We start from the raw sequence: 51,075 nt of genomic DNA, 5'->3' as shown, positions 1-51,075 counted from the left end.
CGTGGTCGTTCTGGCAGACCCACCACTGGTACTGAGCCGACCAATCGTCTCCTCCCCCCGTGCCTCGGGGTCGGACAGGGGCCACCGAGGTGACCCACGAGGGCCCGTGCCCGCGCGATCCGCGTGGCACGGGCCCTCGCGCCGTTCCCCGGCCGGTCCGCCCGAGTCCCCGGCACGTTCCCATGAGTCCGCCGGATGACCGGGCTCTCCCGTTCGGACACCGCACGGCTATCGTGTCGGGCATGACGTACCGCGTGCAGTACACGGTCGAGGCGAGGGCGACCATCGACGCGCTGCCTGCTGAGCGGCGTGCCCTTCTGGAGCGGGCGCTGGGTGTTCTCGCGCGCGACCCGTACCACAAGACCGCGACGGCACCGATCGGTCCCGACGAGCACCTGCGGAAGGCCTACGCCGCGCCCGGCGTCGTGGTGGAGTTCATGGTCGCCGACCACGTCCTGGTCGTCGTCGTGCTCCAGGTCTTCGACGAGCTCCAGTACCTGATCGACGAGGCCGACGCCCGCTAGGCGGTCGGGAGCGCCGGCCGCGCGCGCCCGAACGCACCGTCGGACCGCGGATCGCCCGGTCCGCGGGCGGGTGTCACCGGACAGCCGTTTCGTACCCGTGCTCCCGGGCAGGCGCCGGGCGTGGCCTGCAAGGCCTGTTCGACATCGACCTCGTCCTCGACATCGACCTCGTCCTCGACATCGACATCGACCTCGTCCACGGCCGGCAGCAGACTGAAGGGCGACGCGGCAATGACCAGAACCCACCCCGGCACGGCGACGGGCCACCCCGCGCGCACGCTCGACCCGGACCTGCTGGGCATTTACCTCAACGACCATCTGGCCGGAGCGACGACCGGCACGGAACGCGTGCGCCACCTGGCAAAGGCGACAGCCGGATCGCCGCTCGGCCGCGAGCTCGGCCCGCTCGCGGCCGACATCGCCCAGGACCGCAGGACGCTGCTCGCCATCATGCGGAACCTGGGCGTACCGGTGCGCCGCTACAAGGTCGGCGCGGCGTGGATCGCCGAGCGCGCCGGACGACTGAAGACCAACGGCCGCCTGGTGCGGCGTTCCCCGCTGACCACCTTCTTCGAACTGGAGATGCTCCGCATGGCGGTGGAGGGCAAGGCCGCCGGGTGGCAGACCCTGCGCCGGCTGGCCTCCGACCACGCCCGGCTGGACGCCCGGCTCCTCGACGACCTGCTGGAGCGGGCCCGGAGCCAGCAGCGGACCCTGGAGCAGTGGCGGGACCGGCGGATCGAGGCGACCTTCGAAAGGCCCGGCTCGGCGACCGCCACCTCCCCGTAGCTCCGGAGGTGGTCCCCGGGGCGACGGCCCCGGCGGGGCGGGCCGGGGCTCCGCGGCGGACGTTCACCCGCGCGTAACCGGCGCCACGACGCGGTGTCGGCAGGGATTCGCGCGCTCATGACAACCTTGCGCGGTCCCGAGCCGCCTGACGTCAGCTCCCACCGACCCGAAGGGCCGTCGTGAAGCGCACCGCCTCCCTGTCCGCCGCCATGGCCGTCTGCCTCGCCGCAGGCGCGCTGTTCACCGCGGGAACCGCCGCCGCAGGGGAAAGGACCGCTGCCCCGCGTGCCGGGCGTGACCTCTACGGAACCAAGGCCCCGTACGTCCCGCAGGGGAGGCCGGGCCACTACCAGGAGGCACCCAGGGGTTTCGTGCCGGTCTTCACCGAGAACGTCGCCCGCCACGGCTCCCGCGCCATGACGGACAGCGGCGACGGTGACGCCGTGCTCGCCGCCCTCCACGAGGCGCAGCAGCAGGGCGCGCTCACCGACCTCGGCGCGGGGCTGGGCCCGCAGGTGCGGTCCCTGCTGGACGCGGCCTCCACGCTCGGCTACGGCAACCTGTCCGCCCGCGGCGCCGAGGAGCAGCGGCGGACCGCGCTGCGCATGGAGCAGCGGCTGCCGGGCCTGTTCGCGAGCATCGCCGCCCGGCGCGAGCCGATCGTGGTGGAGACGTCGGGTGTCCCGCGGACGGTGGCGAGCGCCGATGCGTTCACGGGCGGTCTGGCCTCCGGGGACCCGGCGCTGGCGAGCCTGATCGAGGCGCCGGTCACCGACAAGAACCTGCTGTACTTCCACAAGCAGCCTCAGAACGCCGACTACCAGGCGTACCTGAAGAGCGATCCGGACCTGGCAGGGGTCCTCGCGGACATCGACGCTGACCCGCGCACCGCCGAAACGGCGCACCGCGTCGTCGCGCGCCTGTTCCGGGCGGACTTCGCGGCAGCGCTGTCCACCGAGGAGCAGGTCTCCTTCGCGCGTTCGCTGTACCAGCTCTACAGCGCGGCCCCCGACCTGGCCGTGGAGGCGCCGGACGTCGACCTCACCCCGTTCCTGGCCCGTCGCGACGCCCAGTGGCTCGCCTACCTCGACGACGCCGAGGAGTTCTACCAGAAGGGGCCCGCCTTCAGCGGACGCACGATCACCTACAAGATGGCCGGCGTCCTCCTCGACGACCTCCTCGCCCAAGCCGACGCCAAGGCCGCCGCCGAGGCGGACGGCACCGGCGGCAACGGCGCGGTGCTGCGCTTCACCCACGCCGAGGAGATCGAGCCGCTCGCCGCGCTGCTGGGGCTGCCCGGCAGCACCGAGCCCGCCGGTCCCGGGCAGCCGTACGCGTACGGGAACAACCCGTGGCGCGGAGCCGAGGTCTCGCCGATGGCCGCGAACATCCAGTGGGACCTGTTCGCGAACACGCCCTCCGGGGGACGGCCGGCCGACTACCTGGTGCGCATGCTCTACAACGAGAAGGAGACGGCGTTCGAGCCGTCCTGCGAGCCCGTCGCCGAGGGCAGCTACTTCTACGAGCTCGATGAGCTCAAGCACTGCCTCGCGCACGGCTGACCCCTACCCGGGCCCGGGCTGTCAGGGGACGAGCCGCCCCCTCCGCCCGCCGCCGGAGTCGTGGCGCCCGTGACGCAAGGACGAGGGCGGGGCGCACACCGCGGTGTGTGCCCCGCCCTCGTCCCGGGATCGCCCCGCATGCACCGTCAGGTCGCCTACCAGCGGTACCAACGGCCACGGCTGCCGGAGGCGCCGGTGCCGCGGAGCAGGAATCCGAGCAGCCACACCACCAGGACCACGACCGCGACCCACCACAGGGCCTTCAGCGCGAAGCCGGCGCCGAACAGGACCAGAGCCAGCAGAAGAACAAGAAGAAGGGGAACCATCTCTACCTCCGTAGTCGGCGTCGGCCATCCGCCTGCCCCGACCCGCGGAACGTATTCGGGGGAATCTTCCGGCGGGTCGGGGGCAGGCGGTGGGTCAGCACGACCCCGACGGACAGGAGACCGGCATGAGTGCGAACGACAAGATCAAGAACGCCGCCGACAAGGCCAAGGGCGCCGTCAAGGAAGGCGTCGGCAAGGTGACCGGCAACGAGCGTCTGGAAGCCGAAGGCAGGGCCGACAAGGCGAAGGGCGACGTCAAGCAGGCGGGCGAGCACATCAAGGACGCCTTCAGGGACTGAACCGCCCTCGACCCGGCCGCCGTGACGCGTGCCCCGTCGCTCCGTCCGGAGCGACGGGGCGCCGTGTCGTCCGTCAGCTCAGGGTGCGGAGCGCGGCGGCGTCGTAGGGGCGGAGGTCGACGAAGCGGCCGGAGAGGACCTTGGCGGCCCACTCCGGGTCCTGGAGGAGGGCGCGGCCGACGGCGACCAGGTCGAACTCCTCGCGCTCCAGTCGGTCGAGCAGGTCGTCGATGCCCTGGACCGCGGAGCCCTCGCCCCGGAAGGCGGCGATGAAGTCGCCGTCGAGGCCGACCGAGCCGACGGTGATGGTGGGGAGCCCCGTGAGCTTCCTGGTCCAGCCGGCCAGGTTGAGGTCGGAGCCCTCGAACTCGGGCACCCAGTAGCGGCGGGTCGAGGCGTGGAAGGCGTCGACGCCGGCCTCGGCGAGCGGGGCGAGGACCGCCTCCAGCTCCTGGGGCGTCTCGGCGAGGCGGGCGTCGTAGTTGTCCGACTTCCACTGCGAGTAGCGGAAGATCACCGGGAACTCCGGGGAGACGGCCGCGCGCACCGCGGCGACCAGCTCGGCGGTGAACCTGGTCCGGGCGACCGGGTCGCCGCCGTAGGCGTCGGTGCGGCGGTTGGTGCCCGCCCACAGGAACTGGTCGAGCAGGTAGCCGTGGGCGCCGTGCAGCTCGACGCCGTCGAAGCCGATCCGCTCGGCTGCCGCGGCGGCCTCGGCGAACGCGCCGATGACGGCGTCCAGGTCGGCCCGGGTCATCGCCCGCCCGGTTCCCTCGGTGCCGTCCAGCCGGATGCCGGACGGGCCGATCGCGGGGGCGTCGGCGAACGGCGGGTCACCCTGCTTGCGCACCATGCCGATGTGCCAGAGCTGCGGCACGATGGTGCCGCCCGCGGCGTGGACGGCCTCGGCGACGCGGGCCCACCCGGCCAACTGCTCCTCGCCGTGGAAGCGCGGGATGCTGTCGCTCTGGCCCGCGGACTCGTGGCCGACGTACGTCCCCTCGGTGACGATCAGGCCGACACCCGCGGCGGCGCGCCGGGCGTAGTACGAGCGGACGTCCTCGCCGGGCACGCCGCCCGGGGAGAACTGGCGGGTCATCGGCGCCATCGCGATGCGGTTGGGCACGGTCAGCCCGTTGATCGTGACGGGCCGGGACAGGATCCCGGCCGCGCGGGAGGCCGGGTTCTCGATGACGGTCATGGCAGGTCCTCGCGGTTGGCGGTTATGTGCGCCGAGTCGGAAACGGTTGCCCAGGCCAACCACCTCGGCCGTCCCCGCATTTCGCCCTCCGGGCCCCACCCCCTGTGATCCGCGCCACTCGCGCCGTGGCGGAGCACCGAGCACCGGGCGCGGCAGCCGGGTTCCGGTTGACCGCCGTCGACCACGCTGCCCGCGGAGGCCGTGCGGGCGTGCCCCCGCGGCTCGGCGCGTGTCCTGGGCCGCTGGTCGCCCGCGTCGGTGTCTGCGGACCGGGTGAATACGCCCCGGGCCGCGCAAGGTCCGCAGCCGCGGCGTCGATGGTTGAAGAGCAGGCCCGGACCGCCGATGGTTCGGCCGACGACACGGAGGCGGTTTCTGATGGCTCGGTTGCTTCATGCTCGTCCTGCGGCGACTGGCGCGTACCGGCGCACGGCGCTGGCGGCGACCCTGCTCGGGTGCGCGGTTCTGGTGGCTGCCGGCTGCTCCTCCTCCCCGTCCGGGTCTTCGGCGACGACGAGTCCACGACAGCCGGAGGTGAGCTCCTTCTCGGGGCAGCTTCCCTCGGCGCTCGCCTCGGCGAAGGCGTCGGTGCTGGAGTCCGTGTCGGCCGCCGCGGCCTCGGCATCGGCCTCGGCGTCGGCGGCGGCGTCCTCGTTCGAGGCCTCCGTCTCGGCACAGATCGCCGCCGGGCGCTCCGAGGCCAAGGCCGTACTGGAGAAGACCCAGGGGGCGGGGAACGCGATGTCGGACGTCACGATCACGGGGCTGCCGAAGGCGCAGGCGGCGGGCTTCAACGCGGCACTGGTGACGGTGGTCAACAGCACCCGTGCCACGGCCTCGTACGCGATCAAGGTGGAGTTCTCGGACGAGAGCGGGAAGGTCGTCGACACGACCTTCCTGAACGTCAAGGACCTCGCGGCCGGTGCGACGGCCACACCCACGGCTTTCAGCCCGCTCGACCGCGACCAGGCCCTCCTCTCGCGCGTCGTCCAGACCCAGCGGTACTGAGCCGGTCGCCCACGGGCAGGGGACCGGTGAGTTCGACCGCCCGGTCCGTTCCTCCACAGCGCCGTCGCGGTGAGGACGTGGACGGACGCGCACGTACAGGCCGCGCCGGCCGGAGCCGGCGCGGCCGTCGGTTCTACCCGTTCGTCGTGCGCCTCAGTTCATCGCGCAGAGCGCGCACGGACCGGATCGCCTTCACGAGCTTCTGCGTCAGGGGCGGAACCTGATCGAAGAGATAGCCGAGGACAGTGATGCCCCCGGCGATCCCCGCCACGATGGTGGTCGCCCATCCGGCAGTTTCCATCTCTGGCCTTCCAGGAAGGAGTGGTTGGGGTGCGGTGTCAGCTCCCGGAGTCGGGGGGCGTCGCCAGGAGCCCACGCAGTTCCCCTGCGGATACCTCCGCAGTCACTTCTCCCTGGCGCGCAGGCTGGAAGGCCGGCCCTCGCGCGCTCCGATTTTGGCGGCCCTCTCGAGTCCAGCCCGGCCAAGTCCGTACCTCCCACTCAGTGCGCGCCCCGCGTTCCCGTGTGCCACTGGCGGCGGCGCTTCCCGGACAGTACGCGTGATCGTACGGTGCACATCGCAGGCCCGTCCCCGCCAGGAGCGAACGGGACACGATGGACGCGCACGGTTGTGTCCGTCGATCGGTGCATGAGGTGGGCTCGTGGGGGTAGCCGGAGGTTGCGGGCAGGGTCGGCGGCGCGCGGGTTACCCCCCGGACTCCGCGCGCCGCCACTTCCCGGTGCCGGCGGCTTGCGCGACACCGGCCGGAACGGTTCGGGCTCCGCGGGAGTCACTGCCTGTCATCACCAAGTCGGGCAAGGAGCCCGCCGCTCACGGGCCGAGGTCAGTGGAGTCTCCGGCGGCGGTTCAGGCGCGTCCGTGCGAACCGTCGCCGGGGTGCGAGAGCTGCGCGCTGCGGACGAGGAGCGACAGATTCCCGAGGGGGAGGGAGCGCCGGGACCGCGGGTCGCCCTCACCACCTCCGGTGCCGCCGCGCCGAGTTGGTCCCCCAACAGGACGATGGACAGGGCGGTCGGGCCCCCTCGCTGCGCGACGTCCTCGCTCAGCCGGCGAGCCGGGCCGTCGGCGTCAGCCCCGGCCGCGGCCGGCGAGCCGTACGGCGACCTCGACCGCGACCGTACCCGCGCCCTGATCGACGTCCTGCTGCTGAGCCGAGCGAGGCCCTCCAGCGCTGCGTCGAGGCGACGCTTCGCACGTCGAGCGTGCATGTCGGTCATCGGTGTTCGCCTTCGAGGACTCCACCGGCCAGCGCCTGGCGAAGATCGTCACGTTGCCGGTCCACTGCCGTGACGGCCAGCCGACCGAGCGGTCCTTTCCCCGGCGGGTTCGGCGGACGCGGTCGGAGGACCCTGTTCCACCGTCCGACCAGTCACATGACGAAGCCTGCCGGAGACCGCTGACGACTCCCGGCGGCGGGACGGGGCGACGGTCCGGGGAGCGCCCGGTCGGGAGCGTGTTCCGGCCGGGCCGTGCGCCGTCAGGTCGCCGACGGTTGTCCTTCGGTGGCGGCGTCACGTGGCACGTCGGGGGATGCGGGCGTCGAGGCGGACGTGGGTGTCGAGGCGGACGTGGGTGTCGAGGCGGAAACGGGCGTTGTGGGGGAGGCCGTGGCTACGGTCCGGACCGACACCAGCGCCTGGACCCGGGCCTCCTGGGCGGTTCTGGCCGCGAGCGGGTTGACGTCGGCCCGACGCGCCTGCTGCATGGCGGTCAGCTTGCTGACCACCACCATCGCCGCGATCGCGGCCACCACCCGCAGCACCGCCCCGGCGGCCTCCACCCGGATGCCGTCGCGCACGTTCTCGAGGTCACCGGGGACGAACAAGCCCACAGGCCTCACCATGGAGCCGGCGATCCTGCCGACGACCAGGGAGCCCAACCAGGTGGACCACCACAGGACGAGAATCTTCTCCGACAGCGTGCGCCGCCTGCCCTCCGCGTCCAGCGGTGCGCTCGCCCGCCAGCAGTCCACCATCAGCTGCCAGGGGAACCAGAGCAGGACGATCGGAGTGAACCAGGCGCCGATGGTCCAGCCACGTCCCCGGCGGTGGCCGTTCGGCGCCAGCAGGTCGGCGTTCCCGCGGATCCGGTAGAACCAGACGATGAACACCACGGCGGTGGTCAGCGCCAGCGGGATGAACACCCCGTTCAGCGCCTTCGCCAAGGAGTGCACGGCATCGAGCTCGCCGACGCTGACATCGCGCGACTCGTCCACCACCCGCCCCAGGAGCACGTCCGTCCGGAGGTCGGCCACCACCACCCCCACGGCCTCGACAGCGTTCAACCCCAGCAGGACGTAGAGCGCCACGGCAAGGCCGTTCGCCGGGCGCAGCGCCGCCGCCCAGCCGGGAGCCGCCTCCGCGCAGCCGAAGCACCGGCCGCTGTCCGTCCCCACCGGGCGCGTCCCGCACGCCACACACACCATCGGATCGTCAACTCCTGGAATCGCCGCGTGCTCGACCGCGCACGCCGGTACGCCATCACCCCGACCGGGACGGGCGCGCCGACTCTAGGGGATCCACGGCCTCGGCTGCCAGCGGGAATTCGCAGCTCAGCGCCGGTATCGCCAAATGTCCGACAGATCACTCCGGCGCCCGGGGCGCAGGAGCCGGATCCGTTTCGGCTCGCGCTTCCAGCACCGGGCCGGTGCGGTCGGCGTGTGGGGATGATGAGCGTCCTGCGGGCGGAACGCATGAGGACCGTGAATTCGACCACCACCCGACACCCGCTCGCCGCGCAACGTCAGATGCTGGGCGACTCTCGGGCCGTCGCTACTGACCCACCCGCCACGCCCCGTCGAACCACCTTCGCCCTCGGCGGCCGCCACCGGCCGCGCATGCCGATGCCGGCCAGGCCCGGAGGGGGGTGGCCGGCATCGGCGTGCGCGGTGAGCGGATGGGGGCCGTATCACCCGATCTGGATGGCGGCGACCCTCGGCGGGTGGTTCGGGAAGGTGATGTCGGTCCAGCGCGTGATCCTCACCGAGTCACCGTTCACGTCGAAGTAGGTCAGGTCGTTGTTGCCCGTGGAGATCCGGTCGACCCACCACCCTCCGAAGTCGGTCCTCCCCCCGTTCGCGTAGCAGTCGACGCTGTCACGGCCGTCGAGGTGCGACCAGATCTTCAGGAAGTCGTTGCGGCCCCCGTCGCACTGGACGTGGTCGATGGCGAAGGCGTCGCCGCTCGGCAGGCCGATGGTGAACGTCGCGGCTGCGGCGAGCGTCACGGCCATGGAGCGGATGGCCTTCTTGGTCTTCGAGATCACGGATTCTCCCTCGTACGAGGGCCGGGTCGCGGCCCGGCATTGTCGGTGACGTCACGTCATGACGGGAACGGTGTTCGGCCGATTCGGCGAACGGCCGACCGTGCACCGGTCCGGCTCCTCACGGCCGTGCCTGTCGGGGGCACGGCCGCCGGACCCGAGGTCCCAACGTAGTGACCCCCGTCCCCCATTCGGCCGCAACACTCCGGATGCGAACCGAAGGGGCCGAGACATCACCCGGTTGTGGCGCTCACGTGCGCGGCGGGCGGCGAGTCCGTCGCACGACCGCCGGCTCGCGCCGCAGGCCGCGGTAGCGAACTCCGCGAGCGGTCCACCGTCGCGGTGGCCGGCGCCGGGCCGGGCAGTGACGTTCGGACAAGCCCCTCGCGAGGGCTGCGCCCGGTCATCGAGGTGTTGCCGTCGGGGCCGGCGGTGGAACCCGGAGGAAGGCCGTGGCCAGTTTGTAGCCGGCTTGGTAGGAGCAGGGTTCATGGGGCTTCTGGGAAGACTGCCCTGAGGGAGGCTTTCGGGTCGTCTGGCCTCGGGTGGGGGAGGGTGACGCCGTCGGGCCGTTCAGTTCGCAGATCTGGGCTCGCACGTCGATGAACTGGTAGCGGTTGGCGGTGACCGGAAGTTCGACCGTTCCGCTGACTTCTCCCGTGCTGCTGGGTTCGAACTCTTGACTGGCCAGCACGTCGCAGTGGCTCGCTTTGATGGTGTTGCACACCCCGGCTTTCAGGCACATGTCAAGACGCTGGGACGAGGGACACTCCTGCACCAGGTTGAATGTGCCGTTGTCCTGCGGGATTCCCTGGATGATGACGCCGATCTTGTCGCCGTTGGCGAGCTTCGATCCGGAGACGGCCACCGACAGGTCCTCGGTCGCGCCGTTGTGCTTCATCGTGGCCGACAGCTGCGGATACGAGGAGGTGAGCTGACTTTCGGCCTCCAGTCGGCCGGCCGAGAACGTCGCAACGGACGTGAGGATCACCGCGCAGACCACGAGGACCGAGACGAGGTCCCAGTCAGGCCTTTCCCGCTCGTCCTTCCGGTGCCACCGGATCCCCCAGAAGACGCCGACGACCACCGCGACGAGGAACAGGACGACGGACGCCACCACAGCGGTCGAGCAGTCGGCGGTCAGCGCACCCGGCTGTGTCAACGGGCTGTTGATGAAGCAGATCACCACCGAGGCCATCCCGATGCACGCGGCGAAGACCGGTGGCGCGTAGTAGGGGCGCATCGGCGTGTGATCCGGTACGACCACGGCCGTCACGGCGGCCCCCACGGCGAGCAGCATCAACCCGCCCGTCAGCGCCGCCCTGTCGGGGGAGTTGCGGAGGACGGAGGACACCTCGGCATCGCGCAAGCCCAGGAAGTTCAAGGCGGCGATGAAGGCGACCAGGAAGACCCCGATGCCGTTCTTGAGGCGATCGGCGGTGGTGGTGGGTTCGTCGGTCATGGCCGTATCCCCTGCTGCCGGGCGTGAAATGCACACGAACTGTAGCCAGGGTGCGAGGCGCCGCCATGTGACTGCCTCGGTCCTTCATGCGAACGGCTCTGGCCATGGCGGACCTGAGCGCTGACCGCTGGGCGTGGCCGCGACGTGCACCGCCGTCCGTGAGGCCCTTGGCCGGTAACGGGCAGCAACTCGGCCGGGTCCAGGCCGCCGCGGAAGAGCGCCCGGGCGGCGGGCGGCCGGGTCCGCTCCTCGGGGTCGGCCGGCGGCTCGCGCAGCACCGGCCCGGCCGCCCCGGGCTCGGAGCCGAGGCCAGAACCTGAAAGGCCTTCGGCGACCTTCTAGGCGGCATAGGCCGCATCGAGGACGGTCTGCGTGGTGACCACCTTGGCGAAACGCATCGCGTGCAGGGTGGTCGCGGTGGCGCGGGCCAGATCGGCGGCGGGGACGGTCGTGCCGTCGGGGCCGGTCATGTCGAAGGAGTGCATGGCGTCGGTCGGGAAGATCGCGTCGTAGCCGAGGTTGCCGGCCATCCGGGCGGTGGTCTCGTTGCACACGTTGGTGATGACCCCGGTGATCACCAGCTGCCGGCTGCCGCGCTCCTGGAGCCAGGCGTGCAGGTCGGGGGTGCCGTAGAAGGCGCTGTTGACGGTCTTGGTGATGTGCAGCTCGGGGCTGATCCCGGCGACGAAGTCCTTGAGCGCGTGACCGGGCGTGCCCTCGACCAGCGGCCCGACCCGGGAGGCGTGCTGGACGGTGACGATCGGGCGGCCGGTCGCCTGCCAGGCGGCGATCAGCTCGGCCATCCGCTGTTCGGCCTGCGGGTTGTCGCGCGGGCCCCAGAAGTCCTGGTCCTCGAAGCCCTGTTGGACGTCGATGAGGAGCAGGACGGCGTCGGGGTCGAGGGTGAGCGGGGTGTCGAAGGCGTCGGTGTTCGTCATGGGTCCATCGTGCTGGCCGCCGGTGGGGGAGGGTGATGGGCAGGAACGCCGCGTATCGATAGGTTCCTGCCATGAGAACTGTGGGCTGCCTGGTCTTCGACGGCGTACGGGCCTTCGACTACGCGGTGATCGGCGAGGTGTGGGCGGACCGGGCCACCCGGCCCGGCGTGCCCGCCTTCGACCTGCGGGTTTGCGGCCCGGCCGGGGCCCGGGTGCGGCTGGGCGGCGGCCTGGAACGGGTCCCCGACCTGGGACTGGAGGCACTGGCGAGTTGCGACCTGGTGGTGGTCCCGGGCGTCGAGGATCCGGCCGCCCGGCGGCCCCCGGAAGTCCTGGACGCCCTGCGGACCGTCGCCTCCGCCGGCGTCCCCATCGCCTCCCTCTGCGCGGGCGCCTTCGTCCTCGCCGAAGCCGGACTGCTCGACGGCCGCGAGGCCACCACCCACTGGGCCCTCGCCGCCGAACTCGCCCGCCGCCACCCGGCGGTGACCGTCCGCCCCGAGGTGCTGTTCACCGGCGGCGACGGCCTGTGGACCTCGGCCGGTGTGGCGGCGGGCATCGACCTCTGCCTCCACCTCGTCCGCACCGCCCACGGCCAGCAGACGGCCGCGGCCATCGCCCGCGCCATGGTCACGGCTCCCTTCCGGGCCGGCGGCCAGGCCCAGTTCATCCCCAGTCCGGTGCCTCCCGTCGACGATGACGACCCGCTCGCCCGCGTCCGCGCCGAGATCCTCGCCTCGCTCGACACCCCCTGGACCGTGCGCCGGATGGCCACCGCGGCCCTGATGTCCGAACGGACCTTCGCCCGCCACTTCACCACCACCACCGGCACCACCCCGCTGCGCTGGCTCATCGACCAGCGCATCCTCACCGCCCAACGCCTCCTGGAGGAGACGGACCTGCCGGTCGACACCGTCGCGACGAACTGCGGCTTCGCCTCGGCGGTGTCACTGCGGCCGGTGTTCGTCTCGCGGGTGGGCGTGGCGCCGAGGGAGTACCGCCGGGCCTTCCGGGGGCGGGAGGAGGGCTGAGGCCTCGGGCTTGGCGATTGTCTTGATCCCGGTCCGCAGCGGTCGTTGCGTGTCGTCGTCATCGATCTCCCGCCTCCGCACACGTTCCCGAGCCCCGACCCGCCTGGAGCGCAATGCCGTGCGGCTGGACCGGGGCGGACCGGCCACCACCGCCGAGCTCCTGCGCGGCTCCCATTCACGCGGTGACCACGGCGGCGGAGATGCTTCCACGAAGCTCACCCGACGAACGCGGTGCGGGAACTGTCGGGCGATCGGGGCCGGTGTCGCCGCACGATGGGGGCATGGATGACACGACCTTGGTTTCCCGGTTCCTCCGCGACGGCTTCGTGAAGTTGGAGGGCGCCGTCGCGCCGCGGGTGGCCGCGGACTGCGAGCGGCTGCTGTGGCGGGAGACGGGCTGCGCCCCGGACGACCCGTCGACGTGGACGCAGCCCGTGCAGTGGGTGGGCGGCATGGCGCAGGGACCGTTCGCCGCCGCACCCAACTCCCCGTCCCTGCACCGCGCGTACGACCTGCTCGTCGGCGCGGGGCGCTGGGAGCCGCGCTACTCGCTGGGCACGTTCCCGCTGCGCTTCCCGCACGAGGAGGAGCCGGACGACGCGGGCTGGCACATCGAGGGGAGCTACCTGCCGGAGGGTGAGAGCTGGTACTTCACGAACCTGCGCTCCCGGGGCCGGGCGCTGCTGATGCTGTTCCTGTTCAGCGAGGTCGGTGAGGAGGACGCCCCGACCCGGATCCGGGTGGGTTCACACCTCGACGTGCCGAAGGTGCTGGAGAAGTACGGTGAGGACGGGGCGAGCGGGCTGACCCTCGCGCCCGATCTGGTGGCGGCGTCCGACCACCGGCCGACCGCTCTCGCGACCGGTTCGCCGGGTGACGTCTTCCTGTGTCATCCGTTCCTGGTGCACGCGGCGCAGCCGCACCACGGGGTGCGGCCGCGCTTCATGGCCCAGCCGCCGCTGATGCCGGCCGCGCCGTTCGAGCTGGAACGTGCCGACGGCGCGTACTCACCCGTGGAGATCGCGATCCGCCGCGGCTTGGGACTGGACACCCCGGGCACGGCCACCTGACGGGCCGGAAGCGGGCCCCGCCAGGCTTCCGGCCGGTCGCACCGGAGCCGCTGCGCGGACGGTCCGAAGGCGTACGGCGAGGCGTCCGGTGCCGGCCGGGGCGCCGTCGCATCGGGGCGGGCACCGGGGCGCGAAGTGGTCACGGTTGGTCGGCAGCCAGCAGCCAGCGGTCAGCGGTCAGCGGTCAGCGGTCAGCACTCAGCGGTGAGAGCGGCCGTTCGAAGAAGGTCTCCAGGACCACCGTCGCCTGCGTTCCGCTGACCCCCTCGATGGCGTAGATCCGGCGCAGCACGTCCTGGAGCTGCTCGGTGGTCGCGGTCCTGACCTTCACCAGCACCGAGGCGCTGCCGGCGATGACGTGTGCCTCCAGGATTTCGGGGATCGCCGCGAAGTCCGGCGCCGAATCGCCCATCCAGGACGTCGAGTCGACCATCACGTAGGCCAGGACGGCGCTGCCCACGGCGGCCGGGTCCACCTCGACGGAGGTACGCCGGATGACGCCGCGCTCCCGCAGCTTGCGTACGCGCTCATGGGCGGCGCCGGCGGACAGGCCGACGGCCTGGCCGAGCGCGGCGTAGGGCTGGGTGGCGTCCTGCTGGAGCTGAACCAGCAGCGCGCGGTCTATGTGATCCACGGCTCTCCATTCGGAATCGGCTAGCCAAAGCAGTATGTCATCTTGCAACATGCACTCCAGACCGATGCAGATTCGGCACTTGATGGTCTTCGTGAGGAGTGGACTCCATGAGCGACGAGCGCCCGGGGCTGTACGAGATGCTTGACGACCGCTTCCGTACCGGGCGGTGCATGAACGGCGACAGCGCACTGGAAGTCCTGTTCACCGGCTGCCGTTGGGCCGAGGGGCCGGTCTACGTGCCCGCCTGGCGCCAGGTGGTGTGGAGCGACATCCCCAACGACCGGATGCTGCGATGGGACGAGGAGACCGGCTCGGTCAGCGTCTTTCGCCGCTCTGCCGGGCACACCAACGGCAACACCCTCGACCGTGAGGGCCGGCTGGTCACCTGCGAGCAGGGGAACCGCCGGGTGACCCGGACCGAACACGACGGCACCGTCACCGTGCTGGCCGACCGGTGGCAGGGCAGGCGCCTGAACAGCCCGAACGACGCGGCCGTGAAGTCCGACGGCTCGATCTGGTTCTCCGACCCGGACTTCGGCATCACCAGCGACTACGAGGGATATCGCGCGGAGAGCGAGATCGGCGCCAACAACGTGTACCGGATCGATCCGGTCACGGGCGAAGTGCGGCTGGTCGCGGACGGCTTCGGCGCGCCGAACGGCCTGGTCTTCTCGTCCGACGAGCGGCAGCTGTTCGTCTCCGACACCCGCGCGGGCTTCATCCGGGTCTTCGACGTACGCGACGACGGCACCCTGTCCGAGGGCGAGGTCTTCGCCGAGGCCGGGGCCCGCGACAAGGCCCGCTTCGACAACCTCCGCTTCGACGACGGCGGCCGGCTCTGGGCCGCCGCGATGGACGACGGCGTGCACTGCTACGACCCCGACGGCACCCTGATCGGCCGCCTCGACGTCCCCGAGACGGTCGCCAACATCTCCTGGGGCGGCGCCAAGCGCAACCGCCTCTTCATCGCTGCGGAGACCACCCTGTATTCGGTGGTGATGGGTGTCACCGGCACCCACCCGACCGGGCCGGGACGCCGGCCCTGGCCGCAGCCGGCGCCCCGGTGAACCTGCCGGCGGTCCCTCACCGGCCGACCGGCGTCGCGGTCGATCGCGCGCGCCCGCCCGCTGCCGCGGACGGGCGCGCGCTCTGCCGGGTGCGCGCTCTGCCGGGTGCGCGCGGGTTCCCTGCCGCGCGCTCAGCCGGCCGCGCGGTAGGCCGTACCCACCCGGTTGGGCGTGGACCGGTTGTACAGACCTGTGCCGCCACGGTCCGCGGAGAGGGTGAACCACGCGTAGCGTTCGACGAAGGGAAGTCCCTGGAGCACGGCGGTCGACTTCGTCACGAACGCGGCCTGCTGCTCCGGGGTCGGATACCTCGGGGCGCCGTGCGAGAAGTCGATCAGGGCGTACTCGGTGAGCCAGATCGGCTTCCTGTAGCGGTTGTGGACCGCCTGGAGGTAGCTCCGCAGCTGACCGGTCGCGGCATCGGCGCGGAAGTCCGAGCCGTACCAGTGCAGGGGGATGAAGTCGACCTTGTAGTGGCGGGAGGCGGCGCCCGCCATGAACCGGTTGAGCCAGCCGCCCGCGACGTCGCCGCCGCCCGCCACCGCCGGTGCCCCCAGGCGCATCCCGGTCGACTGGAGCCGGGGCCACAGGTCGAGGGCCCGGGACACGCTCATGTCGGCCTGCGCCGGCAGATCGGGTTCGTTGAATCCGAGCAGGGTCGTGCCCTCCTTCCTGGCCGTCGCGAGTTGCGCGTCGGTCACCGAGGCCGCACCCCAGATCATGGGGACGAACTCGACGCCGGCGGGCGGCCTGATCTGCTGCCGGTCCGAGGCCCAGGTGAAGAACCAGCTGACCCTGGCGTCAGCCAGTGCCTTGGTGACGTCGGTGAAGTTCCAGGCGCTCACGCCCTTCTTCTTCACCGGGGCGGCGGACGCGTCGGCGGCACTGCCGACCGTGAGCCAGGTCAGCACCGCGAGCAGAACGGTGAACAGACGTATTCGACGCGGCAAGGCGTTCCCCTCCTTCGATCACGTGGTCATGACGAGGCCGCTGTTGCTCGGACCGGGAACCGGGACGGGCGGCTCACGCGGGCCCGAACGTGACGGTGAAGCCGCTGCAGTGGCTGCACTGCTGCATCACCTTGTTGCCCGGCACCTGGTCCTGCTTGGACCACGTGTAGGCCTTGGGGCACTTCGCGCTGAGCGCGCGGCTGTAGTCGCTGGGGGTGTCCCGGCTGGGATTGGTGCACAGCACGGGCTTGCCGTCCGGCCCGCGCGTCACGTCGGCGGGCGGGCAGTAGGGCAGCAGGCTCGTCGCGCAGCCCCGCGTCTCGCAGCCTCCACCGGCCGGGACCGTGGCGTTCACCGGTGTGATCGTGACCGGCAGCGAGAACGCGTTCACGTAGCTCACGTCGTACCAGGGAGCGGCGCCGTCCTTGGCGTCGAAGTTGAACTCCGCGAGACTGGCGGGCTGTTCGCCCGTCGTACAGTGGTCGGCCGACGGGCCGCAGTCGCCCACCCGGCAGTGGAAGGTGCTGCCGGAGGCCCCGCCGCAGCCTTGCCGTGCGAAGAACTTTCCACGCCAGTGGAACGGGGCGGCCGTCTCGGGAATCGTCACCGTCGCCGACTGTCCGGGAGCCAGGACCGGTAGCCGGGTGAACTGCTTCGACCCGTCGGCGTTGACGCCGCTTCCGATCCAGAGCTTCTGGGACGAGTGATTCACGAACGTCACCGTGTGGTTGACCGCCGCAGCCGCGGCCGGCGCGGTACGGGGCAGCACTGCCGCGCCCGTCGCGGTCGCACCCGTCGCCGCGCCCGCGCTCGGCAGTACCACCGTCAGGGCGGCAGCGGCCACCGCGACGAACAGCCTGATCAGGAACTTGTGCATGACTTCTCCGTTCCGCTCAGCAGGTCAGGTTGGTGCCGGGGGAGGTGCCGAGGATCTGTGCGAACCTCTGGTACAGGTTGACCCTGTCCTGCATCTCGGCGGTGTTCCTGCCGTTGCACTCCACGGCGCCGTTGATGCTGCGGATCGTCTGGCCGAAGCCGGCACCGGTGACGATCGCCTGGTGGGCCGTCATGGAGCCGGGCCCGGACTGGGTGTTCCAGTACCAGAGCGCGGTCTTCCACGCGACCTGCGGATTGGTCTGGACCAGGCTGGGGTTGTGGAGCAGGTCGATGTGCAGGGCGTCCCCCGCCGCCTTGTAGTTGAAGTTCCAGCTGAGCTGGAGCGGCCCCCGTCCGTAGTAGGCCGCCCGTCCCGCCGGACACCCGTAGGGCCGGCCGGTGTCGCAGTACGTCGGGTAGTTGGCGGTGTTCTGCTCCACGACGTAGCGCAGGCCGCCGGTCTCGTGGCTGACGTTCGCCAGGAAGGCCGCCGCTTCCCGCCGCTTGACCGGATCGCTTCCGGTGTGCGCGAAGCCGGGGTAGGCGCTCATCGCGCCGACCAGTGCGTCGTACGTGTAGAACTGGTTCCTGTTCGGGAACATCCGGTCGAACTGGGCCTTGCTCACGACGAAGCCGCCGGCCTGGTCCGCCGCCGTCGCGTGCGCCGGTCCGGCCTTCGACTCGGCGGAGGTGGAGGCGGTGGCGGAGGTGGAGGCGGTGGTGGCGGAGGCGGTGGTGGGCAGGGCGATCGCCGATACGGCTGCCGCTGCCGCGGCGATCCTCACGGCTGAGCGTCGAAGGGACATGCGGGACCTTCCTCGCGTGGTGACCGGTGTGCCGGATGGCCGTGCCGGGGTTGCCGGACGATCGTCCGGCGGCGGATCCGGGGAGACATCCGTGAGCCTCACTGAGATTCCGTAGCGCCGTACGGTGTCGGGCCCCCGTCCCTGGACGGTCCGGGCGTGACGTGCGCGACGTTTGGCACCCCGCCCGAGCCGGTTAAGGTCATGTACATGCGAATTCGGCAGATGGTCGGCGTGACCGGACGGGAAGCCGAACGAGCCGTGCTGGATGACCTGGTCGCCGATGTCGTGGCCGGTCGCGGGGGCAGCGTGCTGGTCGAGGGCGAACCCGGCATCGGGAAGTCCGCGTTGCTCGCCGCACCGCTCGCCGCGGCCCGGGCCGCCGGCTGCGAGGTGCTGTCCGGGCACTGCGACGAGCTGGGGCAACGGCTTCCGCTGTCGGCCATGACACGACTCCTCGGCGTGCCCCCGCGCTCGCCCGGTCCCCGGCACGCGGAGGCCGCACCGTCGCGTCAACGGCCGCGGACCCGCGCGGACCGGGACACGCACCTCCTCGCCGCCGATCCGGTGGCGGTCGCCACCGAACGACTGCTGGCCCGTGTCGACCACCTGTGCGCGTCCGGACCGGTGGTCCTGGCACTGGAGGACCTGCAATGGGCCGACGAGACGACCCTGCTGATGTGGCGCCGCCTCTGCCGGACCGCGGTCCAGCGGCCACTGCTGGCCATCGGGACCTGCCGGCCGGTGCCACGCCGGCCGGCCCTGGCGCGGCTGCGCCGAGAGCTCCGCCCCCAGGGCGGGCGGGTGCTCTCACTCGACCGCCTGAGCGAGGCGAGCGTGTCGGAGCTGGTGGGTGCGCTGGCCGGAGGAACCCCCGGGCCACGGCTCGCCGCACGTCTCGGCTCGGCGGCCGGAAATCCCCTGTACATCAGGGAGTTGCTGGACGCCCTCGCCCGCGGCGGATCCCTGCACCGCGCCGACGGCACGGTGGAACTGCCCGCGGACCGCCGGGACACGGGTGACCTCCGAACGCTGACGGACGTCATCGCGGACCGGCTGGCCTGTCTCTCGGCCGAGGCCCAACAGGTGCTGCGCGTCGCCTCCCTGCTCGGACCCGAGTTCTCGTCGGCGGACCTGGCGGCAGTGGCGGGAAGAGGTGACCTCCTGACGGTGGTGGAGGAGGCGCTGAGCGCAGGCGTGCTGGAGTCGGCCGCGTCCCGGCTGCGGTTCCGCCACGCCCTGCTGAAGGAGGTGCTCTACGAGACCACCCCGTCCGCCCTGCGCGCGGGGCTCCTGCGGCACGCGGTGCAGGAGCTGACCGCCGCCGGGGCGCCGGTCGAGCGCGTGGCCGAGCTGATCCTGCCGGCCGTGCGGGAAGCCGACGGCTGGGAGTGGGAGTGGCTCGCCGACCACGCGGCGCAACTGGCCGACCAGGCCCCGGCGCTCGCCGCCGACCTGCTCGAACACGCCCTGCGGCAGACGGACGCGGACTGTCCGAGGCACCACGCGCTGGCCGACCGACTGGCGGCGCTCTACTTCCGCACGGGACCGGTCGAGCGCGCCGAGGAACTCGCCCGCAGCATCCTGCTGGCGACCTCCGACCGCGAACTCGTCGGCCGGGCCAGGTGGTTGCTCGCCAGCATCGCGCTGCGGGCCGGCCGCTACCAGGACGTGGAGGCGAACTGGCACGCGGCCCTCGGCGACCCGCGGCTCGCGCCGCGCTGGCGCGCGGGGCTGCTCGCCCTGCTCGCGCTCGCCCGGGGCTTCCAGGGCCGGCTCGGCGCGGGCCGCGCGGCCATGGCCGAGGCACTCGCCGAAGGGGTGCGGCTCGACAACACCACCGCCGTCGGCTACGCCCTGAACGCGGGTGCCCTGATCCGCAGCCGGGAGGGCGACCAGCCCGGTGCGCTGGTCCTGGCCGACCGCGGGCTGGCGCAGATCGGCGACGATCGCGAACTCGTGGACCTGAGGCTCATGCTGCTCGGCCACCGGGCCGTGGCACTGGACAGCCTCGGCCGTCCCCAGGAGGCGGAGCAGACCCTGGCGCACGCCCGCGCCCTCGCCGGGCGGACCGGAGCGACGCTGCTCTCCATGAACCTGGTCAAGATCGCCGAGAGGTACTACGAACACGGTCGGTGGGACGACGCACAGGCGGTCCTGGACGAGGTCACCGACCTTCCGCAGGGCCGCTGGCAACTCGCCCGCCACAGCCTGCGGGCGCTGATCAGTGCCCGGCGGGATGCCCGGCAGGAGGCAGCCGGCCATCCGGAGACCCTGGACGCCGAGACGGTGCCGCCGACCTGGCCCGTGGCGGCCTCCTACCGGATCGTGGCCCGCAGCCTCGCCCTCGAACGTACGGGCAGGCCCCGCGAGGCCCTCCAGGTGCTCGCCGGGCTGCTGGCCCCCGCGTACGAGTACGACACCAGGAGGCATCCGGAGTGGCTGGCCGGCCTGGTCCGCCTGGCGCTGGCCGTGGACGACCGGCGCACGGCGCGGACCGCGGCGCTCGAGAGCCGACGGAACGCCCACATCGAACCCCTGCCCGCCACGCGGGCAGCCGCCCAGTGGTGCCGCGGACTGCTGCACGACGACCCGGCCCGGCTGCTCGCCGCGGTCGACCACCACCGCACCGCCGACCGTCCCCCGGACCTCGGGAACGCCCTCGAAGACCTCGCCGTGCTCCAGGCCGCGTCCGGGGAACGCGACGCGGCCCGTGCCGCGTTCGGCGAGGCCCTCGCGGTCTACGCCGAGCTGGGCGCGGTCTGGGACGCGCGGCGCGCCGCCGCCCGCATGCGCCCTTGGGGAGTGCGTGCCGGGATCCGGGGACCGCGCTCCCGGCCGGTCTCCGGCCGGGGCGCGCTGACCGTGACGGAGCAGCGCGTGGCCGAACTGGTCGCGCAGGGGCTGTCCAACCCCGACATCGCCGCGATGCTGCTGCTCTCGCGCCGCACCGTGGAGACCCACGTCTCCCACATCCTCGGCAAGCTCGGCGTCCGCTCACGCCGTGAGGTCGCCGCGGCAACGGGGGCGCAGCCACCGGGCCACGGCCCGGTGGTCACCCGCACCGCACGGCCCGGCCCCCACCTGCCCGCGCCGCCGGGGAGACCGGCCGGCTCCGCGGGGGTGTCTGCGCCGTGCGACAGATGCTGAGGGCCACCACGGACATGGCACGCATACGATCCGATTACTCCGCGTAGCCAGGACGGTTACTCTATGGTGTCCGCATGCGCGGATCGAAACTCCTGTACGCGGCGGCCGTCGTGCTCCTGGGAGCCGCATCGGTCGCGCTCGCCCGTGCGCAGGAGGACACCGGCGACACCCGCATGACGCCGACCGTCCTGCTGAGCCGCGAGTACCACGAGGGGCACCTCCAGCCGATCGCCGACGAGATCCACCGGTTGATCGACAACCGGCAGGTGGACGGCAGCGGTTTCGCCTCGATCGTGTTCCACGGCGATGAGCACTACGTCGACCTGTTCTGGCAGGGGCCCGTCCCCGCGGGGATCACCGAGGCGGTCAACGCCTGGCGCGCCGGCACCCGCGAGGCGGAGCAGCACGAGCCCGCCGGCCCGGTGAACCCCGACTATGACGTCCGCTACCGCGCGGCCGCGTACTCGCAGGCCGAGATGGACCGGGCCGTCGCCAGGTTCATCTCCGTGGTCGGCAATGACGCCCGGGAGTGGTCGTCGATCTCGCCGGCCGTCGACGGAAGCGGCCTGCTGCTCTCCTACCTTCCGAAGACGACCCGGCGCGTGGTACCGCCCGGGTCACCGGTGCGCGACTACGCGGCCCGGGCCGAGGAGATCGCCGGGATGCCCGTCCACCCGCAGGTCGGGTCCCCGGAGACGCCCACGCAGGGCGGCCGCGGCGGCGACTCGCCACCGTGGTACGCCGGGGCGGACATCACCACGGGCGACAGCAGCCACTGCTCAAGCGGCATCCCGGGCTGGATCGACCGGAAGAAGGTGCTCCTCACCGCCGCCCACTGCCGGACCAGCGGTCACGTGTACAGCGGACAGCGCGTCGTCGGCGAGGTCACCGCGTACGACACCGCTCTGGACGTCGCCGTCATCACGACGGACAAGGACGCCAACGCGCGCTTCTACTCCGGCCCGTGGAACAGCGGTGACAGCCGGCCGCTGTACGGGCCCGCGCGGATGGACCCGGGCCGCACCGTCTGTTTCTCAGGAGCGACGTCGGGCTTCCACTGCGAGCTGGAGGTCACCCGCGTCGGCGTCCACACGCCGTCCGGGCGCACGGACGCCACCGAGGTGAGGTCGCGCGGCGGCGGCATCGCCGTCGCGCAGGGCGACAGCGGAGGGCCGGCGATCGCCAACCCCCAGGGCGACGCGATGGCCTCGGTCGGCGTGATCATCGCGGGCAACACGGACACGAAGGTCGCCTGCTCGAACACCTCGACGGCCACGACCTGCTACTCGACTGGCTACTTCACCCCGCTGGGCCCTGTGGTGTCGAAGTTCGGCTTCTCGGCGCTGTAGGCCCCTGTCGCTGGTGGCGACTCCGGCGGTCCGCCGCCGGTGGGTGCGTGCTCGGCCGGACGCCGAGCCGGACGTCGAGCGGACCGCCGTACCGCCGTGACCGGTTCAGCGTCGTCAGTGGGGTACCCGGTTGTCGGTGGCCAGCACGTCGCCCGGCACCGTCGAGCCCGTCTGGCGCCGCAGCGCGCCGATCGCCGGATCGGAGATGGAGACCGTGAGCCGGTAGGGCGGCTGGCCGGTGATGGTGTTGTGGGAGTCGGTCGGTGCCGTCAGGCCTTGCTGGACGGCGAAGCCGTCGTAGCCCGGGCACAGGGCCTCGACCGGGAGGGTCACCTGTACGGAGGCGCCGCTCTCGGGTCCGACGTGGACGGGGCCGCCCGCGCCGGACGGTGCGTCGTCGTCGTGTGCGAGCGGGAGGCCGTGGGCCCCGCCGACCAGGCCGTCCGGGCCTTCGATCTCCACCGCCACGCCCTGCGGACCGAGTGGCGCGGACAGGTCCAGCGCGCGGTCGCCGGCAACCGGAGCGAGCCGCAGACCGATGGTGAAGTGCCCGGGGTCTTTCGCCGAGGTCCGTGAGAACCCGTAGGCGCCGAGGACGAGTTGCGGTCCCGGCGGTGGGGCGTCCTGCTGTGGTCCGGCGGCGAAGGTGAAGGACGCGGGCGTCGGTTCGAAGTGGTGGAAGCCCTTGGTGCCGCACCTGGTCGCGTCGGAGACCCCGCCGCCGGGCAGCGCGACGTCCACGGCCGGCCGGGGCGATGCGGGGACGGCCCGCCGGTCGCGCGCCGCCGGGCCGTCCCCGTGCAGCAGACCGGCCGGGTCCACCCCGACCGCGACGGCCAGCAGCGCCGCGAAAGCGGTGACCGCGATCAGCACGGTGCGCCGGCGTCCGGGCCGGGTCCACCTTGAGCGGGCCGTGCCGGAGGCCGCCCCAGGTGTCCAGAGGCGGCCTCCCGGATCCACCGGCGGCGCTTCGCGCCACTGCGCGGCGAGCATCCGGGTCCGGGCGGTCGGCTCCTTGACGGTGGCGTTCCTGATGAAACGCTCGTCCAGGACGAGTCCCTCGAACGGGTCGGGTGTCGCCCGGCCCGGCGTCGGCTCCGGTTCACCGGAAGGGGGCTGGTGGGGTTCTTCGGCGGTCGGCACGGCGCCAGTATGCCCGCCCGGTCGGACACACCGGCGGGCGAGGTGGCCCGGAACGTCCTGCGGCCTGGACACCGACGGCCACTCAGCCCGTGGGCGTTCCCCGTCACCGGCACCGGCCGCAACACCGCAGTGCGCGTGGGCGTCCGTGACGACGTCCCGGCCCGTGGTCACGCGATCAGAACATCCGCGCCGGGGTGACCCGGTTCAGGTGGATGAGGACGTCGTAGGCCCGGCCGATCGCGAGCCTCGGCATCGGGTCGCTGACGTAGACCGAGCCCGCGTCGTAGGTGGGGCGGGTGACGTCCAGCCAGTCGCGGGCCACCGGCGGCGCGGTGCGCAGGTCGACGTAGTAGTCCCGGTAGTGGACCCGGTCAAGGGTGTACTCGTTCATGTCGGGGGTGGCCGCCGGGACGGTGACGGCCTTCCAGTTGTCGGTCAGGACGGCGTCGTTGGTGAGGAAGGAGCCGCTGCCGAAGGTGAAACCGATCGCCACGTATTCACGGCCGTAGGCGTCGCGCAGCTGGGAGCCCTGCGGCTCGGGGTAGAGGAAGGTGTCGGTGGCCAGGTAGCCGGCGTGCCCGTTGTGCGCCGACAGCATCACCTTGCCGCCGGTGCGGCGCTGCCACCACGTGACGTTGTCCGCCATCGCCCGGTCGCGCAGCTGCTCCGAGGCGGAGACGGAGGCCGGGTCGGTGACGTCCAGGGTGGCGAAGGCGAAGGTGCCGGCGATGTTGCGGGCGTGCTGCACGGCCCAGGCGTGGGCGTCGTCGGCGGGGGCACCGGCACGGCTCGCGGTGACCAGGTCGAGCGCCTGCTGCGCCTTGGCGGCGTTGTCCCGGCGCTCGGCGAGCGGCTTCCGCAGGTAGGCGAAGACGTCGTCCAACGGCCGCAGGCCCGCGTAGAGCCCCTCCAGCTGGGGGAGGACCTCGGGCCGGGCCTCGCGCACGTAGGAGGTGACCTGGTCGAAGATCCGGTCGCCGAGCCGCGGGAGGCCGAGGTCGTCGCCCACGAAGTGGACCGGGTTGTGCGGGTGGCCCTGGTTGTGGGCCCGCATCCAGGCGATCAGGTCGGCGAACTCCTCACGGTCCCACGGGCTGCCGCCCAGGGCGTCCTTGACCACCTGCCGCGCGTCGCCCGGGCCGCCCTGGAGGTACTCGTCGATCTGCAGGCCGCTGGTCCAACTGGTCTCCAGGGCGAAGGTGGTGAAGCCCTTCTCCTCGACGAGGTGGCGGAACAGCCGCTGCTTCATCGCGAAGAACTCGTGTGAGCCGTGGGTGGCCTCGCCGAGGCCGACGATCTTGGCATCGCCGATCATCGGATCCAGGGCGCGCAGGTCGGCGGTGCGACCGCCGGGTTCCGTCGTCCGCAGCGGCTGGGCGACGCCCTCCAGCGCGCGCACCACGGCGGAGCGCTGCGTCGTCGCCGGATCCACAGCGGCCGCCGGATCCACAGCGGCCGCCGCGTCGGCGGCCCCCTGAGCCGCCGGCGCGGCGACCGCCGTCCCCGGGACCAGCACGGCCACGACGGCCGCCGCCAGCAGGGCGCGTCGCCCGATCCTCTTGTTTCCCGCCATCGTTACGACCACCTCGACTCGACGGAACGCCGATGACCTCGGCATTCGGTGAGTTGATCCTCGCGGGGGCCGGACTCGCCGCGCGCTGGGGAGAGCCGCCGTCTTCCCGGGGGGCTGACCCCCCGGCCGACGACGGGCCGCCGTCCGTTACGGCGGCTGCCCGGGCGCGAAGTCGTACCCCGCTCCGACGAGTGGGGTGTTCATGGCCTCGTACTCGTGGCCGTGGCCGGCTGCGCGCCCGGCCACGGGGGTAACCGGCGCGCGGGTCCGGCACGGGCGAGCCGCACCGTCGGCGAAGCCGACCCGGCGTTCCGGCGTGGGCCGGGACGACTCGGACCACCATCTCCGGGCCCTGGCCGACGGCATGGGCCGAGCCACCCCGCCCGGTCATCCGATCCGTCGTCACGGCGCACGGACGGCAGCTCCCCGGCCACGAGGATGTTCCCGGCGCCGCCCAGCAGGCGGCAGGGCGGCCGTGGGTTCCCGGTTTCCGGGGCAGCGGGAAGACGGCAGCCAGTCGTGCTCAGCCGCGCACCCTTGCGGCACCCCATCGGTTCGCAAAGCCGACGGCAGGCGGGCCGGCCCCGCGCGGCCTCCACTGATGTGGTGTCAGGATCCCTCGGAGGAAGGTCAGTCGGGCCCGTGGCGCCGGTCCGGCCGGGCGCACCCGCCGGGGGAGCACCGCCACGGGGGTGTGCGGTCAGCCCGCGATGACGATCAAGTCGACGTATCTTGAACACATGGTCCCCATAGGTGGCGTGGTGGAACATGCGGCACACCCGCCCCTCGTCCCGGCCCTCACCCAGCCCCGGCGGCGGGTCGTCCGCTCCGACTGTCGTTACCGAGGGTTCAACCTGCGTCTCTGTGTGTTCATGCCGCCTGCCCCTGGGGGCGGGCGCACCGGCCGGATCGACCGGACGCCGGCCGGTGGCTCAAAGTGCCCATCCCTCGGCCGGATCTGTGTTCAAGAAGATAACGAATAGGTCTGGCAAGGTCTCGTCTTGGATTTACTTCTTGACTCAATCTGGCGAGTGAGGGTTGACTCCAGCCACTCCGCCGCACCGTCGCGGCGACGTCAGGGAGGCACCCCCACATGAACGCACCGATGCGTCGCGCCGTCATCGCCACCGCAGCCGTCTCGATGGCCCTGTCCTTGGCCGCGTGTGGCAAGGCCGGCGGCGACAAGAAGGACGCCGCCGCCTCCGGCGACACCAAGTCCATCGGCCTGCTGCTGCCCGAGAACGCGTCCTCGACCCGTTACGAGTCCTTCGACCGTCCGTTCATCGAGGCCAAGGTCAAGGCCCTGTGTGCGGACTGCAAGGTCCTCTACAACAACGCCGAGGGCAGCGCCGCCAAGCAGAAGCAGCAGTTCGACACCCTGATCGCCCAGGGCGTGAAGGTGATCGTGCTGGACGCCTTCGACGCCACCTCTACCCAGGGCTGGGTCAAGGAGGCCGCCGACAAGGGCGTCAAGGTCGTCGCCTACGACCGCCTGGCCACCGGTCCCGTGGCCGCCTACGCCTCCTTCGACAACGAGAAGGTCGGCGAACTCCAGGGCCAGGCCCTGCTGGACGCGCTCGGGCCGCAGGCCTCCGACGACAACATCGTCATGATCAACGGCGACGACGCGGACCCGAACGCCGGCCAGTTCAAGGCCGGCGCCCACAAGGTCCTCGACGGCAAGGTCAAGAAGGTCGTCTACGAGCAGTCGGGCGAGTGGAAGCCCACCGTCGCCGGCCAGAAGATCGGCGCCGCGATCACCCAGCTCGGCAAGGACGGCTTCCAGGGCGTCTACTCCGCCAACGACGGCATGGCCGGAGCCATCATCACCCAGCTCCAGGGCGCCGGCATCAAGGTCCCCGTGGGCGGGCAGGACGCCGGCCTCGACGCCGTCCAGCGCATCGTCAACGGCGACCAGGCCTACACCATCTACAAGGCCTACAAGCCGCTCGCCGACAGCGCCGCCGAACTGGCCGTCGACCTGCTGCAGGGCAAGGACGTCAAGACCGTCGCCACCGCCAGCGTCGACAGCGCCACCGACAAGGGCATCCCGGCCAAGCTGCTCGACCCCAAGGTCGTCACCAAGGCCAACATCCAGGACACCGTGATCGCCGACGGCCTCTACAAGGTCTCCGACATCTGCACCGCGGACTACGCCGCCGCCTGTGCCGCGGCCGGTCTGAAGTAGTTCCGCCCGGGCGGAGCTCCCCACCTCCCCGGGGAGCACCGCCCGTGCCGCGCGGCGGGCCCCGTCCCGCTCCGGCACCCTTTTCCACGCTCACCCGCCCGCGCCGCACGGTGCGCGGGCCAGCCCGGCCGCCGCCGCGCCATCGCGGCGTGCCCGGGAAGAAGGAGATGGTTCACGTGACAGGCGCACCCGTACTGGCGTTGCGCGGGGTCTCCAAGCGCTTCGGCGCCGTCCAGGCACTGACCGACGTGCACCTGGAGGTGCACGCCGGCGAGGTGGTGGCCCTGGTGGGCGACAACGGCGCCGGAAAGTCCACGCTGGTGAAGACCATCGCCGGTGTGCACCCCATCGACGAGGGAACGATCGAATGGGAGGGCGAGGCGGTCTCCATCGCCCGTCCGCACGACGCCCAGGCCCTCGGCGTCGCCACCGTCTACCAGGACCTCGCGCTCTGCGACAACCTCGACGTGGTCGGCAACCTCTTCCTCGGCCGCGAGCTCAAGCGGCTCGGCACGCTCGACGAAGTCGCCATGGAGAAGCGGGCGCGCGAACTGCTCGACACCCTGTCCATCCGCATCCCGAGCGTGCGCATCCCCATCGCCGCCCTCTCGGGCGGCCAGCGCCAGGTGGTCGCCATCGCCCGTGCCCTCGTCGGCGACCCCAAGATCGTCATCCTGGACGAGCCCACCGCCGCCCTCGGCGTCGAGCAGACCGCCCAGGTCCTCGACCTCGTCGAGCGCCTGAGCGACCGGGGCCTCGGCGTCATCCTGATCAGCCACAACATGGCTGACGTCAAGGCCGTCGCCGACACCGTCGCCGTCCTGCGCCTGGGCCGCAACAACGGCGTCTTCGAGGTGGCCGGCACCTCGCACGAGGAGATCATCTCCGCCATCACCGGCGCCACCGAGAACGCCGTCACCCGGCGCCAGGCCCGACTCGCGGAGGAAGCGAAGTGACCACCGAACAGCCCATCCCGGCCAAGCCCACCCCGGCCGAGCCCACCCCGGCCGAGCCCGCCGCGGCCAAGCCCACCCCGGCCAAGCCCACCCCGGCCGAGCCCGCCGCGGCCATCCCCGCGGTCGACCCCCGTCTGCTCGTCCGCGAGGCCGGTATCGCCGGCTACCTCGCCGAGTTCAAGCAGAAGATGAAGAACGGCGACCTCGGCTCCGTGCCCGTCGTCCTCGGCCTGATCCTCATCGCCGCCATCTTCCAGGGCTTCACCGGCGACTTCCTCAACGCCGACAACATCACCCACATCACCCAGTGGATCGCCGGCCCCGGACTGATCGCCGTCGGCATCGTCTTCGTGCTCCTGCTCGGCGAGATCGACCTCTCCCTCGGCTCGGTCGCCGGCGCCTCCGCCGCGATCGCCGCCGTGCTGTCCGCACGCTCCGGCTACAACGAGTGGCTCTCCTGCCTCGTCGCCGTCGCCGTCGCCGTCGCCATCGGCGCCCTGCACGGCTTCTTCTTCGCCAAGATCGGCGTCCCGGCCTTCGTCGTCACCCTCGCCGGCCTGCTCGCCTGGAGCGGCCTGCAGGAGTACGTCCTCGGTGACAAGGGCACCGTCAACGTCGTCCACGACGGCGTCCTGGCCAACCTGGACAACTACTTCCTCGGCGACGGCGACATCGCCTACGCCTGGGGCCTCGCCGTCCTCGGCATCGCGCTCTTCGCCGTCGGACAGGTCCTCGACGCCCGCCGCCGCACCGCCGCCGGCCTCGCCGCGCGGCCCGTCAGCGAGATCGCGCTGCGCACCGGCGTCCTCGCCGTCGTCGCGCTGACCGCCGCCTACATGCTCAACCAGGACCGCGGTCTGCCGCTGCCCGTGCTGGTCTTCCTGTCCGTCGTGGTCGTCACCGACTTCGTCCTGCGCCGCACGAGCTACGGCCGGCAGATCTTCGCCGTCGGCGGCGGCGTGGAGGCCGCCCGGCGTGCGGGCATCAACGTCGCCTGGGTCCGGATCTCGGTCTTCATGATCTCCGCCGGCATGGCGGCGCTCGGCGGCCTCTTCTACGCCTCCCAGCAGGGCTCCGCCGACAAGATCCTCGGCGGCGGCAACGTCCTGATGAACTCCATCGCGGCGGCCGTCATCGGCGGTACCAGCCTTTTCGGTGGACGCGGCAAGACCTGGTCCGCCCTGCTGGGCATCCTGGTCATCCAGAGCATCACCACCGGCCTCGACATGGTCCACGTCGACCAGGCCATCCAGTACATGATCACCGGCGCGGTCCTGCTCGCCGCCGTCGTCCTGGACTCCGTCTCGCGCCGCACCCGCAAGACCGCGGCACGCTGACCCCACCGTCACGACCGGCCCGGCATCCACCCCTCGGATGCCGGGCCGGTCGCTTTCCCGCGCCGCGCTCACACCGCTTCCCGCGCCGCGCTCACACCGCTTCCCGCGCCGCGCTCACACCGCTTCCCGCGCCGCGCTCACACCGCGTCGACGCCGGGGAGCTCTGCCGCGTGCTCGCCGGTGCCGTCGTCGACGACACCGGCCTCCTCGACGCCGAACTCCGGGGACGCGAGGACCAGGACGACTTCCACCGCCCACACGGCGCTCTTCGGGGCCGGACACCCTACGAGCGCCTCAGGCAGAAGACCGGACCCGGTGGTGACCGGGTTCCGGCAGGTGCGCACCTAGCGCACGACTCCGGCGGCGCGTACCTCGGCGAGCGCTTGCCGTGCCAGCGGGCCGAAGTCCTCGCTGTTGTCGGTGTCGATCCACTGGTCGTAGGCGATCTCCCAGACGAGCGTGCCCAGTTCCGCGGCCACGCGCGCGGTCAGCCTCGGGACTCCGCGGCGGTCGAGGGCCTCATTCATCGAGGCGGTGAGGTCGAGCCTCTTCAGGGCCTCGCGTTCACGCAGTTCCCTGTTGGCGTTCAGCACGGCCTGCCGCCGGCCGCTGAACTCGCGGCGGTTGGCGGTGAAGAACGTCCGGCCGAGCGCGTCCAGGGCGTGCGCCACCGCGTCGAGCGGCCCGGCCGCCGGCGGCGCCGAGGCGATCCCTTCGACGAGCACGCCGGTCACCGTGCCCCCGTCGAAGAGCACCTCGCGCTTGTCCGGGAAGTACCGGAAGAACGTGCTCTTGGTGAGCCCCGCGCGTTCCGCGATCTCGGCCACGGTCGTGTTCTCGTAGCCGTGCTCCTCGAAGAGGTCGAGGGCGGCGGCGGCGAGTCGTCCTGGTGCGTCGGGTTGCCAGCGAGCCATGGGAGCAGTGTACGGGACTTCGTCCCATCACTGGTGTAGGGTCGATAAGACCAAGTCCCATCACTGGTCGGGAGAGGTCACCGATGAGCAGAGCTGTCCGTTACCGGCGTTTCGGCGGTCCCGAAGTACTCGAACTGGAGGAGATACCCGAGCCGCACGTCGCACCGGACGAGGTTCGCGTCCGGGTCACGGCCGCCGGCCTGAATCCGATGGACTGGCAGATCACCACACAGCCCGACATGGCGGCGCGGTTCGGCATCACCTTGCCGGCCGGGTTCGGCAGCGACTTCGCCGGAGTGGTGGACGAGGTGGGTGCCGAAGCCACGGGATTCGCGACCGGCGACCGGGTGTACGGGGCTGCGATCGGCCGGTCCGTCGCCGATTTCGTGCTGGTCAAGACACCCGCGGCAACGCTGTGGCCCACCCCGCAGGGCGTCGGCGACGAGGTGGCGAGCGTGCTCCCGGTGTCCGGTCTGACGGCCTTCGCCGCGCTCGACGCGCTCGGGCTCCGCGCCGGGGACACCGTCCTGATCGGTGGGGCGGCGGGCGGCGTGGGCATCTTCGCCGTGCAGCTGGCGAAGCTTGCGGGTGCTCGGGTGCTCGGCACCGCCTCCGAGGGCACGTTCGGGTTCCTTCGCGGGCTCGGCGCGGAACCCGTGGCGTACGGCCCAGGTCTGGCGGACCGGGTGCGGGCCCTGGCGCCCGAGGGGATCACCGCCGCGACCGATCTGTTCGGAAGGGAGGCGGCCGAGGCCGCGCTCGAGCTCGGCGTGGCACCCGAGCGGATCTCCGTCGTGGCCGACGGCCCCGCCCCCGCGCCCGGTGTGCGCAAGACGGGCGCCCTCGATGCGGACCCGGGCGCTCTGGAGCGGATCGCCGACGCGATCCGTTCCGGCGAGATCACGGTGCCGATCGCGGCGACCTTCCCGGTCGAGCGGATTCGCGAAGCCGTGACGACGCAGGCCGAAAGGCATGTCCACGGCAAAATCGTGATCGCCCTGTAAACCGGGCGCAGGATCATCCGCCGCCTGATCGAGCGCTTCGCCTGCCAGGACGCGGCCGACGAGGCGCTGCACCGCGACCAGTGCGGAGGTGCTCCTCGCGCGGGCCGTCGGCCGCGGGGCTCCCGGAGGTGGATTAACTAGGGTGCGTTGACGAGTCGTTGGACGGTGGTGGCGATCCACTGTTCCAGCGCCGCGCTGTCGCCGAGGTCGTCGCGGAGCACGCGCAGGCGGGCGGAGATGCCGAGGACGAAGGCGTCGATCGCCCGTGCGCGGGCGAGGGCTTCCTCCTCGGTCATCCCGTAGCTGAGCAGTTGTCGCCGCAACGGCTCGAGTGATTCCCGGTCGAGGAACGTCGCCAGCGTCTCGGCGGCCTCGCCGCGTTCGCCGGCGGCGCGCAACAGGACGAGGAGCGGGTCCTCGCCTTCCATGCCGGTCCACCGGTCGACGATGCCGTGGGCCATCCGCTGTCCCAGGGAGTGCCGCGGGCCGTCGAACGTGCGGTCGATGGCGAGGTGGACCTCGGTGGCGGCGACGAAGAGACCGTCCTTGCCGCCGAAGTAGCGGGTGATCAGGTTCGGTGAGACCTGCGCGGCGGTGGCGATGGCGCGGACCGTCGCGCGGGCGAACCCGGCGCGGGCGAACTCGCGCCGGGCGGCGGCGAGGATCCGTTCACGGGTCCGCGAAGCGTCCTTGGGCTGTGGCGTCGCGGTTTCCATCCCGCCAGGATATCGGCCGTCCGCTGTGATGTGTACGGCTGAACACATGATGTGTATGGTTGTACACATGCCTCTTCCGTTCACCCGTGTGACCGGTCTTCGCGGACCGGTCATCCCTGGGTGCTGAGGAGCTCGCCCACCTGGACACCGTGGAGCGTGGCAGCGCGCCGAAGGCGGGTACATCGCCGAGCAGTCCACCAAACCGCACACGCTCGCACGGGCGCTGGCTGATTCGTCGGCGGGGCTGGCGGCCTGGATCATCGAAAAGCTGCACAGCTGGTCCCACATCCCGTTCGAGGAGGAGGACCTGCTCACCTGGACCAGCGTCTACTGGTTCACGAACACCATCGGAACGTCGTTCGCGCCGTACGCCGAACTCGCGCCGCCGGTACCGTACGTGGCGACGCCGACCGTCCTGAGTGCCTTCGCCCACGACACCAAGCCCGCACCCCGCCGCTTCGTCTCCCGATTCGTCGACGTGCACGAGTTCGTCGAACACCAGGACGGCGGCCACTTCGCGGCCTGGGAACAGCCGCTGCGCTACGCGCAGGACCTCCGCCGGGCCGTCGCGCTCGCGGACCGGTAAAGCGGACCGGTAGAGCGGAGCGGTAGAGCGGAGCGGTAGAGCGGCGGCGGACGTTGTCCGGTTTCTTGTGCCGGGTGGACGGGAGGGTGCGGCACCATTCGTCCGGACCCTCCGCACGCCGCCGGGCCCGGCTCGGCCCCAGCCGTCGACCTCAATGCGCGGCGGCCGTGTACAAAGCGCGGATCAGGCGGTCGTTCTCCGGGCCGGCGGCGGCGGGGAAGGGGGTCCGGCGCCGGGTGTAGCCGTAGGCGATGCCGTTGCGGGGGTCGGCGAAGGCCTGTTGGCCGCCTGCGCCACTGTGGCCGAAGGAGCCCTGGCCGAGCTGGGGGTGGTACTCGGAGGTGGCGTGGAAGCCGATGGTGAACGCCTTCCGGACGCCGAGGACCAGGCCGTGGCCGGTGGACTGGATCTGCCCGGCCAGCGCGACGGTCCCCGGATCGAGCAGGGGAGGCGATCCGTCGACCGGTCCGATCGCCGCCGCGTACATCCGGGCCAGGCCGCGCGCCGAGGCCACACCGCCGAACGAGGCCGTCCCCGAGGCGCGGACCACCGGGAGGTTCGGCAGCTCCCACACCGAAGGGTTCCCCGGGTGCTGGCGGTTGAAGGCGATGCCGGACAGGCTGTTCGGGTGGCTCGTCGAGGCTGCGAGCGCGGCCAGCCGCTCGGGGGTCGCCACCACCGGCCGGGCGGCGAGGAACCGGGATTCCTGCTCCGCGGGCAGCCCGAGATGGAAGTCGACGCCGTACGGGTCGCGCACGCGCTCGGCGAACAGCTCCTGGACGCTGCGTCCGGTGGCGCGGCGCACCACCTCGGCGCTGAGCGCCCCCAGGACCAGCGCATGGTAGCCGAACGCGGCGCCGGGAACCTCGACACCCTGACCATGCGGGAGCTTGCCACCCGCCTCGGGGTCACCCACGCCGCGCTCTACCGCTGGGTCGCCAACCGCGACCAACTGCTCGACCTCGTCAACGAGGTCATGGTCGAACGCGTTCTCCCCGCCGAGGGCCCGCAGGACCGTGAGTGGCGGCCCTGGCTCACGGACCTCGCCTGGGGCATGCACGACGCCTTCCTCGCCCTGCCCGGCTACGCGACCCGCATCTCCCGGCCGCACCGCCACACCGACCGGAGCTTCGGGCGACTCCGCGGCAGCGTCATCGCCGCCTTCACCGACGCCGGAGTCCCGCCCCACCTGGCCGAACAGAGCTGGTACGTCTTCATCACGTCCGTCGTCGGCTGGCTCGCCGTCGAGGAACACCCCCTCGACCTCGGCGACAGCACCCCCCGCTTCGACCTCTTCCTCGGCACGCTGCTCCGCGGCCTGCCCGCGCAGGAGCCGGGAGCCGAACGGTGCCGGTGACCCGCCGAATCCGGCGGGGACCACGCGGGTCCGAGGTGGACGAGGTGGACGCCGGCGATGTGCGTCTTGAAGCCGAGCGCTGAAGCCGTCGAGCCGGCCGGTCGAGCGGACCGTGAACGCGCCGGTGGGGGAGAGGTAGGTACCGATCAGGCCGAGGGTGCCCTGGAGCATGGTCACTTCGCCGTGGTGGTGGCCGAAGAAGTCCTCGGCGGCGTCGAAGTCCGCCTCCGACCATCCGGCGGTGGCGCCGCGGCCGCCAGCTCTTGCGTCATGTTCTGGGTCGTCAAAGCCACGGAAGCTCCTTCCTTCACCGAGGGGGAAGCCGCCGGTCGGCACGGGCCGGGAACCGTGGTCGACAGGGCGTCCCGGGCAGTTGGCGCGGAGAGGCGAGCAGCGGCAATGCTCCACTCCGGTGCGACGTCGTATCCCAGCGGAGCGACCAAACGTCTCGCCCCCTCGAACGAGTGAAGGGCAACACGGTGGACCTCCCCGGCCACGGCACTGGACACGGTCGCTCAGCTGCCAGGCACCGTTTCGAGGTGCGATCAGGCGGGCCACCGGGGTGGGCCGCCGGTTTCGGGGCGTCGAGGCCGATCCACCGGCCGGGCGGCGGGTGGACGGTCCGGCGCTGCGAGAGCAGGTGGCCGTGATGGGCGGTCGCCTCGCACTGTCAGCCGGGGCATCACGCTCCGTACCTGGTCCGGCGGCGCTCCTGCGGCCGCACCGTCCACGACACCGGCGCGCGCGGACCCGCGTCCGGCGCTCGTCCGGCGCCCGTGCGGCGGGGAGGTGACGGTCCGTGTCCAACCAGGTGACTCCTGCCCGCCACCCTCGGTAGCCGGCTCGGCCGGTGCTGGTCTCGCCGCGAGGCAGAGCGGGCGAAGCCGAGGTTCGATGGAAGGGGCATCCCGGGTGGCCACCGACCCGCGTTCGGGCGAGCGGCACCCGACGGGGGAGGTCCCGTCCTCAGACGATGAGACGCCGTGGGAAGGAGCCGGGCCATGGAGAGCCCCGAGGAGGTCCTGAACGGTGGGCGATGCCTGCACCCGAGCGCGCGACGGCCGGGTCCACCCGCGGCCTCGTCACCCGCGACCGCACCGACCGCCGGGACGCACCCGGCGCCGGGCAGGCTGCCGCGGAAGAGGCGGGGCCGGTTGGTGGCGACCGTCACCGCCGTCCTGACCGGCGCTGTCATGGTGACCGGCACGCCCTCGGCGGGCGCCGCCACCACCGCTGTCCCGGCCTACCAGCAGCAGCTGGGCAACGACTGCGAGGCGACCTCCCTGCGCATGGTGCTGGCCGCGCGAGGGGTGCAGGTGTCCGACCAGGACGTGCTCGGACACGTCGGCGTCGACCTGGCGCATCCCCGGGCGGGGGTTTCCGGGCCGCTCTCCGGGGACCCGTTCCAGGCCTTCGTGGGAAGCCCCGACGGCTCGGAAGCGGCCGGTACCGGCTTCGGCGTGTACTATCCGCCGATCGCCCGGGCCGCCCAGTCCTACGGTCTGTCCGTGGCGGCCGCCGGACAGGGGGTCTCTCCCGCCCAGGTGCGCAGCGCAGTCGCCGCGGGGCACCTGGCGATCGTGTGGGTCGACTACAACTGGCGTGACGTCGCGGCGGGCTCGTACACCGCGTACGACGGCCGTGTCGTGCCCTACGCCGGCCCGTCGGAGCACACCGTCGTCGTGGCCGCGGTCAGCAACGGGCAGTATCTGATCAACGATCCGTCCCGTGGGCAGCTGCAGATCTCCGAGGCGGCCTTCGCGGCCGGGTACGCCAGTTACGGCGACATGGCGGTCATCATCGGGTGACTGCGGGCCGCGCGCCTGGCGGGGCCGGGGCCGGACCGACGGTGCTCCGGGCGGGCGCCGGGTGTTTCGCGGCGGATACGGTCTGAACGCGAAGCGCCGGGCGTCACCAGGAGCAGGTCAGGCCGCGGGGGAACAGGGGAAACCCCCTCTTCAGTACAATGAGGCTGATACTGCAGAGGATACATTGAGGCATCAGTGTGTCAACAGAGGCGTGGGGAGTTGGCTCGCGATGCGTACCGACGCGACAGAGGTGCTGGACTCGGCGATCCCGGTCCTGGCCAAGGATCGGGCGGCGTCCATGCAGGTCATCGCCAAGCGGGCGGGCATCAGCCGGGCGACTCTGGTCCGCCTGTTCCCCACCCGCCAGCACCTGGTGCAGGCCATGGCCGCGAAGATCCTCGACGACTGCGACCGGGCCCTGTCCCGCGCCGAGTCCGGCGCCGATCCCATGCGGCAGGTGCTCGCCACCCTGGTCGGTGAGTACCCGCCGTTCGCCCAGCTGTGGAACCTCGTCTACGTCGAACCCGACGTCCTCGGCGTGCCCGAAGCCAGCACCCGGGCCGACGAGATCTTCGACCGGACCGTCAAGCTCTTCAGGCGCTGCCAGGGTGCCGGACTGCTGCGCAACGACATGCCGGCCACCTGGCTGGCCTCGACCTTCTGCGGCCTCGCCGAGACCGCGTGGGAGCTGACCCTCGAAGGCAACATGGGCCCCCGCCAGGCCCCGGACTTCATCACGGCGATCCTGCTTCAGGGCGCGGCCGCCTGATTCCTCCGAGGTCGTCCGGCGCGGGTGCGCGGCCGTCGAAGCCGTGGCCGCCGGAGGCAGTGAGGTGAGGACGCCGGGCGGGCTGCACGGCCCGACACCTTCGACGCCACCCCCGGCGCGGTGCGGCACGCCCAGCCATCAGCGCCTCTATTGACACACTGATGTGTCAAAGTATTCTTTGTTGCATCGGCCTCACGTTACTGGCGAGGCGGGTTGCCGCTGGTCGGCGTCCCCACGTGGCGTAGGCCGGTGGGCCGGCGAGCCGATGCCCGTCATCTTTTGCCCGAGGCCGTCCCCGGCAAGACGGGGCCACGTCCCGCGCGGCCCGGCGAACGCAACGCGGCGTTCGGCGGCACCCTCGTATCGGCCCGTGTCAGAAAGCAGATCGGTCAACCATCATGACGATGCATCGTCGGCGCTTCTTGCGGAGCGCAGGCCTGGGCCTGCCCAGTCTCGCCCTTCTCGCCTCCCTGTCCGCGTGCGGCGACGACGGGGAGGACGGCGACAGCGGCGGCAGTGGGGGAGGCGTCGGCGGGAACGGGACGCCGGGTGCGCCCGGGGGCAGGAAGGTGATCGTCGTCGGCGCGGGAATCAGCGGCCTGGGGGCCGCCCGGTACCTGGCTGACAAGGGGTACGACGTGTCGGTGCTCGAAGCCCGCGACCGGATCGGCGGGCGCATCTGGACCAGCCAGAAGTGGTCCGGCGTGCCGCTCGACCTGGGGGCGTCGTGGATCCACGGCATCGACGGCAATCCGATCACCGACCTGGCCAAGCAGGCCGGCGCGAAGACGGTGGTGACCGACCTCGAGAGCGTCACCGACTACATCAGCAGCGGCCAGGAGATCGAGGGCGCCCAGGCCCAGGCGCTCGAACGCTGGCGGAAGGCCACGGCCGGCGCGCTGTCGTCCTTCCAGAAGAAGGACGACGACGACGCCTCGATCCGCAGCGTCGTCCAGAACGCCGTGGGCTGGTCCAAGCTGTCGGACGGCGACAAGGCCCTGGTCTCCTACGCGCTGAACGACTACGAGCACGAGTACTCGGGCAGCGTCGACCAGATGTCGGCCCTGTACTTCGACGACGACGCCAGGATCAAGGGCAACGACGTCCTCTTCCCGGGCGGCTACGGCGCCGTCACCGACCATCTGGCCAAGGGGCTGTCGGTGCAGACCGGGCAGGTGGTCAGGCAGGTCGACTGGAACTCCGGCGGCGTGACCGTCACCACCGACAAGGGCGCCTTCCAGGCCGACCACGTCGTGGTCACCCTGCCGCTGGGCGTCCTGCAGAGCGGTGCGGTGAAGTTCGGCCCCGGCCTGCCGCAGGCCAAGACCACCGCCATCGCCAAGCTCGGCACGGGCGTCCTCAACAAGTGCTACCTGCGCTTCCCCAAGGTGTTCTGGGCGGACACCGACTGGCTGGAGTACGTGCCGGACCTGGGCAGGTACGGTCAGTGGGCGCAGTGGATCAACGTCGCCCGACCCACCGGCCAGCCGGTGCTGCTCGGCTTCAACGCCGCCGACTTCGGCCGCACCATCGAGGGCTGGAGCGACGCCCAGATCGTCGACAGCGCCATGGGCACCCTGAAGACGATCTACGGCGGCAACATCCCCCAGCCGACGGACTACCAGATCACCCGCTGGGCCTCCGACCCCTACGCGTGCGGCTCCTACTCCTTCACCAAACTCGGTGCCACGTCCGAGATGCGCAACCAGCTGGCGGCCGCGGTGGACGGGCGGGTGCACTTCGCGGGCGAGGCGACGGACCGCAAGGACTACGCCACCGTCCACGGCGCCTACCGGTCGGGCCTGCGCGCGGCCAAGGAGATCGCCGGCTGACAGCGCCGGCCCCGTGACGAGCGCCGGGACCGTTCCCCCCTCGTGCGGGTGACGGGGACGACCCGGCTGCCGTCCACCAGAACCCCGCCGGGCGACCCGTGGCGCCCGCGGGACGGCAGCCCCCGTCGGCGCGTACCCCCGGACGCGCCGGCGGGGGCATGCGGCGCGGTACCCCGAAGCCGGAACCGCCCGCTCGACCTGCCACGACACCCCGCACGACCAGTCGGACGAGCCCGCCCAGGGCACTGATCGCCACCGCGTGCGGTTCCGGACGCCGACGGGCACCTGGGCGCCGGAACTGCCGCTCGTGCCACCGCGTCCCCATCCCCACTGCACGACCTGCTGGAGCACATTCATGACCGCGCAGCCCTTCGGCGTTCCGTCCTCCTCAACCTTCGAGGCGCTGACTCCGGAGGACCCCGGCGAGGTCGGCGGGTACCGGCTGCGCGCGCGGCTCGGCGCGGGCGGCATGGGCCGTGTGTACCTCGCTTACACCCCCGGCGGGCGCCCGGTCGCGCTCAAGGTGGTCCGGCCCGAGCTCGCGGAGGATCCCGAGTTCCGGCACTGCTTCGCCCAGGAGGTCGCCAGCGCCCGGCGCATCCACAGCCTCTACACCGCCCAGGTCGTCGACGCGGGCACCGACGCCGCCTCCCCGTGGCTGGCGACCACCTTCGTTCCGGGTCCCTCCCTCGACCGCGTCGTACGGCGCCACGGTCCGCTGCCGGAGCGCACCGCCCTGCTGCTGCTCGCCGGCATCGCCGAGGCCCTGCAAGCGATCCACGCCGCGGGCGTGGTACACCGCGACCTCAAGCCCGGCAACGTGCTGGTGGCCGCCGACGGCCCGCGCGTCATCGACTTCGGCATCGCCCGCGCCGCCGACGCCAGCCCGCTCACCGGCACCGGTCTGCGCATCGGCTCGCCCGGCTTCATGGCCCCCGAGCAGGCGCTCGGGCAGCCCGCCACTTCGGCCACCGACGTGTTCGCCCTCGGCGCCCTGATCGCCTTCACCGGGTCCGGCGTCTCCCCCTTCGGGGACGGGCCCGAGCCCACCGCGCTCTATCGGGCGGTCCACGAGGAACCCGACCTCTCCCACCTGCCGTACGGGCTGCACGAGCTGCTCCGGTACTGCCTGGCCAAGAACCCCGGGGATCGGCCCAGCCCCGCCTGGCTGATCGAGGCCGCCCGCAGCCACCCCGCCACCGGGGGCGAACTGCGTTTCTCCGACGGCTGGTTGCCCCCGCGGGTCAGCGGCGAACTGAACCGCCGCACCGGCCCGCCAGTCACCCCCGCCACCCCCGCCATGCCGGTCACCGCCCTCGACCCGGGCCCGGGACCGGCCCCGGACGGGGCTCCGACCGCCCGCGTCCTGCCCGCCCCGGCACCCACCCGACCGCAGCCGGAACCCGCTCGCCCGGAACCGGCCCCCGCGGTCCGACGCGGAGCTGCGGCCACCGCGCGCCGGGGCGCCCGCACCGCGCTGGTCACGACGGCCACCCTCCTTCTCGGCGCTGCGGCTGCCTTCTTCCTGCTCGACTACACCGAATACTTCGACGACTCCGCCGCACCCGCCCCGACGAGCAGTCCCACCGCGTCCGCCGCACCCGCCCCCGCCCCAGCGTCCGCGTCCCCCGGCTACACCGCCGGCTACACGAACCTCGAGCTCACCTCCCCCGACCGCGATCACGAGTTCGACCTCAAGGCCGGGAAGGTCACCCAGGACACCGCCTCCTGGTACCTGGCCCGCCAGGGTGACGCCTTCTACATCCCCGAGGACAGCGACGCCTACATCGCCCCACCCGGCCCCCTCGCGCTGCCCGACTGCCTCAAAGGCGTCGAGACGCAACCCACCTCCACCCTGCCCTTCACCGCCCTGCGCGCAGACCGCACCTTCTGCGTCCGCTCCCACGGCGCCCAGGACCTCGCCATCGTCCGTACCCTCTCCACCGCCACGAGCGACGGGCCGGTCACGGTCTCCATCACCTACTACCACCACGCCACGTGAACGCCTCCGAGCGCGGTTCGTAACGGAACTGACGTCACGTCAGATCGCGCGCGGCGGTTCGCCCGGCGCGGCGAAGCGTGGTCGACGCGGACGCCTACAGCGTGAACCCCCCGCCTCGCGGGACGGGTCGGGCCGCGATTCCCGCCGGGCTACACCGCGGCGCCCGCGAGGAGGCGGCGCCTGGCCATGAGGGGGTAGAGCAGCACGCAGGCGGCGAGGGCGACGAGGCAGTAGGTCACCGCTCTGGTGCCGTTCTCCGCGTACTGCTGCCACGCGGCCCATGCGCAGACGCCGGCCAGACTCACGGTGACGAGGGCCAGGCCGATGGGCCCACCGGGGATGCGGTAGGGACGTTCCAGGTCGGGTTCGTGCACGCGCAGGGCGATGAGCGCGGCGACTTCGAGCAGCAGGGTGATGTTGGTGAGGAAGACGTCGACGATGATCAGGCTGGTGAAGCTGCTCAGGCAGAACAGGGCATAGATCGCGGACGAGCAGAGGAGGGAGACGACCGGGACCCGGCGGCGGGCGGTCGTCCTCGCCACCCAGCTCGGGAAGTAGCCGTCCTGCGCCAGGACGGAGGGCACCCGGGCGCTGGAGGTGAGCAGCGCGCAGAACGTCGCGGCGGCGGCGAGCATGCCGCCGACCGTCACGGCGGTCCGCAGCAACGGTCCGCCCAGGGCTTCGCCCGCGTCCGAGAAGGAACCGCTGTGCCAGCTCCTCCAGCCCGCCGGGCCGTCCGGTTCGAGGGTGAGCGAGACGAGTGCGGGAAGCAGGTAGCCGGCGGTGATGGCCACCAGTGACAGGGCGAGCGCCCGTGGCAGGTTCCTTCTGGAGTTGTCGATCTCGCCGGCGAAGGCCGAGACGTCGTCCCAGCCGCTGTAGTTCCACATGGCGAGGAAGAGCCCGGCCCCGAAGGCGTTCGCCAGGGACTGGTCCGGGCGGCTGGTCAGCTGCGTTGCGGGTCCGGCGCCGTCGCCGAGCGCGTGGGCGAAGCCGGCGACGCTCAGGAGCAGCAGCGGAGCGAGGCAGACGACCGCGAGGACGACGGAGGACGTGCCGACCCCGGCGGTGCCCGTCAGGTTGATCAGGACGCAGGCGGTGATGACGGCGAGGCAGATGAACCAGTGCAGGTCGAGCTGGAGGTGGCCCGCGGTGAACAGCACGTGCTTGCCGGGCGCGGCCCACCCGACCATGGACTGCAGGTAGTTGGTGAACAGGACCGGGTAGACGGCCAGGTCCACGAAGCCGACCAGCCAGCTCAGCATGCCCTGCTGGAATCCCCAGAAGCGCCCGAGCCCGCGTCGCACCCAGTGGTAGTAGCCGCCGTCGACGGGTATCGCGGTGCCGAGTTCGGCGCAGACCATCGCGTGGGGGACGCTGTACACGAGAGGTGTCACCAGGAGCAGTAGCAAGCCCGTGCCGGGTCCCGAGGTGGGGAACAGGCCCTCGATGCCGTAGGCCCCGCCGGAGACGCTGAAGAAGATGAGCGCGACCAGAGGCGCGAGCTTCACTGTCCTGGCGGGGGAGGAGGACTGCGCCGCCGGAGCGGTTGCTGTGGTCACGGAGGTGACGTTCGGTGGCACTTCTCACCTTGATCCGGCAGGCGACGGGCAACGAGCCGGGTGATTATCTCCACGGAACCGAGGGGTGGCACATCTGGTTGGGGTCGCCAACCGCCCTGCGTCGATGGACACGGAGAGTCACGCCGAGAGGCCGTGATCGGCGGGAGCGAGGTCAGCCGGTGATCTCCTTGGCGGCGCCGACGCCGGACAGCCAGGTATGAGCGGGCGGTGTCAGCTGCTGGCGTGCGGGGGCAGTAGGCCGCCGCCGGGGGCGGGGGAGAGCCGGGCGGTGCCGTTGTGGAGTTCGGCGACCCAGCGGACGATGGCGAGGCCGGTGCCGGTACCGGTGCTCGTGGCTCCGGTGACGTGGCGTTCGAAGACCCGTGTACGGTCCTTGGCCGGTACGCCGGGGCCGTGGTCCCGTACCGCGATGCGGCCGGCGGTGACGCTCACGTCGACCGGGCCGCCGCCGCCGTGCCGCAACGCGTTCTCCACCAGGTTGCGGGCCGCTTGGGCGAGCAGTTCCGGGTCGCCGTTGACGATGGTGGCTTCGGTGGCGACGGTGACGCCGGTGCTGTCCGGCAGTTCCTCGATGGTCTGCTCGACCAGCTGGTCGAGTCGCAGCAGGGTGAACTCGATCTCCTGCGTGCCGGCCTCGACGCGGGCCCGTGCCAGGAGTCCGGTGACCAGCCGGCCCAGCCGGCCCAGCCGGTCGGTGAGGCGGACCGCTTCGTCGAGCGCGGCGGGCGCCCGGGTGGGGGAGGTGCTGCCGCCCTCGACCACCAGGCGCAGGGTGGCCAGCGGGGTGCGGAGTTCGTGCGCGGCTTCGGCGAGGAACTGTTCCTGTTGTTCGAGTCCGCGCAGCGCGGGTCGCATGGCCCGTCCGGACAGCAGGTGCCCGACGGCGGCGGCGGCCAGCACCAGGGCCGCGCAGCCCAGGGTGAGCCAGCGGACGAGGCGGTCGTGGGCGGCCTGGCTCTGGGCGGGGTCGGCTCCGACCAGCACGGCGGCGCCGATCCGGTCGCCGTCCCAGACGGGGGCGGCGGCCCATCGGATGTCCCGGCCGTCGGCCTCGGCGGTGACGAGGACGGTCTCCTGGTCGTGCTCGACCTGTTTCCAGATGTCGCCCAGCCCGGCTTGGTCGGGGAGAGCAGCATGAGGACCTCCAGTACCGCGAACTCCTTGGCGGTGAGGGTGAGCAGCACGCCGTCGCGCCGGACCCTGCGGCGTGGCAGGTCGAGTTCCAGGGTGCGCCTCATCGGGCGGTGCCGTGACCACCTCATGATCGCCTCATGGACCCACCGGCAGTCTGTGGGCATGGCAAAGATCCGAATTCGTAAGCGCGTCCTCGGCATGACCGCTGCCGGCGTGGCAGCCACCGTTCTCGCCGTCTACTGCGTCCAGTCGGCGCAGGGGGCGGACTCCCTCGCTGCGGGCGATCCGGGGGCAGTGCTGCGCGTCGACCAGGTCGGCTACACGCCCGGCGAGACCAAGCAGGCCTACCTGATGACCTCCGTGTCCGCGTCCAAGGCGTCCTTCCGGGTCCTCGACGCTTCCGGCAAGGAGATCCTGAAGGGCAAGGTCGGCGCCTCGACCGGAGGCTGGAACAGCAAGTACAAGGCCGTCCACAGCCTCGACCTCTCCGCTCTGAGCGAGCCCGGTGACTACCGGATCGAGGTGTCCGGGCCCGTCACCGCCGTCTCCCCGACCTTTCGCATCGCCGCGGCGGACGACCTCTTCGGCAAACTCATCCAGGACAACGTCCGCTTCTTCCAGGCCCAGCGAGACGGCGCCGACGTGGTTCCCACGGAACTGCGGCGCAAGCCCTCGCACCTGGCGGACCGCCAGGCCACGGTCTACGACACTCCCGAATACGCCGACGACGAGACGGTGCTGACCTCACCCCTCAAGCGCGTCGCCGGTCCGGTCGACGTCTCGGGCGGCTGGAACGACGCCGGCGACTTCCTCAAGTTCACCCACACCGCCTCCTACTCCACCGCGAGTCTCCTGCTCGCACACCGCACCACACCCGTCGGCGGCAAGGAACTGGCCGCCGAGGCGCGCCACGGGTTGGACTGGCTCGACAGGATGTGGGACGACACGTCGCGCACCCTCTACGTCCAGGTCGGACTCGGCAAGGGCGACACCGCCGACGGCAGCGGGAAGATCCGCTCCGACCACGACGTGTGGCGTCTGCCGGAGGCCGACGACGCCGCCGACGTCAAGCCCGGGGACCCCGACTACCTGATCAAGCACCGCCCCGTCTTCCGCGCGGCGCCCCCCGGCAAGCCGATCAGCCCCAACCTCGCCGGGCGCGTCGCCGCCACCTTCGCCCTGGCCGCCCAGCTCGACGCCGCCGAGAACCCCGAGCGGGCCCGCGGGGAACTCGAGAAGGCCGCACACCTCTACGCCCTCGCCGACACCAACCCCGGCGACCAGTTGGTCACCGCCTTCCCACACGGCTTCTACCCCGAGGCGTCCTGGCAGGACGACATGGAATTCGGCGCCGCCGAGCTCGCCCTCGCCGCCAAGGCCCTGGGGGACGAGCGCGCGACCGACTGGATCCGGCAGGCCGGACACTGGGCCGAGCAGTACATCACCTCGGACAGCCTCGGCACCCTCGGACTCGGCGACGTCAGCGCCCTCGCCCACGCCGACCTCGCCCACCTGCTCGACGACGGCGCCGCCCGCACCGAAGTGACGCGCGAGCAGCTCGTCGCCGACCTCAAGCGCCAGCTCGACGACGGCAGCGCCCGCGCGACCAACGACCCCTTCCGGGCCGGCGCCGTCTACACCGACTTCGATTCCGTGCCCCACACCTTCGGCCTGGCGGCCACGGCCCAGCTCTACCACCGGGTGACCGGAGACTCCCGCTACGACGCGTTCGCCACCCAACAGCGCAACTGGGCCCTGGGCGCCAACGCGTGGGGCTCCTCCTTCGTCATCGGAGCCGGAAGCACCTTCCCGCACTGCCCCGAGCACCAGGCCGCCAACCTCGCGGGCGACCTCAACGGCGACGGCGACATCCTCCTCGGCGGCGTCGTCAACGGTCCCAACGCGGCGGAGAAGCTCAAGGACCTCAACTCCTTCCCCACCATGCGCACCTGCCCGACCAGTGAGGGCAACCCCTTCGCTGCCTTCGACGGCCGCGGCGCCGGCTTCATGGATCACGTCGGTGCCTGGCAGACCGTCGAATCCGCCGACGACTTCACCGCCACCGCACTCCTCGCCTTCACCCTCGCCGCCACACCCCAGGACACCGGCACCAAGCCCAACTGACAGCACCGAAGGCCCAGCCTGCCCGACGAGGGGTAGGCCGCCGGTGCCGCGACTCTGGAAGCCGGACCGGGATCCCGCTGTCGAAGGCGCACGGGTTGGCTGTCGGCCGCCACCGTGCCGACCGGTGGCGGTGAGCCCGGGGGCGTCGGCCGCGAGCGCCGTTCGGGTCCGGTCCGGGTTCGCCTCACTGCAGGATGTTGATCGCGCGGGCGATCACCAGGGCGGCCACGATGAGGGAGGCCGCGGCCTCCACCATCATCAGCAGTTTGGCCCACCTCGTGATCGCGGAGACGTCGGTGGGGCTGAACGCGGTGGCGGTCCAGAAGGCCAGCGACAGGTAGTCGGTGAAGTACGGCACCCAGTCGGCCGGTGCGTGGGCCGCGTGCTGCATTTCGGGAAACACGAACGCCGGCTTGGCATGGGGCCGGTGGGCGCGGGCGGCGGCGCCGCCGCGGTCCAGGTCCCAGTACCAGAGCGCGAAGGCGATCACGTTCGTCAGCCAGGTCACGCCGCCGGTCGCCAGCAGGCCGGTGGCGTTGTTGGCGAACAGCTTGTTGTTGGTCAGAATGTCCAGCACCAGGCGGACACCGGTGTACAGGTTCGCCGAGCTGATGAAGGCGATCACGCCCTCGGTCACCAGCCTCAGCCAGGTCTTCCGACGGGTGATCCGGCCCGGGTCACCGATGATCAACACCGCCAGTAGCGTGAACATGACTGCAGGAACCACCCAGACGGGGTTCAGCCGGTACTCCGCGGGCAGGGCGACGTGGAGCATCGCGGCGGTCGCGAGAGCCACTGCCACCGGCCACCAGGGCTCGCCGCGCACGACGGCCCGACCGGATGCGACCGGCGGCGGACCGGCCGGGCCAGGACTTGGTCGCATGCCTCATTGTGACCTCGACGACCCGCTCGCGCCGCACGGCGTGGCGGTCGGCACGAAGCGTGCGGGGACCGCCCGGCTGTCGTCCTCGCCGACCGGGCGGTCCCCGGAGTTCGGCACGCACCGCGATCGCACCGCGATCCCACCGCGCAGGGGTCGAAGCCCGCCGGTGTTCCCGCCGGTGCGCGCCCGCCGTCAGCTGCCCCCGGACGACGGCCGGGGGCCGGTCCCGGCGGCGGGGTCCTCGACGAAGCGTTTGAAGCGGCGCAGGTCGCCGCGCACCTGGAGGCCGAACACACCCAGCTTGTCGGCGGCCCTCTCGGCCAGGCCGGTGGGCCGGAAGGCCATGGTCATCCTCACCCTGGTCCGGGCAGGGCCGAGCGGCTCGAAGTCGACCGTGCCGGTGTGCTTCACGCTCTCGCCGCTGGTGCGCCAGGCGACGCGCTCATCGGGCACCCCCGCACCTCTTCCATGCCGTCCCGCCGGGGAATCCGCGGACGGCGCTCCTGTCAGCCTGAGCCGTCCACCGGGCGGCGGCGACCCGCCGTCCTGCGGCCGTGGCGGTCTCGATGGCGCCCGCGGTGTGGTGACTCGGCGTGGTCGCCGGGGTCTGTGGGGTGAGTGCCCTCACATGCGAATGCGTAGCACGACGGCGGGTAGTGATGTCCGTTTTGCACCGTTTTGAGGCTGCCTGGCTCGTGATCGTGAGGCGTTCGTGCAGGTCCGCGGGGGTTGCCGGGAATCGCGCCTTCGCGGTGGCGCCCCGCCGTCGGATCGGTGCCGGCCTTGTCGGCACGACGGCCGGTGCGGACTGGAAGACCAACCCGGCCACCCAGATCAAGTGGACGCCGGACTACATGAACACCCGCTACGGCAGCCCCAACGCCGCCTGGTCGTTCTGGCAGACCCACCACTGGTACTGAGCCGACCAATCGTCTCCTCCCCCCGTGCCTCGGGGTCGGACAGGGGCCACCGGGGTGACCACGAGGGCCCGGGCCCGCGCAACCACGCGGACCCGGGCCCTCGCGCCGTTCCCCGGCCGGTCCCCCTCCTGATCCCCTTCCGCCCGTCCCCCCTTTCTGGAGGCCGGTCCGTGGCGCGGTTCGGGCGTCGGGGCCGGACGGCAAGGCCTCCGGCCCCGTCCGCAGCGGGCACCCGGTGTGCCCCGCCCGCGCTAGAACGCAACGGCGAGGGGTGTGACCGGTGCGGGTGATCTTCGGGCGGACGGCGTTGCGGTGTGCCTGGTCGGGCGTTGCTCGGGCGGTGTCCCAACAGCCATCGTCAGGAGAGAACGTGAGCCAGCCCCTTGCGCGCCGGTCCGGCGGCGAGTCGAGTGCCGACCCTGAGCCGCCCCGACTGCGGAGGCGTGCCCTGCTCGGGTCGGCCGCGGGAGCCGCAGTCGGCACGGTCGGCCTCGGCATCCGGGCCGCGGCGGCCCCGGTGCCCGCGTACGCGCCGAGCACCGGCCCGGTGGCCGACGAGGCGGTCAGCCGTGCGCTGGCCCGCGAGATGCTCATGGTCGGTGCGGACGAGCGCAGTGACCTGACCCTCGAATACCTGCGCATCCTGATCGACGACCGACTGCCGCCCCGCACCGAGCGGAAGCGGGTGCTGGTGGTGGGCGCGGGCGTCGCCGGGCTGACCGTCGCGACGCTGCTCAAGCAGGCCGGCCACGAGGTGACCGTCATCGAGGCGAACGCCAGCCGGGTCGGCGGGCGGATCAAGACCTTCCGTGGCGTCTTCGCCGATCCCCGGTTGCACGCCGAGGCGGGCGCCATGCGCCTGCCCGACTTCCACCCGCTCGTCCTGGCGCTCGCCGACAAGCTCGGTCTGAAGCGGCGGCTGTTCTACAACGCCGACGTCGCGCCGGGCGCCGGCCCGACCAGCGCCGTTCCGCCGGTGAAGTACCGCTCCTTCACCGGAGAGACCTGGAGCAACGGCCCGGACCGCACGTTCACCCCGCCCGGGGCCCGCTTCCGCAGTCTGATCCACGTCAACGGCACCCGGACCACCCGTGCCGCGTACGCCCAGTCGCCCACCGTGGTCAACCGCTCGTTCGGCGCCAGGTTCGACTCCACTGCCGCCGGTGCCATCGAGAAGGCGTTCGAGCGGCTCTCGGTCCGGGACGGCGGCATCCGCGACCGGCTGGACGCCTGGACCGACATCTTCTCCACCTACGGCCACCACTCCACCCGCCGCTTCCTCCAGGAGGAAGCCGGCTGGGACCGGGCGTCCCTCCAGGCCGCGGGCACTCTGGAGAACCTCACCTCCCGGCTGCACTACTCGTTGTTCCCCACCCTGATCGACCACGCGGTGATCAGTCCCACCAACCGGTACTGGGAGCTGGAGGGCGGCAGCGCCGTGCTCACCGACGCGCTCGCCGCCCCGCTCCGGGCCGAGCTGCGCCTCGGCCACCGGATGACCCGCCTGGTGCAGGACGCCGGCAAGGTCACCGTCGAGACGGTCGCGGAGAGCGGCGACGAGGAGTCCTGCGACGGCGCTCCCGTCGCCCCGACCACGACGTTCGAGGGCGACTACGCGATCGTCACCATCCCGTTCAGCGCGCTGCGGTTCTGCCGGATCGAGCCCCTGATGTCCTACCCGAAGCGCCGGGCCGTCACAGAGCTGCACTACGACTCGGCCACCAAGGTCCTGCTCGAGTTCCACCACCGGTTCTGGGAGGAAGGCCCGGACGGCTTCAGCGGGGGCGGCTGCGTCAGCGACAGCCCCAGCCGCTTCACCTACTTCCCCTCGCACGCCCCGGAGGGCTCATCGGGGGGCGTGGTGCTCGCCTCGTACACCTGGTCGGACGACGCGGCGCGCTGGGACTCCCTCACCCCGGGCGAGCGGTACGCCTTCGCCCTCGGCGACCTGGAGCGACTCCTGGGACCGCGCGTGCGGCGGGAGTTCACCGGAGCGGGCGCCACCCAGTCCTGGGCACGCGCCCGGTACGCCCTCGGTGAGGCGGCCATCGTCACCCCCGGCCAACTGCACGAGCTCCACCCGGCCACCCGGACCCCGGAAGGCCGTGTCCACTTCGCCGGCGAGCACACCAGCCTCAAGCCGGCCTGGATCGAGGGCGCCCTCGAATCGGCGGTCCGCTCCTTCCTGGAGGTCCACAACCGCTGAGCGCGGGCGGGCATCGGCGGCCGCGGCGGCGGCCGCCGAGGGGGGCGGGTGGCGTCCTTGCCCCACCGGCAGCACCGAGGTCCGCTCATCGCTGGCGCTGGCGCTGGCGCTGGCGCTGGCGCTGGTGCTGGTGCTGGTGCCGTGGCAGGTGGTGCGGCTCCTGTCCTGACGTCAGGCGGCCCGGCGGACCCGTCCTGCGGAGCGCTGCCGGGGATGACCGTTCGGGGCTCTGGCGGGATCGCGCTCCGGCTAGGGTGTCGGGTATGCCGCTCGTCGACGTGACCTATGCGCCCACCGTGCCCGAGCCCTGTCTGCGCGAGCTGGGCTCGGTGATCACTTCGGTCTCCACGGCCTGGGCCCGGGCCGTCGCCGGCGTCGCCGTGACCGTTGCGGCCACCGGGTGAAGCCCCCCTCGTTCGCCAGCGTGAACGCGAAAAAGACACCGAAAACGGCGAACCCCGCTGACCAGATCCACTCCAGGACGTCCGCTCCGAGTAGGGCGCCGTGCACCAGCCAGGAGAACGGGAGGGACAGCCAGAGCCATACGAAGTCGGGTGCCGCGAACAGGCGTGCCGGCCGCCCGCTCACCACGGCCCACACCGCCACCCCCAGGACCAGCCAGGCAGCCCTCAACCGCCACATCGTGGAGTCGTCGGCCGGGGGGTCGTACGTGTGGGTGTGCCCGCGCACCGTCAGGCTCACCACCGCGCCGCGCCATGTGCCCAGCTCCGCGCGGTCACCGCGCTGCACGTCGCCGTAAGTGTCCGGGCTGACGACGCGCACCTCCGTGCGGTCCGCGTAGCGCAGCCGCAGCCTGTGGTAAGTCGTGCAGGAGTGGGAGGTGTTGGAGTCCGAGGTACACGACTGTCCGGTCTCCTTGTCGATGACCGTCCCCGTCACCTTCGCGATGCAGCCGTCCTCCGACCCGCTGTGACAGGCGGACGCGTGCCGGAAGGCGACGACATCGCCGTATGCCTCGGACACCCACAGCGAGCATCCGACGAGTCCCGCCACCGCCGCGGCGAGTATCAACACCCTCAGCCACGGCCGCAATTGCTCGTGCCACGTTCCCATCGCCCTTGCCCCCGCCCTCCCGGTGCGACGCGCGCCGACAGACGTCCACAGGGGGAGTGCCTCCCGAGCCCCGAGCGGAAACCCGGCGGGCCGCGTCGCGACAGTGCGATCGCCCGACGGAGGTCGCGGTCGTGGCCACGTCGCATCGCCGCGCATGCCGCGCACGCCGCGCACGCCGGGTGGGTCGGGCCCGGGCGGGACCCGTGGTCACTGGCCCTGGCCGGCGCTTCCCATCGGGCCGATCTTCACCGGGGATCCGTTGGTGTCCGTGGCGGGCAGCGAGCCGGCGCCCGGCCAGGGCAGGGTGACCGACTGGGTCTCGTCCGGCGGGGTCACCACCAGGCCGGTGATCCGGAGGCCGGAGCCGCCGGTGTTGTTGGGCGGGTAGCTGATGCCGAAGTAGGTCGACTTGCCGTTCGGTACGACGGCTGTGACGACCGGCTCGCCGGAGCGGTCCGCGGACAGCGCGCCCGAGGGGGTCTTCAGGTCGACGCCCGCGTATCCGGAGAGCGTGCAGTCCTTGCCGCTGTGGTTCTTCATCTCGACCACGACGGTGTTGTTGGGGTCGCCGGTGATGGTGCGGTCCGTGGCGGTGATGGTCAGGTCAGCGGTCCGGCACTTGGCGGTCTTCCCGGCCGTGCCGG

At 72.1% G+C, this 51,075-nt stretch carries 46 protein-coding genes and 1 pseudogene; 24 read left to right on the top strand and 23 right to left on the bottom strand.

Translation table 11 applies throughout. The features are described 5' to 3' along the window. Positions 1 to 242 precede the first annotated feature (242 nt). Entirely contained in the window at positions 243 to 524 is a 282-nt protein-coding gene (locus ACH4J0_RS37075) for a hypothetical protein (protein WP_396245585.1), read from the top strand. Here the strand turns inward: ACH4J0_RS37075 and ACH4J0_RS37070 are convergent. Beyond that, positions 521 to 724 (bottom strand): hypothetical protein, encoded by a 204-nt coding sequence (locus tag ACH4J0_RS37070; RefSeq protein ID WP_396245584.1) that lies wholly within the window; start codon positions 722 to 724, stop codon positions 521 to 523. The two genes, ACH4J0_RS37075 and ACH4J0_RS37070, sit on opposite strands and share 4 nt — an antisense overlap. 31 nt (positions 725 to 755) lie before the next feature. Between ACH4J0_RS37070 and ACH4J0_RS37065 the strand changes: the two genes are divergently transcribed. Further along, a complete protein-coding gene (locus ACH4J0_RS37065) occupies positions 756 to 1,313 on the top strand; it encodes a hypothetical protein (protein ID WP_396245583.1) in 558 nt (185 codons plus the stop codon). Between the two features lie 179 nt (positions 1,314 to 1,492). Further along, the gene (locus ACH4J0_RS37060; RefSeq protein WP_396245582.1) at positions 1,493 to 2,875 is read left to right on the top strand and encodes a histidine-type phosphatase; all 1,383 of its coding nucleotides are present in this window, start codon (positions 1,493 to 1,495) and stop codon (positions 2,873 to 2,875) included. Positions 2,876 to 3,030: 155 nt separating this feature from the next. Here the strand turns inward: ACH4J0_RS37060 and ACH4J0_RS37055 are convergent, their stop codons facing one another. Next, positions 3,031 to 3,201, bottom strand: a complete 171-nt coding sequence (locus ACH4J0_RS37055) for a hydrophobic protein (RefSeq protein ID WP_396245581.1) — start codon at positions 3,199 to 3,201, stop codon at positions 3,031 to 3,033. Positions 3,202 to 3,326: 125 nt separating this feature from the next. Here ACH4J0_RS37055 and ACH4J0_RS37050 point away from each other — a divergent pair, with 125 nt between their 5' ends. Continuing rightward, on the top strand, positions 3,327 to 3,500 hold the full coding sequence (locus ACH4J0_RS37050) for a CsbD family protein (protein WP_396245580.1): 174 nt from the start codon (positions 3,327 to 3,329) through the stop codon (positions 3,498 to 3,500). 73 nt (positions 3,501 to 3,573) lie between these two features. Here ACH4J0_RS37050 and ACH4J0_RS37045 read toward each other — a convergent pair whose 3' ends face one another. Beyond that, positions 3,574 to 4,701, bottom strand: a complete 1,128-nt coding sequence (locus tag ACH4J0_RS37045; RefSeq protein WP_396245579.1) for an NADH:flavin oxidoreductase — start codon at positions 4,699 to 4,701, stop codon at positions 3,574 to 3,576. A gap of 392 nt (positions 4,702 to 5,093) precedes the next feature. After that, the gene (locus tag ACH4J0_RS37040) at positions 5,094 to 5,456 is read right to left on the bottom strand and encodes a hypothetical protein (RefSeq protein WP_396245578.1); all 363 of its coding nucleotides are present in this window, start codon (positions 5,454 to 5,456) and stop codon (positions 5,094 to 5,096) included. On the opposite strand from ACH4J0_RS37040, the gene ACH4J0_RS37035 reads away from it, so the two are divergent. Then, positions 5,443 to 5,709, top strand: coding sequence for a hypothetical protein (locus ACH4J0_RS37035; protein WP_396245577.1), 267 nt, complete (start codon positions 5,443 to 5,445; stop codon positions 5,707 to 5,709). The two genes, ACH4J0_RS37040 and ACH4J0_RS37035, sit on opposite strands and share 14 nt — an antisense overlap. Before the next feature lie 133 nt (positions 5,710 to 5,842). Here ACH4J0_RS37035 and ACH4J0_RS37030 read toward each other — a convergent pair whose 3' ends face one another. The 5 genes from ACH4J0_RS37030 to ACH4J0_RS37010 form a co-directional block, all read right to left on the bottom strand. Then, the gene (locus ACH4J0_RS37030) at positions 5,843 to 6,010 is read right to left on the bottom strand and encodes a hypothetical protein (protein ID WP_396245576.1); all 168 of its coding nucleotides are present in this window, start codon (positions 6,008 to 6,010) and stop codon (positions 5,843 to 5,845) included. Between the two features lie 1,198 nt (positions 6,011 to 7,208). Continuing rightward, positions 7,209 to 8,126 carry a DUF4328 domain-containing protein gene (locus tag ACH4J0_RS37025; protein WP_396245575.1) on the bottom strand — a complete coding sequence of 306 codons (918 nt, stop codon included), beginning with the start codon at positions 8,124 to 8,126 and terminating at the stop codon, positions 7,209 to 7,211. 512 nt (positions 8,127 to 8,638) lie between these two features. Continuing rightward, on the bottom strand, positions 8,639 to 8,962 hold the full coding sequence (locus tag ACH4J0_RS37020; protein WP_396245587.1) for a beta/gamma crystallin domain-containing protein: 324 nt from the start codon (positions 8,960 to 8,962) through the stop codon (positions 8,639 to 8,641). Positions 8,963 to 9,395: 433 nt separating this feature from the next. After that, positions 9,396 to 10,454: a hypothetical protein gene (locus tag ACH4J0_RS37015; RefSeq protein WP_396245574.1), complete on the bottom strand. Its 1,059-nt coding sequence runs from the start codon at positions 10,452 to 10,454 to the stop codon at positions 9,396 to 9,398. Between the two features lie 338 nt (positions 10,455 to 10,792). Beyond that, the gene (locus ACH4J0_RS37010) at positions 10,793 to 11,392 is read right to left on the bottom strand and encodes an isochorismatase family protein (RefSeq protein ID WP_396245573.1); all 600 of its coding nucleotides are present in this window, start codon (positions 11,390 to 11,392) and stop codon (positions 10,793 to 10,795) included. A gap of 71 nt (positions 11,393 to 11,463) precedes the next feature. Here ACH4J0_RS37010 and ACH4J0_RS37005 point away from each other — a divergent pair, with 71 nt between their 5' ends. Together ACH4J0_RS37005 and ACH4J0_RS37000 are read left to right on the top strand one after the other, a co-directional pair. Beyond that, entirely contained in the window at positions 11,464 to 12,423 is a 960-nt protein-coding gene (locus ACH4J0_RS37005) for a GlxA family transcriptional regulator (RefSeq protein ID WP_396245572.1), read from the top strand. Between the two features lie 281 nt (positions 12,424 to 12,704). Next, positions 12,705 to 13,493 (top strand): phytanoyl-CoA dioxygenase family protein, encoded by a 789-nt coding sequence (locus ACH4J0_RS37000; protein WP_396245571.1) that lies wholly within the window; start codon positions 12,705 to 12,707, stop codon positions 13,491 to 13,493. A 184-nt stretch (positions 13,494 to 13,677) separates the two neighbouring features. On the opposite strand, the gene ACH4J0_RS36995 is transcribed toward ACH4J0_RS37000, so the two are convergent. Then, positions 13,678 to 14,127: an Lrp/AsnC family transcriptional regulator gene (locus ACH4J0_RS36995; RefSeq protein ID WP_396245570.1), complete on the bottom strand. Its 450-nt coding sequence runs from the start codon at positions 14,125 to 14,127 to the stop codon at positions 13,678 to 13,680. 107 nt (positions 14,128 to 14,234) lie between these two features. On the opposite strand from ACH4J0_RS36995, the gene ACH4J0_RS36990 reads away from it, so the two are divergent. Next, positions 14,235 to 15,194 (top strand): SMP-30/gluconolactonase/LRE family protein, encoded by a 960-nt coding sequence (locus tag ACH4J0_RS36990; protein WP_396245569.1) that lies wholly within the window; start codon positions 14,235 to 14,237, stop codon positions 15,192 to 15,194. 131 nt (positions 15,195 to 15,325) lie between these two features. On the opposite strand, the gene ACH4J0_RS36985 is transcribed toward ACH4J0_RS36990, so the two are convergent. The 3 genes from ACH4J0_RS36985 to ACH4J0_RS36975 form a co-directional block, all read right to left on the bottom strand. After that, positions 15,326 to 16,144, bottom strand: coding sequence for a glycosyl hydrolase (locus tag ACH4J0_RS36985; protein WP_396245568.1), 819 nt, complete (start codon positions 16,142 to 16,144; stop codon positions 15,326 to 15,328). 73 nt (positions 16,145 to 16,217) lie between these two features. Further along, positions 16,218 to 17,021, bottom strand: coding sequence for a thaumatin family protein (locus ACH4J0_RS36980; protein WP_396245567.1), 804 nt, complete (start codon positions 17,019 to 17,021; stop codon positions 16,218 to 16,220). Between the two features lie 16 nt (positions 17,022 to 17,037). Further along, positions 17,038 to 17,826, bottom strand: a complete 789-nt coding sequence (locus ACH4J0_RS36975) for a chitinase (protein WP_396245566.1) — start codon at positions 17,824 to 17,826, stop codon at positions 17,038 to 17,040. Positions 17,827 to 18,033: 207 nt separating this feature from the next. Here ACH4J0_RS36975 and ACH4J0_RS36970 point away from each other — a divergent pair, with 207 nt between their 5' ends. Together ACH4J0_RS36970 and ACH4J0_RS36965 are read left to right on the top strand one after the other, a co-directional pair. Beyond that, a complete protein-coding gene (locus ACH4J0_RS36970) occupies positions 18,034 to 20,973 on the top strand; it encodes an AAA family ATPase (protein WP_396245565.1) in 2,940 nt (979 codons plus the stop codon). 74 nt (positions 20,974 to 21,047) lie between these two features. Further along, positions 21,048 to 22,322: a trypsin-like serine protease gene (locus tag ACH4J0_RS36965; protein WP_396245564.1), complete on the top strand. Its 1,275-nt coding sequence runs from the start codon at positions 21,048 to 21,050 to the stop codon at positions 22,320 to 22,322. Positions 22,323 to 22,436: 114 nt separating this feature from the next. Here the strand turns inward: ACH4J0_RS36965 and ACH4J0_RS36960 are convergent, their stop codons facing one another. Together ACH4J0_RS36960 and ACH4J0_RS36955 are read right to left on the bottom strand one after the other, a co-directional pair. Further along, complete coding sequence (locus tag ACH4J0_RS36960; protein ID WP_396245563.1) at positions 22,437 to 23,465, bottom strand: hypothetical protein; 1,029 nt, start codon at positions 23,463 to 23,465, stop codon at positions 22,437 to 22,439. Between the two features lie 175 nt (positions 23,466 to 23,640). Continuing rightward, positions 23,641 to 25,038 carry an erythromycin esterase family protein gene (locus ACH4J0_RS36955; protein ID WP_396245562.1) on the bottom strand — a complete coding sequence of 466 codons (1,398 nt, stop codon included), beginning with the start codon at positions 25,036 to 25,038 and terminating at the stop codon, positions 23,641 to 23,643. Positions 25,039 to 26,131: 1,093 nt separating this feature from the next. Between ACH4J0_RS36955 and ACH4J0_RS36950 the strand changes: the two genes are divergently transcribed. From ACH4J0_RS36950 to ACH4J0_RS36940, 3 genes are all read left to right on the top strand, one after another. Further along, on the top strand, positions 26,132 to 27,226 hold the full coding sequence (locus ACH4J0_RS36950) for a sugar ABC transporter substrate-binding protein (RefSeq protein WP_396245561.1): 1,095 nt from the start codon (positions 26,132 to 26,134) through the stop codon (positions 27,224 to 27,226). Positions 27,227 to 27,393: 167 nt separating this feature from the next. After that, positions 27,394 to 28,182, top strand: coding sequence for an ATP-binding cassette domain-containing protein (locus tag ACH4J0_RS36945; protein WP_396245560.1), 789 nt, complete (start codon positions 27,394 to 27,396; stop codon positions 28,180 to 28,182). After that, on the top strand, positions 28,179 to 29,519 hold the full coding sequence (locus tag ACH4J0_RS36940) for a sugar ABC transporter permease (RefSeq protein WP_396245559.1): 1,341 nt from the start codon (positions 28,179 to 28,181) through the stop codon (positions 29,517 to 29,519). The genes ACH4J0_RS36945 and ACH4J0_RS36940 overlap by 4 nt, the downstream gene beginning before the upstream one ends. 344 nt (positions 29,520 to 29,863) lie before the next feature. On the opposite strand, the gene ACH4J0_RS36935 is transcribed toward ACH4J0_RS36940, so the two are convergent. Next, positions 29,864 to 30,433: a TetR/AcrR family transcriptional regulator gene (locus ACH4J0_RS36935; RefSeq protein ID WP_396245558.1), complete on the bottom strand. Its 570-nt coding sequence runs from the start codon at positions 30,431 to 30,433 to the stop codon at positions 29,864 to 29,866. Positions 30,434 to 30,516: 83 nt separating this feature from the next. Between ACH4J0_RS36935 and ACH4J0_RS36930 the strand changes: the two genes are divergently transcribed. Next, the gene (locus tag ACH4J0_RS36930; RefSeq protein ID WP_396245586.1) at positions 30,517 to 31,437 is read left to right on the top strand and encodes an NADP-dependent oxidoreductase; all 921 of its coding nucleotides are present in this window, start codon (positions 30,517 to 30,519) and stop codon (positions 31,435 to 31,437) included. 137 nt (positions 31,438 to 31,574) lie between these two features. On the opposite strand, the gene ACH4J0_RS36925 is transcribed toward ACH4J0_RS36930, so the two are convergent. Beyond that, positions 31,575 to 32,153 carry a TetR/AcrR family transcriptional regulator gene (locus ACH4J0_RS36925; RefSeq protein ID WP_396245557.1) on the bottom strand — a complete coding sequence of 193 codons (579 nt, stop codon included), beginning with the start codon at positions 32,151 to 32,153 and terminating at the stop codon, positions 31,575 to 31,577. Positions 32,154 to 32,550: 397 nt separating this feature from the next. Between ACH4J0_RS36925 and ACH4J0_RS36920 the strand changes: the two genes are divergently transcribed. Next, positions 32,551 to 32,739 (top strand): hypothetical protein, encoded by a 189-nt coding sequence (locus ACH4J0_RS36920; protein ID WP_396245556.1) that lies wholly within the window; start codon positions 32,551 to 32,553, stop codon positions 32,737 to 32,739. A gap of 151 nt (positions 32,740 to 32,890) precedes the next feature. On the opposite strand, the gene ACH4J0_RS36915 is transcribed toward ACH4J0_RS36920, so the two are convergent. Next, a complete protein-coding gene (locus ACH4J0_RS36915) occupies positions 32,891 to 33,655 on the bottom strand; it encodes a serine hydrolase domain-containing protein (protein ID WP_396245555.1) in 765 nt (254 codons plus the stop codon). Between ACH4J0_RS36915 and ACH4J0_RS36910 the strand changes: the two genes are divergently transcribed. The 5 genes from ACH4J0_RS36910 to ACH4J0_RS36890 all read left to right on the top strand — a co-directional run bounded on the left by ACH4J0_RS36910 (position 33,620) and on the right by ACH4J0_RS36890 (position 40,507). Further along, a complete protein-coding gene (locus ACH4J0_RS36910; RefSeq protein ID WP_396245554.1) occupies positions 33,620 to 34,096 on the top strand; it encodes a TetR/AcrR family transcriptional regulator in 477 nt (158 codons plus the stop codon). The genes ACH4J0_RS36915 and ACH4J0_RS36910 overlap by 36 nt on opposite strands. Positions 34,097 to 35,253: 1,157 nt before the next feature. Then, positions 35,254 to 35,904: a C39 family peptidase gene (locus ACH4J0_RS36905; RefSeq protein ID WP_396245553.1), complete on the top strand. Its 651-nt coding sequence runs from the start codon at positions 35,254 to 35,256 to the stop codon at positions 35,902 to 35,904. A 229-nt stretch (positions 35,905 to 36,133) separates the two neighbouring features. Then, positions 36,134 to 36,673 (top strand): TetR/AcrR family transcriptional regulator, encoded by a 540-nt coding sequence (locus ACH4J0_RS36900; RefSeq protein ID WP_396245552.1) that lies wholly within the window; start codon positions 36,134 to 36,136, stop codon positions 36,671 to 36,673. Positions 36,674 to 37,095: 422 nt separating this feature from the next. After that, on the top strand, positions 37,096 to 38,505 hold the full coding sequence (locus ACH4J0_RS36895; protein ID WP_396245551.1) for a flavin monoamine oxidase family protein: 1,410 nt from the start codon (positions 37,096 to 37,098) through the stop codon (positions 38,503 to 38,505). Between the two features lie 355 nt (positions 38,506 to 38,860). Beyond that, positions 38,861 to 40,507, top strand: coding sequence for a serine/threonine-protein kinase (locus tag ACH4J0_RS36890; protein ID WP_396245550.1), 1,647 nt, complete (start codon positions 38,861 to 38,863; stop codon positions 40,505 to 40,507). A gap of 149 nt (positions 40,508 to 40,656) precedes the next feature. Here ACH4J0_RS36890 and ACH4J0_RS36885 read toward each other — a convergent pair whose 3' ends face one another. Together ACH4J0_RS36885 and ACH4J0_RS36880 are read right to left on the bottom strand one after the other, a co-directional pair. Further along, positions 40,657 to 42,069, bottom strand: coding sequence for an APC family permease (locus ACH4J0_RS36885; RefSeq protein WP_396245549.1), 1,413 nt, complete (start codon positions 42,067 to 42,069; stop codon positions 40,657 to 40,659). A 231-nt stretch (positions 42,070 to 42,300) separates the two neighbouring features. Further along, complete coding sequence (locus ACH4J0_RS36880) at positions 42,301 to 43,347, bottom strand: sensor histidine kinase (protein ID WP_396245548.1); 1,047 nt, start codon at positions 43,345 to 43,347, stop codon at positions 42,301 to 42,303. A 39-nt stretch (positions 43,348 to 43,386) separates the two neighbouring features. Here ACH4J0_RS36880 and ACH4J0_RS36875 point away from each other — a divergent pair, with 39 nt between their 5' ends. Continuing rightward, entirely contained in the window at positions 43,387 to 45,348 is a 1,962-nt protein-coding gene (locus ACH4J0_RS36875; RefSeq protein ID WP_396245547.1) for a glycoside hydrolase family 9 protein, read from the top strand. 184 nt (positions 45,349 to 45,532) lie between these two features. Here ACH4J0_RS36875 and ACH4J0_RS36870 read toward each other — a convergent pair whose 3' ends face one another. Further along, a complete protein-coding gene (locus tag ACH4J0_RS36870; RefSeq protein WP_396245546.1) occupies positions 45,533 to 46,144 on the bottom strand; it encodes a hypothetical protein in 612 nt (203 codons plus the stop codon). Between the two features lie 279 nt (positions 46,145 to 46,423). Beyond that, entirely contained in the window at positions 46,424 to 46,684 is a 261-nt protein-coding gene (locus ACH4J0_RS36865; protein WP_396245545.1) for a hypothetical protein, read from the bottom strand. A gap of 341 nt (positions 46,685 to 47,025) precedes the next feature. On the opposite strand from ACH4J0_RS36865, the pseudogene ACH4J0_RS36860 reads away from it, so the two are divergent. The 3 genes and pseudogenes from ACH4J0_RS36860 to ACH4J0_RS36850 form a co-directional block, all read left to right on the top strand. Continuing rightward, positions 47,026 to 47,151: pseudogene (locus ACH4J0_RS36860) on the top strand (lytic transglycosylase domain-containing protein); the annotation flags it as partial. Positions 47,152 to 47,521: 370 nt separating this feature from the next. Then, positions 47,522 to 49,357: a flavin monoamine oxidase family protein gene (locus ACH4J0_RS36855; protein ID WP_396245544.1), complete on the top strand. Its 1,836-nt coding sequence runs from the start codon at positions 47,522 to 47,524 to the stop codon at positions 49,355 to 49,357. 263 nt (positions 49,358 to 49,620) lie between these two features. Next, positions 49,621 to 49,761 carry a hypothetical protein gene (locus tag ACH4J0_RS36850; RefSeq protein WP_396245543.1) on the top strand — a complete coding sequence of 47 codons (141 nt, stop codon included), beginning with the start codon at positions 49,621 to 49,623 and terminating at the stop codon, positions 49,759 to 49,761. An 877-nt stretch (positions 49,762 to 50,638) separates the two neighbouring features. On the opposite strand, the gene ACH4J0_RS36845 is transcribed toward ACH4J0_RS36850, so the two are convergent. Further along, the coding region (locus ACH4J0_RS36845; protein WP_396245542.1) for a DUF4232 domain-containing protein at positions 50,639 to 51,075 on the bottom strand (437 nt) is incomplete at its 5' end.

Source organism: Kitasatospora sp. NPDC017646, assembly GCF_044329365.1.
Classification (GTDB): Bacteria; Actinomycetota; Actinomycetes; order Streptomycetales; family Streptomycetaceae; genus Kitasatospora.
Note: the sequence above shows the minus strand (reverse complement) of the source record. Positions and strands in the feature narration are given on the sequence as shown.

Excerpts from the sequence above, each read along its gene's own strand:
- ACH4J0_RS37075 (WP_396245585.1), top strand. The coding sequence starts at position 243 with ATGACGTACCGCGTGCAGTACACGGTCGAGGCGAGGGCGACCATCGAC.
- ACH4J0_RS37030 (WP_396245576.1), bottom strand. The coding sequence starts at position 6,010 with ATGGAAACTGCCGGATGGGCGACCACCATCGTGGCGGGGATCGCCGGG.
- ACH4J0_RS36965 (WP_396245564.1), top strand. The coding sequence starts at position 21,048 with ATGCGCGGATCGAAACTCCTGTACGCGGCGGCCGTCGTGCTCCTGGGA.
- ACH4J0_RS36935 (WP_396245558.1), bottom strand. The coding sequence starts at position 30,433 with ATGGCTCGCTGGCAACCCGACGCACCAGGACGACTCGCCGCCGCCGCC.
- ACH4J0_RS37050 (WP_396245580.1), top strand. The coding sequence starts at position 3,327 with ATGAGTGCGAACGACAAGATCAAGAACGCCGCCGACAAGGCCAAGGGC.
- ACH4J0_RS36955 (WP_396245562.1), bottom strand. The coding sequence starts at position 25,038 with ATGGCGGGAAACAAGAGGATCGGGCGACGCGCCCTGCTGGCGGCGGCC.
- ACH4J0_RS37045 (WP_396245579.1), bottom strand. The coding sequence starts at position 4,701 with ATGACCGTCATCGAGAACCCGGCCTCCCGCGCGGCCGGGATCCTGTCC.
- ACH4J0_RS36850 (WP_396245543.1), top strand. The coding sequence starts at position 49,621 with ATGCCGCTCGTCGACGTGACCTATGCGCCCACCGTGCCCGAGCCCTGT.
- ACH4J0_RS36970 (WP_396245565.1), top strand. The coding sequence starts at position 18,034 with ATGCGAATTCGGCAGATGGTCGGCGTGACCGGACGGGAAGCCGAACGA.
- ACH4J0_RS37020 (WP_396245587.1), bottom strand. The coding sequence starts at position 8,962 with ATGGCCGTGACGCTCGCCGCAGCCGCGACGTTCACCATCGGCCTGCCG.
- ACH4J0_RS37065 (WP_396245583.1), top strand. The coding sequence starts at position 756 with ATGACCAGAACCCACCCCGGCACGGCGACGGGCCACCCCGCGCGCACG.
- ACH4J0_RS37005 (WP_396245572.1), top strand. The coding sequence starts at position 11,464 with ATGAGAACTGTGGGCTGCCTGGTCTTCGACGGCGTACGGGCCTTCGAC.
- ACH4J0_RS37015 (WP_396245574.1), bottom strand. The coding sequence starts at position 10,454 with ATGACCGACGAACCCACCACCACCGCCGATCGCCTCAAGAACGGCATC.
- ACH4J0_RS36900 (WP_396245552.1), top strand. The coding sequence starts at position 36,134 with ATGCGTACCGACGCGACAGAGGTGCTGGACTCGGCGATCCCGGTCCTG.
- ACH4J0_RS37055 (WP_396245581.1), bottom strand. The coding sequence starts at position 3,201 with ATGGTTCCCCTTCTTCTTGTTCTTCTGCTGGCTCTGGTCCTGTTCGGC.
- ACH4J0_RS37000 (WP_396245571.1), top strand. The coding sequence starts at position 12,705 with ATGGATGACACGACCTTGGTTTCCCGGTTCCTCCGCGACGGCTTCGTG.
- ACH4J0_RS36975 (WP_396245566.1), bottom strand. The coding sequence starts at position 17,826 with ATGTCCCTTCGACGCTCAGCCGTGAGGATCGCCGCGGCAGCGGCAGCC.
- ACH4J0_RS36890 (WP_396245550.1), top strand. The coding sequence starts at position 38,861 with ATGACCGCGCAGCCCTTCGGCGTTCCGTCCTCCTCAACCTTCGAGGCG.
- ACH4J0_RS36950 (WP_396245561.1), top strand. The coding sequence starts at position 26,132 with ATGAACGCACCGATGCGTCGCGCCGTCATCGCCACCGCAGCCGTCTCG.
- ACH4J0_RS36930 (WP_396245586.1), top strand. The coding sequence starts at position 30,517 with ATGAGCAGAGCTGTCCGTTACCGGCGTTTCGGCGGTCCCGAAGTACTC.
- ACH4J0_RS37010 (WP_396245573.1), bottom strand. The coding sequence starts at position 11,392 with ATGACGAACACCGACGCCTTCGACACCCCGCTCACCCTCGACCCCGAC.
- ACH4J0_RS36910 (WP_396245554.1), top strand. The coding sequence starts at position 33,620 with ATGCGGGAGCTTGCCACCCGCCTCGGGGTCACCCACGCCGCGCTCTAC.
- ACH4J0_RS36980 (WP_396245567.1), bottom strand. The coding sequence starts at position 17,021 with ATGCACAAGTTCCTGATCAGGCTGTTCGTCGCGGTGGCCGCTGCCGCC.
- ACH4J0_RS37035 (WP_396245577.1), top strand. The coding sequence starts at position 5,443 with ATGTCGGACGTCACGATCACGGGGCTGCCGAAGGCGCAGGCGGCGGGC.
- ACH4J0_RS36875 (WP_396245547.1), top strand. The coding sequence starts at position 43,387 with ATGGCAAAGATCCGAATTCGTAAGCGCGTCCTCGGCATGACCGCTGCC.
- ACH4J0_RS36945 (WP_396245560.1), top strand. The coding sequence starts at position 27,394 with ATGGTTCACGTGACAGGCGCACCCGTACTGGCGTTGCGCGGGGTCTCC.
- ACH4J0_RS36990 (WP_396245569.1), top strand. The coding sequence starts at position 14,235 with ATGAGCGACGAGCGCCCGGGGCTGTACGAGATGCTTGACGACCGCTTC.
- ACH4J0_RS36925 (WP_396245557.1), bottom strand. The coding sequence starts at position 32,153 with ATGGAAACCGCGACGCCACAGCCCAAGGACGCTTCGCGGACCCGTGAA.